Here is a 53,476-nt window from a genome sequence, read left to right as displayed (position 1 = left end):
CCGACGAGGCACGCGCCGCAATCGCGTGTATCGACGCCGTCGACGGCCACGAGGTCGGTCTGCGCGTAGCCGGAACGAGCGGGACCGTGCGCGCCTGTGAAGAAAAATATATACGCGGCCCGGCGGAACCATCCGACCAGAGACACGTCGTGTTCGACAACGCAGACCGCCACGCCGTCGCCCGAGGAACCCGGGTCGACGTGCGTACCGACGGGGCGTTCGTGGGCGCGACAGACCTCGATTTCCGATAACTATGCAGGGACAAAACCAACAACAGGCGTACGACCGCGGGATTACTATCTTCTCTCCGGACGGCCGCCTCTATCAGGTGGAGTACGCCCGCGAAGCGGTCAAGCGCGGCACAGCGAGCATCGGTATCCGAACGAAGGACGGCGTGGTGCTGGCCGTCGATAAGCGTATCCGCTCCCCGCTGATGGAGCGGTCTTCTGTCGAGAAGATTCACAAGGCCGACGACCACATCGGCATCGCCTCGGCGGGCCACGTCGCCGACGCCCGCCAACTCATCGACTTCGCCCGCCGACAGGCCCAGGTCAACCAACTCCGCTACGGCGAACCCGTCGGCGTCGAGACGCTGACGAAGGAGATTACCGACTACATCCAGCAGTACACGCAGGTCGGCGGCGCGCGCCCGTTCGGCGTCGCCCTCATCATCGCCGGTATCGCCGACGGCGAACCCCGCCTCTACGAGACTGACCCCTCGGGGACGCCCTACGAGTGGAAGGCCCTCGCAGTCGGCGCGGACCGCGGCGATATCCGCGACTACCTCGAAGCGCACTACGACGAGGAGATGGACCTGGACGCGGGCGTCGACCTGGCTTTGGCCGCGCTGGCGTCGGTCAACGACAACGAACTCTCGCCGGAGGGCATCGGCATCGCCGTCATCGACACCGAGACGGAGATGTTCCGCGAACTCTCCGACGAGGAGAAGGCGGACCACCTCGCCGAGGCCGACCTGCTGGCCGACGAGAGCGAGGACGAGGACGAGGACGAAGACCAACCCGAAGACGAAGAGTAACCGGCCGCCGCGACCCGCATTTCTCAGTCCCGTATCCCGACGCAGTAAGGTCTTTAACTGCGCCACCGCTATCCGGAGGTATGATATCGCTTGACGAGGCGGTGACTGCACGCCTCGAATCGCACGGGCAACGGTTCGAGGTACTGGTGGACCCCGACGCGGCACTGGCTATCAAGCGCGGGGACTTCGACGGCGAGTTGGAGGACGTCATCGCCGCCGAGGACATCTTCGAGGACGCGTCTCGCGGCGACCGACCGCCCGAGGACATGCTGGAGAAGGTGTTCGAGACGACGGACCCGATGGAGATTATCCCGGAGGTCATCAAGCGCGGCGAGATACAGATTACCGCCGACCAGCGCCGGGAGATGCAGGAGCAAAAGCACAAGCAACTCGTCCAGCGCATCACCCGCAACGCGGTCAATCCGCAGATGGACGACGCGCCGCATCCGCCGGAACGCATCGAGTCCGCGCTGGCGGAAACGGACTTCCGCGTCGACCCGATGGAACCCGTCGAGACGCAGGTCGACGACGCCTTGGACGCGCTCCGGCCGGTCATCCCCATCAGGTTCGACGAAGTGACCGTCGCCGTGCAGGTCCCCGCCGACTACGCCGGGAGCGCGCAGGCGCGAATCCGGCAGTTCGGCGACCTAGAGCGCGAAGAGTGGCAGGCCGACGGGTCGTGGGTCGGCGTCATCACGTTCCCCGCGGGGATGCAGAACGACTTCTACGACCTCGTAAACGAGCACACGAGCGGCGAGGCGGAGACGCGAATCATCAAAGACGAAGACGACATCAGCACGCGCTGAGCGCGACGCGGCGAGAAGTCGGTTGCGTCATCCCTTCTTGAAGCCGACGAGGAAGCCGCCGGTGAAGCCGGCGCTGACCGGGAGGGCCGAGAGGAGCGAGAGCAGCCACGACGGTGGTTGTCCCGCAGCGGTCGTTCCGGCGGCGGTCGCGTTCTCTGCGGCCCCGCCGATGGCCTGCCAGTTCACTTCGAGGATACCCCGGGTTTCGAGGAACTTGAACAGCGCCAGTTCGAGGCCGACGATGACGGCGATGAGCTTTGCCACCTTCTTCGCGGCGAAGCCGATGAGGCCGCCGATGAGGCCGCCCGCACCGAACTCCAGTCCCACCTGCTGGAGGCCAAATCCATCCAGTTGCAATGCAAACTCAACCATAGTGGATACCTGACCGTCGTATTTTAAAGCCTTTGTGCCCACCCCGTCGCCGTCCGCGACTCCCGGCGACCACCCCGCAGATTAAATAATCGGCGAACCTACTCCACGGTGAGTGACGGCGACACAGACAACGGACCGTGCGGTCGTCGCGAAACGCGTCGACAGCGGCACGGCCGATACCGAAGAAATCCGTGACCTCGCGCGGGCCGCCGGCTACGACGTGGTCGGCGAGATAACCCAGACCCGGACCGAAGACCCCGCCTACCACCTCGGCGAGGGGAAGGTGACGCGACTGGGCAACACCGTCGCCCGCGAACGAGCGACGGCAGTCATATTCGACAACCAACTGGGACCGTACCAGACGTACAACATCGGCAACGAACTGCCCAAGGGCGTGAAGGTCATCGACCGATTCCGCCTCATCCTCGAAATCTTCGGCCAGCGCGCCCACACGCGGAAGGCCCAGTTACAGGTCGAACTGGCCGAACTGCGCTACGAACTCCCGCGGGCCGAGGCCAAAGCCAGCCTCGCCAAGCGAGACGAACGGCCCGGGTTCATGGGCCTCGGCGAGTACGACGAGAGCCGCGAAGAGGACATCAAAAAGCAGATTTCGAACATCAGGGACGAGTTGGCGTCCATCGAGGAGACCGAGCAACACCGCCGCGAACAGCGCCGGGAGTCCGGGTTCGACCTGGTGGCGCTCGCGGGCTACACGAACGCCGGGAAGTCGACCCTGCTGCGCCGTCTCGCCGACGACTTGGAGGTCGACGAGAACGAGGACCTACATCCGGACCTCGATACGACCGCCGAGAGCGAGGACCGCCTGTTCACGACGCTCGGGACGACGACGCGACGCGCGCAGGTCGGAAAGCGCGAAGTCCTCGTCACCGACACCGTCGGGTTCATTCAGGACCTCCCCCACTGGCTTGTCGAGTCGTTCAAGTCGACGCTGGACTCGGTGTACCGGGCCGACCTCGTCTTGCTCGTCGTCGACGTCTCCGAGTCCGTCGAGGAGATACGCGAGAAACTGGTGACGAGTCACGACACGCTGTACGAGCGCAACGAGGCCCCCATCGTGACGGTGCTGAACAAGACGGACACCGTCGACGACGAGGAGGTCGAACGCAAGCGCGCGGCGCTGTCGAAACTCGCGCCGAACCCCGTGGCCGTGAGCGCGGCCGAAGGGCTGAACATCGAGGAACTGGCGGCGCGCATCGACCACGAACTCCCCGACTACGAGCAAGAGCGACTGGTACTGCCGATGACCGACGAGACGATGAGCGTCGTCTCGTGGATTCACGACAACGCCCACGTCATCGACGTCGACTACGGCGACCAAGTCGTCATCGAGTTCGAGGCCCGTCCGGCCATCGTCGAGCGGTCCCGGTCGAAAGCCGGGGACCTCGTGGGCGCGTCGGCCTGAGCGACGCTACGAGGCCGACGCCGATTCTCGGAGCGACTCGTTGAGGAAGCGCAGCGTCTTCTCCCACGCGTCTCTGGTCGCGTTCGGTCTGAAACTCTCGCCGCTGGGGTTGGCGAAGCCGTGACCGGCCCCCTCGTAGACGTACACCTCGTGTTCGACACCCAGTTCCGTGAGCGTCCGGTTGAACGCGCGCACGTCCGAAATCGGGACGACTCGGTCCTCGGCCCCGAACACGCCCAGCACCGGTGCGTCGATTCGTTCGAGCGTCGACGCGTTCGTCGTCAGTGTCCCGTAGTAGATGACCGTCGCGTTCAGGTCGGCCTCGCTCAGGCTGAGTTGGAGGCTCTGTCCGCCGCCGAAACACCATCCGAGGCTCGCGACCTGCTGGGTCGTATCCGAGCGCTCGCGGAGTCCCGCCGTCGCGTCGCTCATCTTCGCCACCGCCTCGTCGGGGTCGTTCCGAACCTCGCCGGAGAGTTGCGCGGCGTACGAGGAGTTGGTCGCCACGCGGCCGTCGTACAGGTCGACGGCGAAGACGACGTAGCCGTGGCCCGCGAGGATGTCGGCCATGTGCCTGATGTTCCGGTTGACGCCCCACCACTCGTGAATCATCACGACCGCGGGGTACTCGCCCTCGGCGGCGGGCCGAGCGAGATAGCCCGGCGTGCCGTTGATAGTCGTGTTCGACGCCGTGATGGCCGAGAGGTTCTCGGCGCTGAATATCTCGGCGTTCGAGCCGTTGGTGACGACCCGGCAGGTCCCGTTCTTCTCGATGGCACCCGGCTGACAGCCCATGTGGGGCGTCTGGGTGTAGGACGCCTCAGTATCGGTGGTCGATACGGCCGTCGGCGATGCTGTCCCGGTCTGTGCCTGCGTGTCAGTCGCCGTCGCCGCCTCGGTTCCGGTGCCCGTCCCGGCCTCCGTCGGCGACACCTGTTCGCTCTGCGAGACGCCCGCACAGCCACTGAGCAGGACGACGAGAGCGAGACAACACGCCGTGAGTGTGGTTCGCATGCGCTGTCACAAAGGACGAGAGTTGTAAATCCGTTGTTACGATTTGGGCAGCAGATGCGTACCTCGGCGGCGACCGGCGCGCTATTGCTCGCCGTCGCTCCACAACGAGGGCGGAACCGCGTCGAGGAGGTCCGTCGCCACGAGGCCGTAGCCGCGGTCCGCGACCACGGTATCTCCGGCGTCGCCGACGGCGTAGGCGGCGATAGCGGCCGCGTGACGGGGTTCCTGCACGCACGCCAGCGCGCCGGTGACGCCCGCGAGAACGTCGCCCGTCCCGCCGACGGTCATCCCGGCGTTGCCCGTCCGGTTGACGCGCGTTTCCTCGCCGTCGGAAATCACGTCGTACGCGCCCTTCACGAGCATCGTGTGACCGAGTTCGGCGGCGAAGGATTCGACGAGGTCGGCCCGTTCGCGCCAGTCGTCGCTGGTCTCGCCGCCCATACCCACGAGTTCGCCCTGATGAGGGGTACAGACCAGCGAGGCGTCGGTGTCGATTTCGGGGACGACCGAGAGCGCGTCGGCGTCGACGACGGCGGTCCCCTCGAACGTTTCGAGGAGGTCGCCGACCGCGTCGAGGGTTCCCTCGGCGTCGCCCAGTCCCGGGCCGAGGACGAGGGCGTGGTGGTCGGCCGCGAGGTCGGCGAGTCGGTCGGCGTGCGGCGGCGCGAGGTGGTCGCCGTCGTACGGAATCACGATGAGGTTCTCGCTGTACCCCTGAATCTCGCGGGCGACAGCGGCGGGGGCGGCGACGCGGACGAGGTCCGCGCCCGCACGGAGCGCGGCCTGTGCGGAGAGGGCCGGGGCGCCGGTGTACGGGCCGCCACCGACGACCAGCACCTCGCCGTTGTCGCCCTTGTGGCTGAACGGGTCGCGGTCGAGTCGCGTGAGGTCGCCCCGTTCGACGAACAGTTGGGCGGCGTCCGGGATGCCGATGTCAGCGACGGTGACCGTCGCGTCGAGTGCGTCGAGTCCGGGTTTCGTGTCGTGGAACGTGACGACGTGGTCCGGGTCGACGGCGTTGTCGGCGCGGGTCCCGTCCTCGGCGTCCAGTCCCGAGGGCACGTCCACCGAGAGGACCGTGGCGTCGCTCGCGTTCATCGCGGCGGCGGCCGTGGCCTCCGGTTCCCGGAGCGCACCGCTGATGCCGGTTCCGAGCATGGCGTCGACGACCAACTCGGGATTCCCGAGGTCGAACGCGGACGCGTCGCCGACCTGTTCGGTGGGATACTCGGCCGACTGGAGCGCATCCCAGTTCGCCCGGGAGATGTCTGTCGTAATGGTCTCCGGACGACCCAACAGGAGGACTCGGAGGTCGTACTCGTCCAAGAAGCGAGCGGCAACGAGCGCGTCGCCGCCGTTGTTGCCTCGCCCGGCCACGACGGTCACGGCCGCGCCCGGGTCGACGTGTTCCCTGACCGCCCGCGCGGTGGCGTTGCCCGAGGACTCCATCAACTGCTTGCGCGGGACGCCGAGCGCCGCCGCGTTCTCGTCGACGACGCCCATCTCTGAGCCAGTGAGCATACGCGGGGGTTCGCCCGCCTCCGTGGTAACGATAGGGGGCGGGCGGGGCCGCCCAGCCGGTTCCTACCAGCGGACCTCGAACCCGTCCAGTCCCTCGGGGTCCTCGTCGTGAATCTCTACGTCGGTGACGTTCGCTCGCGTGCTCCCGTCGTAGCAGAACTCGACCATTTCGTCGACGGCGTCGGGGTCGCCTTCGAACACCGCTTCGACGCGGCCGTCGTCGAGGTTCTTCACCCAGCCGTCGACCCCGTGTTCGCGGGCGGTGTCGCGCGTGGTCGCTCGGTAGTAAACTCCCTGTACGCGGCCCGTGACGTACACGTGTACCCGTTTGCGAGACATAGGCGAGTGTACCGCGGGCCCGAAGTTAGTTTCAGTGGTCCCGGCCGCCCGACCGGAGGTAGTGAAACAGGTAGGTCTGCGTGTACCCGGCGTACTCGCCGCCGAGGGTCTCGCGGATAGCCGCAGACGTGTCCCGGTAGTTCCCGCGGTCGCATTCGGGGTAGTACTCCTCGATAGTCGTCCGAATCCACGTGTCCAGCGGGACCGCTTCGAGGTAGCCCAGCGAGAACAGGAGGATGCAGTCGGACACCTTGTCGCCGACGCCGACGAACTGGGTCAGCGTCTCGCGGGCGTCCTCGTAGTCGAGGCCGCGCGCGTCGTCGGGGTGGGCGTCGCCGTCGGCGACCATCTCCGCCGACCGCTTGACGTAGGGCGCGCGGTAGCCGAGATTCAGGTCCCGCAGGTCAGCCTCGCTCGCCCCGGCGAGGGCGTCGGGCGTCGGAAACGCGCGGTAGGTCCCGCCGTCGAACTCGACGGCCTCGCCGAACTCGCGACGGAGCGCCTGTTGCATCCCGTGAATGCGGCCGACTCGCATCTGCGCCGAGCAGATGAACGAGATGAGCGTCGGAAAGGCAGGGTCGCGGACGATACGCATCCCCCAGTAGGCGTCGAAGGCCTCGTCGACCACGGCGTCCGGCGGCGCAGTCTCCCGAATCGCCGGGAGGTCGTCGTCCAGACCCAGGAGGGTTCGGACCTGCGGTTCGGCGTCGAAACTCGACTCCCATTCGAGGTTGCCGTCCGCCTGCCGGACCCGGATAACTTCGGGGTCGCCGTCGACGCGGATAGTCGTCCAGTACCACGCGTCCCCACCGCTGGCGGCCGTCCGCTCGTACATCCGGCCGTCTTCGCGGTCCCAGAGGTAGGACTGGCCGCTCTCGACGGTCGCCTGCAGGTCGATGCCGCCCGAGAGCCCCGTCACGTCGATGCGTCCGCGTTCCATCGTCTCGGGGGAGGCACCGAGCGCTTTTCCGGGTTTCCATCCGAGAAGGGGCGCGGGAGTCAGGCCGTCGAATCGGTGTCTGACCGAAGCAAGACGATGGCCCCGCCGACGCCGACGACGGCCAGCGCGAGTGCCGCCGGTGCGGACACAGGGACGCCGGCGACGGCCCCGAGTCCCGTGAGGAAGGTGAACGCGAGGAACAGGGGAATGACGACGGCGACGGCGTAGTACCACGGACGACCCGTCAGGCGGGCGAGTCGACCCGCGCCCGTCTCGTACTCGTCGAGGGCGGCACGCCGGAGCACCCACCCGTCGAACAGCAGGAATCCGAGGAGTCCGGCGGTGAGGACGAGGTTCGCCAACGTGTCCGCGAGGAGGCCGAACAGCGACGGGGAGAGGGCGGCGGCAGTCCCCGTAACCAGAAAGAGGCCGCCGACGCCAGCGGTCGCTCGCGGCCGGGAGAGCGCGTGTTCGTCGACGAGGTAGGCGACGAGCACCTCCATGATGCTTATCGCCGAGGACAGCGCCGCCAAGAGGACGACGCCGAAGAAGACGACGCCGACGACGCGACTGTACGGAAGCGTCCCGAACGCGCCCGCCAGGCCGACGAACAGCGCGCCGGGCCCACCTTCGCCCGGCGAGACGCCCAGAGAGAACAGCAGCGGGAAGATGACCAGCCCCGCGAGGACGCCGATGCCGGTGTTCAGCGCGGCGATGATGGTTCCGTCCGCGGCCAGCGAGCGGTCCTCGCCGAGGTAGGAGGCGTACGTCAGCATCGCGCCCGCACCCACGGAGAGAGTGAACAGCGCCTGTCCGGCCGCCGCGACGAGGACGCTGAAGAAATTATCGCGGAGGTACGCCACATCCAGCGAGAGGAAGAACTCGTAGCCGCCGCCGCTGCCCGGGAGGGTGGCGACCCAGACGGCGAGGCCACCGAACAGCAGGACGATACCGGGCACCATCACCGTCGTGGCCAGTTCGATGCCGCGGTCGACGCCCGCGTAGACCACGGCCACCGTCGCCAGCAGGAACAGGGCGTGAAAGCCCGCCGCGCCAACTCCGTAGTCGATGGCCGCGAAGTACTGCTCGGGCGCGGCGAAGTACGCGCCAGTCGCGCTGGCGAGGGTGTACCGGAGAATCCAGCCGCCGACCACCGAGTAGAACGAGAGGACGACGACGGAGGCGACCAGCGCCACGCCACCGAGGACTCGCCACCGGGGGCCGCCCAGTTCGGCGAACGCGCCGACGGGATTCCGGCGACTCCGGCGACCGATGACCATCTCGCCGACGAGGCCGGGGACGCCGACGAGGACGATTACGAGGAGGTACAACAGGAGGAAGGCCGCGCCCCCGTTGGTCGCGGTCAGCCACGGGAACCGCCAGATGTTCCCGAGGCCCACGGCGCTTCCGACGGCGGCGAGGACGAACCCGAGTCGGGTCCGCCACGTGGCTCTCGTCATCGACTGGGGGTCAGTCCACGCAGGAAAAAGCGTGTCGAGAGCGGACGAAACGCGTCAGAGCGGTTGGAAGAAGTCGGCGTTCTCGACGAGGAACATCTCGTTGATGCCGAGCAAGAGCGTTCCGACGATGGCCGCGACGACGACTACGCGGAGCGTCCACAGCCAAACCGGGCCGAAGGAGTCGAGCGACTCGGCCCCGCGGCGGAGTTCGTCGACGGCGTCGCGTCCGAGTACCCACCCGACGAATCCGACCATCGCGAGCACCGAGACGGGGAGGAACACCTGATACGCGAATCGGTCGAACCACGTCAGCCACGCGGTGTCCCACGCCGACGGCAAGCCGAGGAGGAAGAGGCCGACGCCGATGGCCGCCGCGAGACGGCCCCGGGAGACCCCGTAGTTGTCGTTGGCGTACGCGACGGTCACCTCGAGAAGGCTGATGGCCGAAGAGAGCGCCGCGATGAGGACGACGCCGAAGAAGACGACGCCGAACACGCGACCGAACGGGACCGAACTGAACCCGGCGGCCGTCGCGACGAACAGCGCCCCCGCGCCGCCGCTCTCGGTGGTGATTTCCGTGCCGATAGTGAGGAGGATGGGGAAGACGACGAGGCCCGCGAGGATGCCGACCAGGGTGTTCGTGACCACGATGACGCCGCCGTCGACGACCATGTTGTCGTCGCTGCCGACGTACGAGGAGTAGGTGACCATGATAGCCATCCCCAGCGAGAGCGTGAAGAACGCCTGCCCGACGGCGAAGGGGATGATGGTCGGCGCGTTCTCGACCATCGTGCCGAGGTCAGGCGAGAGGAAGAACGCGTAGCCAGCCCCCGCACCGGGGAGCGTCGCGACCCACGCTGCGAGTGCCACCAGCAGAACGGCGATGCTGGGGACCATCAGTTTCGTCGCCTTCTCGATGCCGTCCTCGATGCCGAGGGCGACGATGCCGACGACGACGGCGAGGAAGAGGGCCTGTGCGAGCACCGCGCCCGGTCCAGCGGAGACGGCACCGAAGTAGCTCCCGGGGTCGGCGAAGTACGCCCCCGTCGCGCTCCCGACGATGTAGCGGATGACCCACCCGCCGACGACGTTGTAGTACGAGAGAATCCAAAAGCCCGTGAAGACGGCCAACCCGCCGACGGCCCGCCACTGACGGTGGCCCAGTTCCGAGAACGCGTCGACGGCGTTGACGTTCGTCCGCCGCCCGACGACGAACTCCGCGAGCATCGCCGGAAACCCGACGAGGAGGACGGCGGCGAGGTAGAACACCACGAACGCCGCGCCGCCGTTGGTCGCGGTCTTGAACGGGAACTGCCAGAGGTTCCCCAGACCGACTGCGCTACCGATGGCCGCGAGGACGAACCCGATTCGCGTCGCCCACGTCTCTCGCTCGGACATGTTGCTGTCCCGCGGTAACCCGGTCCCGTGGTTAACCGCTGTGATTACCGACCGATACCGCGACGTAATCCGGTGATACAGTGGCCGATTGAGGGCTATATAGGGATATTATCAACGGACTAATGCAATCACGGCGAACTGACGACCGTCCACACTCGCTTCCCGGAACTCACCGAGCAACCATCGCATTGTCATGGTGTCCCACATCTCGTCTGTTGCCAGTGTGGACGGCCAATCGTGCTAACGGCTGACGGGGCTTTCCCCCACCACACCCCGTCAGTTCTGTCCATCAGAACGTGCTTCTGTCTGCGGGCCGTCGTCCGTCCACCGGGACGACGACCCGTTTCGTTCTCCGTCCCGTCCGTGAACACCGGTACTGTGCATCAGACGCGCCGCCGCTGCTCGGTCTACGCTTCCCCGTAGACCGGGACTGTCACTGGTCAGATGCGCCGCCTCTGCTCGGTCTACGCTTCCCCGTAGACCGGGACTGTCACTGGTCAGATGCGCCGCCTCTGCTCGGTCTACGCTTCCCCGTAGACCGGGACGGCGGCGCCACTGGTCACCGACGCCGCGTCGGAACACAGATACAACATCGTGGCGGCGATGTCCCGCGGGTCGACCCACTTCTCGAAGTCCGAGTCGGGCATCATCTCGCGGTTCATCGGCGTGTCGATGACGCTCGGCATCACGCTGTTGGCCCGGACCGTCCCCAGATTCTCCTCGGCGATAGTTTCGGTGAGGATGCGGACGCCCGCTTTCGTTGCTCGGTAGAGGCCGTCGCCCTCGCCGCCCTCCAGCGACGACCTGGCAGACACGGAGACGATAGCGCCCTCGGTCTCTCTGAGGTGGGGGAGCGCGTGCTTCGATGCGAGGAACATCGTCTTGAGGTTGACGCCGAAGAGGAAGTCGAACGCGCTGGCGTCAGTCTCGTGGATGGGGTCGCCGCCGCGCCACGTCCCGGCGATGTTGAGGAGGTAGTCGAGTCGGCCGTGTTCCTCGACGATAGCGTCGACGACGGCCGCCACGTCGTCCTCGTCGGTGAAGTCGCCCTGATGGAAGTGGATACGGTCGGGGTCCGCTAACTGGAACTCCTCGCTGTCGGGTTCGACCACGTCGGCCCCGCAGACCGTCGCGCCCGCGTCGAGGAACGCGTTCGCGGCGGCGCTCCCCAACGCCCCGCCGACGCCGGTGACCAGTGCGACCTCCCCGTCGAAATCGAAGGTGACGGACATGCGAACAGTATCGACCGCGGACAGGATAAAGGGTCAGGGCGTGACGACGAGTTTGCCGAGGAAGCTCTCTTCGAGAACGTCGACGTGGGCGTCGGCCACCTCGTCGAGGGCGTAGGTGTCGGCGACGACCCCAGTGAGCGCGTCGTCGGCCATCAGCGTCGCGAGGCGGTCGAGGACGGCCCCGAACTCCGGCGTGTTGAACATCGAGACGTGGTGGACGGTGAGGTCTTTCGCTCGGCACTGCGGGACGTTCTCGAACGTGGCCGCGAGGTCCGAGTTGCCGATGGCGGCGATGCGCGCGCTCTGTGCGGCCACGTCGGTGTCGAACGAGAGGTAGTCGTCGAGTCGGTGGTCGAGAATAACGTCGGGCGCGCCCGCCTCGGTAACGGCGTCTGCGATGTCCTCGCGGCGGTAGTCGAACACGTCGTCGGCCCCGAGTTTGCTCAGTCGGTCGTGGTACTGCGGGGACGCCGTCGTCGTGACGCGCGCACCGGCGGCGTCCGCGAGTTGGACCGCGACGTGGCCGACGCCGCCGCTCCCGCCGTGAATCAGGGCGCGTTCGGCCAGTTCGAGCGAACAGGCGTCGACGAGCGTCTGCCACGCCGTGACGCCGACGAGGGCGACGGCCGCGCCCGTCTCGAAATCGACGGCGTCGGGCAAATGTGCGAGGTGGGATTCGGGGACGATGGCGTACTCCGCACAGGTCCCCTGCAACCAGTTCCCGAGACCCGTCGCGAACACGCGGTCACCCTCGGCGTAGCCCTCGACGGCATCGCCGATTTCGGCGACGGTCCCGGCGCAGTCCGACCCCGGAATCCACGGCAGTTCACCCGGGTCGTACGCCCCGTCGCGGAAGTAGGTGTCCACCGGGTTGACTCCGGCGGCCGCCACCTCGACCAGTACTTCGTCCCCCTCGGGCGTCGGCATCGGAACGTCTTCGACTGTGAGAACCTCGGGACCGCCGTGCTCGTGAAATCTGACAGCGCGCATACGGACCCCGAGGCCCCCGACGAGCAAAAAGGATAGGGGGCGGGTCAGAGACTGGCGAGATTCTGCCGGAGTTTTATCGTCGCGGTCATCAGCGTCGTCGCGGTCATGATGACGAAGACGACCTGCGTGTGGAGGACGACGACGCGGTCCAGTCCGACCAGCACCGCGAGGTCGACGGCCGGAACCATCGCCGCGAACAGCAACACCGGGAGGAGATGTCGGAGAAGCGTGTCGATTACCGTCCCCTGGACGCGCGTCTCGGCGGCCCCGCGGCGGCCGAACGAGAACCCGGCGACGGCGAAGGTGAGCGCGCTTCCGCCCATCACCGCCACGAGTAGGGGGTGACGGCCGACCGACGCCATCCCGAGGAAGACGACGACAACGGCGACGACGGCCGCCCGGGAGAGGACTCGTTCGGTCCGGCCGCTTCCGTCGCTCGTCGCGGGGACGACGCTCCGGTACAGCACCCGCATCGTCACCGCGAGTAAGAACACCGTCGCGAGCAACAGCGCGCTCTTGAACGGCAGGACGAACGTGGTCAGGATTTCGACCAGTCCGAGGACGGCGAACCCGACGGCGAGGAGGCCGACGACGGCGAGGTAGTCCCACAGACGGTGTTCGGCCACGAGGTCACTCGCCCGCCGATTCAGGTACGCGTAGAACGTGAATCGGAGGCCCAAGACGATGAGCAGCGTCAATGCGATGAAGAAGATGAACGTCAGATTCGGGTTGTTCGGCGCGAACGGCAACCCGACGGAGACGCTACTTTGCATCGTTCTCCTGTGGTTCCCGGAGCGCACGTAGCTCTTGCGCTACGTGTGCGGCCGTCTCGTAGCGTCTGAGTTTCTGCGTCGCCATCGCTTTCCCGACGATGTCGTCGACGGCCGTCGGCACGTCGGCCACGTCGCTGGGCGTCGGCGGCGGACCGTCGATGACGGCGTCGCGGACCGCCGCGAACGACCCCGTGTAGGGTGGTCGGCCCGTGAACAGTCGGTAGCAGACGGCACCCAACTGGTAGATGTCCGTCGCGTGGTCAATGCGGCCGAAGCGCCGTTCGTAATACTCTGGGGCCGCGTACCGCGGGTCGAGGAAGTTCGACGGGTCGGCGTACTGCCGGTAGACGTGCAGGAGACCGACGCTGTCGAGCATCGGGGGCTGACGGTCGTCCTCGGTGAGGACGTTCCCGTAGTAGGCGACGGCCTGCGCGTCGATGCCCGCGTGGACGACCCCGCGTTCGTGCAGTGTCGCGAGTGCGCTCGCCAGTTGCTCGGCCTGCCACGCGGCCTCGGGCGGCGGGAACCGGGACCGCTCGGCGAGCGTCTCGTCGGCGTACTCTGCGGCGAGCCACGGCAGGGGGGCCGTGTTCCAGTCGTACACCGACACGACGTTCTCGGCGTCGCTGACAGAGGTCCACGTCCGTAGCTGTGACCGGAGCGCCTCGACGAACGACGAGGCCGCGTCGCTGCGAAGCAGACGTAACGACACCGCGTACTCCTCGTCGTCGGCCATCCCGAGCGTGCGGTAGGAGTCGCCGTACCGCCCGCGGTCCCGCGGCGACAGGATAGTGAAGTCGTCGAAGCGACTCTCGTAGGTCACCAGCGAGAACCACTCGGCGTCGTTGGCCGGCGGCCGCTGGCCGATGGTCCGGCCCGCGTCCGAATCGCTGTCCTCCCCACCCCCACCTCCCGCGTCACTGTCCCCGTTCTCCTCACCGTCGTCGGTGTACACCTGCCGGGGGCCGTAGTCCGACCCCGTCCCCGCGAGGCGCGTCCGGCCGATATCGCGGTTCGACTGCCCCTCACGGGTCGGCGCGGACCGCTCGACGCCGTACGTCGGTCGCGCGTCGTCACCTTCGAGTTCGTCCGCGACGGTGTCCGGGTCGAGGGCGGCGAGGTAGTCGAGTGCGAGGGCCGCCGCGAGGCCGGTTTCCCCGTCGGCCCGGTCGGCGAGTCGCCCGGCGAGATATCCGACGATGTCGGGATGCTCGTCGGCGACCACGCAGAGGGCCGCCGCCGACCCGAGACGGACCTGCCGGTCCCCCACGTCGAGGAAACCCAACAACGTGGGAACCCGGTCCGTGTCCACTTCAGACCCCGTCAGCACGTCCGCGACGAGCGAACTGGGGTCTGTCGAGTCGTCTGTCTCCGGCGGCATTCGCGATACGCGTATCCTCGGCCGCGGGAACAGTTCACTGTTTTGGTGGGTCGAACCGGCCGCCAATACGGGTCTCGCGGGACGAGGTGGCGACCGGCGACGAACTTACCGGTCGCTGAGCGGCGTCGGACGGCAGTCGCAAAAATGGGGCGCTGGCGGGATTCGCGGGCAGTCAGTGGATGCCCATCGCTTCGATCTGTTCCTGATACCGGTTCCGGATGGTGACTTCCGTCACCTGCGCCACGTCGGCGACTTCGCGCTGGGTCTTCTTCTCGTTGCAGAGGAGCGACGCCGCGTAGATGGCGGCGGCGGCGTACCCAGTCGGGGACTTGCCGGAGAGCAGGCCCTGTTCGGCAGTGGTGTCGATAATCTCGTTGGCCTTCGACTGGACCTCCTCAGAGAGTTCCAGTTCCGAGGCGAACCGGGGGACGTACTGCTTGGGGTCGACCGGTTCCATCTTCAGTTCGAGTTCCTGTGCGACGTAGCGGTAGGTCCGCCCGATTTCCTTCTGTTCGACCCGGGACACGTCGGACACCTCTTCCAGACTGCGGGGAATTCCTTCCTGCCGACAGGCGGCGTACAGACACGCCGTCGCGACGCCCTCGATGGAGCGGCCGCGGATGAGGTCCTCGTTGAGCGCGCGCCGGTAGATGACCGAAGCGACTTCCCTGACCGAGCGCGGGACACCCAGCGCGGAAGCCATGCGGTCAATCTCCGAGAGCGCGAACTGGAGGTTTCGCTCACCGGCGTCTTTCGTCCGGATTCGCTCCTGCCACTTCCGAAGTCGGTGCATCTGCGAGCGTTTCTCGGAGGACAGTGAACGGCCGTAGGCGTCTTTGTCTTTCCAGTCGATTTGGGTCGTCAGCCCCTTATCGTGCATCGTCTGGGTCGTCGGCGCTCCGACGCGCGACTTCGACTGACGCTCCGAGTGGTTGAAGGCACGCCACTCCGGCCCGCGGTCGATGTTCTCGTCTTCGATCACGAGGCCACAGTCCTCGCAGACGAGTTCCCCGCCGCCGTCACTGGATATGTTCTCCGACTCACACTCGGGACAGGTCTGCTGGCCTGTATCCTCGGACTCCTGCTCACGCTCCTGTTGGTCCGTATCCCGCTGGCGCGTCGGCCTTTCCATGTGTTCTTTTACGGAGAAAGGCCCATCACGTATAAATGTTTGGGCAGTACCGGCGAAAGTGACGGCGTTAAAACCCGGTTACCGGACCCGAATCGGGCACGAGTAAAGGCTTAACCGGTGGCACAACACTCATAGTGACATGAACGTGGCCGTACTGGGAGTCGGGGGACGCGGGCGTGACCTAACTCGACGGTGCGTGCGCGCCGGACATGAGGTGCGCCTGTACGCGAACGACGCCAACGCCGTCATGGACGCCGTCGACACAGTGGACCAGACGCTCGACGTACCCGTCACCGACTACGTGACCGGGACGACGGACTTACACAGCGCGGTCGACGGGGCAGCGCTCGTCGCGGATGCGACCGACGGCGACACCGGACGGCGGCGCGAACTACTCGCGGAGGTGGAGACGGCGATAGGCGACGAGACGCTGGTCGCGACGGGTGATGCGACGGTGTCGGTCACCGCCGTTGCGGCGGGGTTACAGACGCCCGGTCGAGCGGTAGGCATCAATTTCCTCGATTCGACTGACCCGCCGCTCGTCGAAGTGGTACTGGCCGAGCAGACGACGACGAACGCCCGCGACCGAGCGACGGCGTTCGTCCGCGGACTCGACTGCGTGCCGGTTATCGTCGGCGACGGTCCCGGATTCGCTGGCGCGCGCCTCGAACTCGCGGCCGTCGCGGAGGCGATACGGATGGTCGAGGCCGAGGTGGCGAGCATCCCCGACATCGACCGCGTCGCGACGCGCGGCGCGGACCGGGGCGGCCCGCTGGCGCGGGCGGACGAACTCGGCCTCGACGCGGTATTGGACTCACTGGCAGTCCTTTCGTCCCGCCTCGGTCCGCAGTTCGACCCGCCGGACCTGCTCCGTCGGGCCGTCGACGCCGGTCGCCTCGGCGCGTCGACCGGTGAGGGCTTCTACGTCTGGACGAACGGTCGGCCCGACGAACCGAGCGACCTGAACCCGACGCTCACTGGCCGCAGTCCGGACCGCGATAACTGATGAACGGCGACGACCACACCGAAGCCGACGGCAGCGGCATCAGCGAGTTGTTCGACGAACTGGAGGAGTTAGCGGACCTCGTCGACTCGCCCGAAGAGCGAAAACAGGTCCGCGAGGCGATGCGTGCGGCCACCGAGGCCCAGGACGACGACCCCGTCGTCTTCGGCCGCGTCGTGTGGGGCTTCGACCGCGAGGACCTCGCCGAAGCGGCGCTGGGGTCGCTCCTGTTCGGCATCCCGATGGCCGTCGAGAGCGGCACCATCGACGCCGGGCGCTACATCGCACAGCACCCCCTGTATCTCCTCGGGACGCTGGCGACGGCCGTCGTGATGGTCGTCGGCATCCTCTACGTCGCGGATTTCCAGGACGTGCGCGTCGCGAGTCGACTGTTCGGTCTCGTGCCCCGCCGCCTCGCGGGCGTGACGCTGACGGCGTACGTGGTCAGCGTCGCTCTGTTGACCGGATGGGGCGTCGTCGCGTGGCCGGTTACCGACCCGGCGGTCCTCTGGCAGTCCTTCTGCGTCTGTAGCGTCGCCTTCGTTCCGATGGCTATCGGCGCGGCGCTGGGCGACATCCTGCCCGGGAGCTGAGTGTGGCACTCTCTCGCAGGGAGTCGGCGGCGTTTGGCAACCGTTAAAAGCCGCCGTCGGATACGATGGAGTATGAGCGAGAGCCAGCAAAAGCGAACGCAAAAGTGCGTCTCGTGTGGCATCAACATCGCCAGCACGAACGCCGCCGCGTTCAAGTGCCCGGACTGCGGGCAGCAGATTTACCGGTGCGCGACCTGCCGGAAGCAGAGCAACCTCTACAAGTGCCCCGACTGCGGATTCACCGGACCATAACCATGGGAAAAGTCGCAGCCAAAATCAAGATCATGCCGCAGAGCCCGGAAGTCGACCTCGACGACCTGCAAGACCGTCTCGAAGGCGCGCTTCCCGAAGGTGCCAAAATCAAAGGCTTCGAGCGTGACGACGTCGCGTTCGGCCTCGTCGCCCTGCTGCCCACCGTCATCGTCCCCGACGATGCGGGCGGCACGGACGCCGTCGAGGACGCCTTCGAAGACGTCGACGGCGTCGAGTCCGTCGAAGTCGACACCGTCGGCCGCCTGTAACTGGCTCCCGTTTTCGCGTTCCCCGCCACCCGTCAGCGGCGCGTCTCGGCGTGCCACGGCGGTCGCGGAACGCACGTTTTATTAGGGCGACCAGACAAGCGATGGGCAAGAATGCCTAGTTCGAACGGCCCTCTCGAAGGAACTCGTAACAAACTGAAGAACAAGCCCCGAGACCGCGGTACCTCGCCGCCCCAGCGCGCCGTCGAGCAGTACGAGGAGGACGAGAAAGTCCACCTCAAAATCGACCCGTCGGTCCCGGAAGGTCGCTTCCACCCCCGCTTCGACGGGCAGACCGGCACGGTCCTCGGCCAGCAGGGCACGGCCTACAAGGTCGAAATCGTCGACGGCGGCAAGACCAAGACCATCATCGTCAAGCCCGCTCACCTCCGTCGTCAAGAGAACTGAGCGATGACGATATTCAAGGCGAAGCTCGACGAGGAGTACCTGACCCTCGCCGAGACCAAGGAGATACTCGAAGGCCTCGAAATCGAGCGCGCGGCCGACGAGGACCGCGAGATGCGCTACGAACTCAAGCGAGCCATCGAGCACGTCAACCGCTTCGCGCTCCTCGACCCCGAGGAGTCCCGCGAGTTCGTCGAGCAACTGCAGGAACTCGACAAAGTTGACGAGGCGACGGCGTACAAAATCGCGAATCTCCGTCCGCTGGACCGCGACGAACTCCGAGCGGTGTACGCACAGGAACGCTACACCCTCTCCGGCGACGAACTCGACGAGATTCTCGGCGTCGTCAGACAGTACGCCTGACGCCGCAAACCACCACTCGGCGTGGGTTGTCTATCCATCGCCATTAAGTGTGTACTCGTCGTACTTCCTGACATGACTAGCACGGAGAGCGGTAGCGACGAGATGGTCGCAGCAGTGCTCGACGTCCTTCCCAACGGTCGGAGCGACGACGACCGTCCCCAGCACCAGAAGGAACCGCTAGCGTACGTTCTCGATATCGACGAGTTCTACATCTACGAACTGACGCTCGCGGACGACGACGACATCTCCTTCGGCGACCGCATCGACCTCACGGAGTTCACCCGGGTCAACGAGGCCGGGTTCGACGACTTGCCGAGCAGCGCGCGCTCGGAACTGGAGTACGCCGTCGAGGAAATCGTCGACGCAGACGAACAGCGGTTCGTCGACTTCTACAACGACGCCCAACCCATCACACTGCGCCTCCACCAGTTGAACCTCCTGCCGGGTATCGGGAAGAAACTCCGCAACAGCATCCTCGACGAGCGAAAGCGAAAGCCCTTCGAGAGCTTCGACGACCTCGAAGAGCGAGTCAGCGGCCTGCACAAGCCGAGGGAGGTCCTCGTCGAGCGCATCCTCGAAGAACTCCGTGAGGACGACCTGAAGTACCGGTTGTTCGTGCGACGGAGCGAGCAGGGCGGCGAGTGAGCGTACGGACCGGCGGGGACCGTGACGCGATACAGCGAGTAGAGTAGGCGGCTTTTTCAACCGCCGACCGTCTACGGTGAGCCAATGACCGAGACACCGACCGGGAGTCGTGACCCCGACGCGCTGGTCCGGCGGGCCGGGAAACGGGCGGACACCCGACAGGACCAACACTTCCTCGTCGACGACCGGGTGCTCGACCGGATTCCCGAGTACGCCACCGAGGCGGGGGTGGACCTGTCGCACGTCCTCGAAATCGGCGGCGGCCCGGGCGCGCTCACCGACCGACTGCTCGCCGTCGCGGACCGCGTCACCGTCGTCGAACGCGACCCGGACTTCGCGGCCCACCTCCGCACGGAGTTCGCCGACGAGATTGCCGCGGACCGTCTGACCGTCGTCGAAGGGGACGCCTTGGACGTCGACCTCCCCGAGTTCACCGCGAGCATCTCGAACCTGCCCTACGGTGCGTCTTCCGAAATCGCGTTCCGCCTCTTACCCGAGAAGCGACCGCTCGTACTGATGTTTCAGCAGGAGTTCGCCGACCGGATGGCCGCCGACCCCGGAACCGACGACTACGGCCGCCTGTCCGTGACTGCGGGCCACTACGCCGACGCGGAAGTGGTCGAGACGGTTCCGCGAACGGCGTTCGACCCACAACCGCGCGTGACCAGCGCACTCGTTCGGACGACGCCGCGAGACCCCGACTACTCCGTGCCGAGCGACGACTTCTTCATGGACTTCCTGAAGGCCGTGTTCACCCAGCGCCGGAAGACGATGCGCAACGCCGTCCGCAACACCGCCCACATCTCCGGACTCGGAGACCCCGACGCCGTCGTCGCGGCCGCCGACGAGGACCTGATGAGCGCTCGCGCCGGGAACGTCACGCCGGCGGAGTTCGCCGACCTCGCGACGCTGGCCCACGAGGTGGGCGACCCGGAGGCCTGAACCGTGGGCGACGAGGAGTCCGCGGACAGCGGGCGGCCGAAACTCGCCGAGGCGCGTGGCGTCGAGTCCGTGTATCAACCCGCCGAGGACTCGGCGTTGCTGGCGGACGCGGCCCGCGAGCGAGTGAACGAGGGCGACAGAGCGCTCGACGTGGGGACCGGGTCGGGGTACGTCGCGGCGGCGATGGCCGACGCGGGGGCCGACGCCCTCGGCGTCGACCTGAACCCCGAGGCGTGTCGTCAGGCCCGCGAAAACGGCGTCCCCGTGGTCCGCGGCGACCTCCTGTCTCCGTTTCGCGACGGCGTCTTCGACCTCGTCGCGTTCAACCCCCCCTATCTCCCGACGCCCGAAGAGAAAGAGTGGGACGACTGGATGGAACACGCCCTCTCAGGCGGCGAAGACGGCCGTCGGCTCGTCGACCCGTTCCTCGACGGCGTCGGGCGGGTCCTCGCATCGGGCGGCGAGGCGCTACTGCTGGTCAGTAGTCTCACCGACCCGGAAGCGGTTCGCGCGTACGCTCGCGAACGCGACCTGGTCGGCGAGCGAATTGCGAGCGAGAAACATCCATACGAGGAACTCGTCGTCCTGCGCTTTACACAGATGGAATAACTGCCAGACATTTTCTCGAATAGGAAATATTAAAGCCCGTCATTTCGTAGCCCGGGCTAATGACACAGGTAGTTGCCACGACTCCGGGGCTGTTCCCGCTTCCGGACTGGGCCAAAGACGAACTGTCTGACCTGAAAGGCCACCAGAAGACGGACCTCATCAGCGGCGACGAGGACGGCGCAATCGTCGACGCCTACGACCGCGGCCGCGAGGAAGTCGTCTCGCTCCAGCAGGACCTCGGCCTCGACCGCGTCGTCGAGGGCCAACTCCGCTGGGACGACATGCTCGCCCACCCGCTGGCGGTCCACGACAGCGTCGAGACCCGCGGTATCGTCCGCTACTACGACAACAACAACTTCTACCGGGAGCCGGTGGTGCAGGACGACCTGACCCCGGACGGCGACGTGGCCGCCGAACTCGACGCTGCCGCCGAACTGGTCGATTCGGGCCTCCAAGCGGTCCTCCCCGGTCCCTACTCGCTGGCCGACCTCGCGACGGACGAGCACTACGGCGACGATGCCGCGTTCCTCGACGCCATCGCGGAGTTCCTCGCTGGTGAAGTCGACCAGTTCCCCGACGTGGAGACGCTGTTCCTGCTGGAACCGTCGCTCGTCGAGAACGCCCCCGAAGACGGCGAAGACGAACGCGCCAGCGAGGCCATCGACGCCGTCGCCAGCGCCACCGACGCCGACGTGGTCACCCACACCTACTGGGGCGCTATCGAGGAGAAGACCTACGCGCACCTGATGGACGCCGACGTCGACGCCATCGGCTTCGACCTCGTCGCGGACCACGACAGCAACGTCTACAACGTCCAAGAGTACGGCACGAAAGACGACGTGGCCCTCGGCGTGGTCGACGGGCAGAACACGCTCGTCGAGTCCCCCGAGACCATCCGAGACCGTATCGACTGGTTCGAACAGCAGACCAACACGGTGTACGACACCGTCTACGCCACCGCGAACACCGAGCTATTCTATCTCCCGGTCAACAAGTTCGCGGACAAACTCGAATCGCTTGCGAACGCCGCCGACCTCGAAGAGGTGGAAGCATAACATGACTGGCCCCCGAGAGCAGTTCCGACCCGAGAATCACGAGAACGACCACTTCCTGCTGACGACCGTCGTCGGCTCCTACCCCAAGCCGAAGTGGCACGACCGCGCCCGCGAGATGTTCGAGGACGAGGACGCCGACTTCGGCGAGGAGGAGTGGGAAGAGTCGAAAGACGACGCCTCGCGGCTCATCACCCACGAACACGAGCGCAGCGGTCTCGACGTCATCTGCGACGGCGAGATGCGACGCAACGAGATGGTCGAGTACTTCGCCCACCGCATCGACGGCTACGAGTTCAACGGCCGCGTGAAGGTGTGGGGCCACAACTACTTCGACAAGCCGAGCGTCGCCGACGAAGTCGAATACGGCGAGCAGTGGCTGGTCGAGGAGTTCGAGTTCACCGACGAGGTGGCCGAACGTCCCGTCAAAGTCCCCATCACCGGCCCGTACACGCTGGCGAACTGGTCGTTCAACGAAGTGTACGAGAGCGAGGAGGAACTCGCCTACGAACTGGCGGACCTCGTCAACGAGGAAATCGAGGCGTTGGTCGAGGCTGGCGCGCGCTACATCCAGATAGACGAACCCGCGCTGGCGACGACGCCGGACGACCACGCCATCGTCGGCGAGTGTCTCGAACGCATCGTCGACGACGTTCCGGACGACGTGCGCCTCGGCCTGCACGTCTGTTACGGCGACTACTCGCGCATCTACCCCGAGATTCTGGACTACCCCGTTCACGAGTACGACCTCGAACTCGCCAACGGCGACTTCGACCAACTCGACGTGTTCAAAGAACACGAGTTCACGAAGGACTTCGCGATGGGCGTCCTCGACGCGCACACCGCCGAAGTCGAGTCCGTCGAGGAAATCAAGGAGAACATCAAGAAAGGGCTGGAGGTCGTCCCGCCGGAACGACTCACCGTCTCGCCGGACTGCGGTGTGAAACTCCTGCCCCGCGAGATTGCGTACGGCAAGATGGAGAACATGGTGCAGGCGGCCCGCGAAATCGAGCAGGAACTCGACGCCGGTGAGATCGACGTGGTCGCGAGCGGTGCGGAAGCCAGCGCAGACGACTAGCGAGGGGCGCACGTAGCGCGGTCCTCGGAAATGCGAGCAGCGTAGCCGCGAGCAAATTGCAGTATTCCTTCGGCATTCCGACGAACGAACGGCGAGCGGAGTGAGCCGTGAGACGTGCCTCGGTGAACGGGCTTCACGGCGAGTGGTCGGCGACGTACCGACCGGCTACCCGGTGCGACATCTCGACATCTCAGTCGCGGTACGTAACCACGGTAGTGACGACTATCTCGGCGACCAAGGCCACACAGCTACTACCGAAGAATACCACCTGAAGATAGCATCGCAAAATATTCGACATGGGACGAAACACACATCGACCAAGGCAGAAGATAAATTATCCTTAATTGTCAAGTAGAGAAATTCTCAAATCAGGATTAAACGCCGATTTGAGGTATTTAGAGCGTTACTTGGCGACTTTCCCACGTGGGTTTATTTAATTCTAAATGAATGAAAATCTGGGAAAGAGTTTAGTTGTCATCTGCTGAAGATTCGAACGAGAACACCATGACGGGAGACACACACCTTCGGGCAGAACTGTATCTTCGGGGAGACACGTACGGCACATTCGACGCCCAACAGTCGGTGCTGAACCGCGTCAAGCGGTTGGAGGCCAACGGCGTGTTCACGGACTCTATGATCGCCGGGGAGTGGCAGCGGATTCGGACGATGGCCGAGGACAAGCGCTCGGGGGCGCTCGCCACCTACGAAGAGTTCCGAGACTGGACCGAGCGCAACGGGTTCTCGCTGGAACCCGCCTTCGAGCGGCGGAATCGGAGTTACGTGGGGCTGGACCGGGTCGACGACGTTGTCGTCTTCCCCGTCGTCTCGCTGGCCATCTACGACGACACGCAGTTACAGGCCGTCTTCCCGTGTACGGACGCGGAGGAGAGTCACACGTACACGGTGGGCGACGCCCTCGAAGCGTTCGAGCGCGGCGACGAAGAATGGCTGGCGCAGTTCGACACGGTCACCGTCGGCCGCACGGAACCGTGGCTCGAACCCGGCGTCGAGACGCCGATCTAACCGCGCAGGGCTTCGACGGGTTCTTCGCTCGCCGCTTTCCACGCCGGGTAGAGACCGCTGACGATACTTGTCACGACGGCGAATCCGAACGCGACCAGCAGGTACCACGCGTTGGCGACGCGGAACACGGCCGTCGCGTCGCCGACGGTGTAGTGGTTTATCGCCAGTCCGGCACCGAGACTGAGGAGGACGCCGACGACGCCGCCGACGACGCCGAGGAGGGTTGCTTCCATCAGCATGATTTTCAGCACGTCCCGCTTCTGGTAACCGACCGCTCGCAGGACGCCGATTTCCCCGCGACGCTCGACGGTCGACATCAGCATCACGTTGAGGATGGAGATGCCCGCGACCAGGAGCGAGATGGAGGCGATGCCGATGAGGACGGTGTTGACGACCTGAAACGTCTGGTTTATCTGGTCGACGAGAGAGCCGAGTTCGGTGACGCTGACGCGCTCCTCGCGGTCGTTGAGCGCGCTCCGAACCGCCATCGCCGTCTCGTTGGCCTGCGTGCCCGAGGGGGCGGTCAGGTACACCTGCGAGTAGCCGCGCTGGTCGAACGACGAGGCCGGGAGGACGAGACGATTGGCGGGGTTGAGTTGCGAGAAACCGTCGCCCGACGCGAGGACGGCGCGGACTCTGACGGTACTCCCGTTGACTGCGATGGTGCTTCCGGGATGGAGGTCGTGTTCCTCGGCGAGCGATTCGCCGACGAGTGCGCCGGTCCGGAACGGTTCCGGGACGCGGCCGTCCGACGCCTCGTACACCTCGGCGGGTCGGTCCAACCCGTACACCAGCGTCGTCGAGTTCGTCTGCCGGTCGAACGCGACCGGTTGCACGTCCTGTTTGACCGGCGAGACGGTCACCTCCGGCCCGGCGACGCGCCTGATGTCGCGAACGTCTCGCTCTGAGAGTTCGGTGACGCCGTTCTCGCCGCTCGGCGAGACGGTCACCTGATTGCCGATGTCGCCGAGGTTCTGGGAGATGGAGTACTGGAGCGCGACGCCGAACATCCCCAGCGATGCGATTGCGACGACGCCGATAACGATGCCGAGCGACGCCAACAGCGAGCGCATCTTGGTTCTGGTGAGGTTGCGACGGGCCATCAGCGCCGTCGGGAATCGCCGGTAGAGGCGTTCAAACATCGTTCTCCTCCCGTCCGAGGGTGCCGTCGACGAGGTGGACCGTCCGGTCGACGTACTCGTCGACCAGTTCGTCGTGCGTGACGGCGACGATGGACACGTCCTCGTCGTCGGCGATGCGGCGGAACTCGTCGAGAATCTGTCGCCCGGTGTCGCGGTCTAAGTTGCCCGTCGGTTCGTCGGCGAGGACGATGCTCGGGTCGTTGACGAGCGACCTCGCGATGGCGACGCGCTGTTGCTGGCCGCCGGAGAGTTGGTCAGGGCGGTGGTCGAGGCGGTCACCGAGACCCATCCGGGTGAGGAGGTCCCGGGCGCGAGCGGTCGTGTTCGGGTCCCGTTCGAGGAGTCGCGGGACCGCCACGTTCTCGACGGCGGTCAGCGTCGGCAGGAGGTAGAAGTCCTGAAACACGAAGCCGATGGTGCGCTTTCTGAGCGTCGTTCGCTTCCGGTCGGCGAGGTGGGTCACGTCGTCGCCGTTCAACAGCAGGCGGCCCTCGCTTGGCGTCGCGAGGAGGCCGAGGATGTTCAGGAGCGTCGACTTCCCGCTTCCGCTCGGTCCCATGATGGAGACGAACTCGCCCGCGTCGAGGGCGAAGTCCACGTCGTCGAGGGCGACGAGGGTCTCGTCGCCGCTGCGATAGCGCTTGACCAAGTGTTGGGCGTCGAGGACCCTCATACGTCGAGTTCGTCGTCACCGCGTCGAGACCGACGGACGAGGAGCGCGACGACGACGACGACGGCGACGGCGGCGACGGCGAGTATCGGGAGGAATGCGCCCGGGCCGCCGCCGGTACCGCTCGGTGTCGCCACGTCGTTGTCAACCGTCGCGACCCCCACGTCGAAGGTCTGACGCTTGCGGTCGCCGTCGACGAGATAGGACACCTCGACCGGGACCGACGAGACGTTGCCCTCGGTCCGAGCGGTCAGGTCGAAGGAGACGAAGTCGCTCGCCGGGACCGTCCCGACGAAGTAGTCGCGATTCGGCGCGGCGGGGTCGACGTTCTCGGTGGGGACGACGCGGACGACGACGCTGTCGGCGGTGGTCATCCCGATATTGCTCGCACTGCCCGTAATCTGGAGGACGCCACCGTCACGAGTGACCGAGAGACCGGTCAGGTCGATGCTACCGGGCACCGAGCGAAGTTCCGTCGTCGTCGTGGCCTGCCGCTGTCGGGTGCCGACATCGTACGTCGCATCGACGGTCACGTCGGCGCGTGGTTCGGTCATCGTCGCGTTGAGCGTCACCTGTCGGGCGGACCCCGCGGGAACCGCCTCGACGATTGCGCGGCGGAAGGTGGCGTTGTCCGCGGCGGCGGTGACGACGACGTTCTCCACCGGTGCGTTGCCCTGGTTGATTACGTCGACGGCGAGCGAGCGGGAGTCGCCGCTCCCGACACCGGCCGCGTCGAGGACGACGCCCTCGCGGAGCGCCTCGGTCTGAATCGTCGTCCGCCGGGTCACGGTGCGGTCGGTGTCACCGGCGATAGTGTACGAGAGCGTCGCTTCCAGTTCGTGCGGGCCGTCGCTCTCCGGACGGAAGCGGAAGGGAGCGGTCACCGTCTCGCCTTCCGGGAGCGTCGCGACGACGGTGCGGCCGTCGAGCATCGTCACGTCGGTTCCCGAGACGGTCACTTCGACGTTCGAGACGGGCGCGTCGAGGCCGTTGGCGACGGTCACCGTCCCCGTCGACGCGACGCCGGCCACGGAGTCGTTGGTCTGGATGTCGAGTTGGGGGTGGCGCTCGGCCACGCGGACCGAGACGGGGTATCTGAGCTGAACCGACTCGTCGGTGTTCGGGTTGTACCCGTAGACGAAGACGCGCAGGTCGCGCGACCCCGGCGAGTCGAACGTGTGGGTCAGCGGGACGCGCACGTCCGACCCGGGCGACAGCGTCCCGATGTTCCGGACGCGAGTGTACTCGGTGACGCCACCGCCGCCAGCGCGGCGGAGCGCGATGCTTCGGATTTCCAGCGGGTCGTCGCTGCTCTGGAGGTTGCGAATCGTCGGCGTGAACGTGATGGTCTCGCCGGGGGCGGGACCGCTCGGCGAGACGGACACGTCGGTCACCGTCGCGTTGACGCCCGCCGCGGTGACGGTCACCGGGACGGCGGTGACGGTGACGAACACGGCGACGGCGAGGAGCGTTACGCGGCGCATGCTCCAGATATCGACCGAACGTTCGGTTGGAGGGCAATCGACGGCGATGGAGGTACGGGTGTGTGGACCACAGTTACGAATTCATATCGGCGCACCGAGTGTTTAAACTACTGATTACTGCGGTTTGGAAGACTCAGACCGGAATCGCATCCAGCAGTCGCTCGAACTGCTGACGGTACTGGGCCTCCGCCCGCGCCTGCGCCAGGCCGGAGGCGTCGGCGAAGGCGGCCTCGAACCCGGCCATCCGCCAGAGGAGCGTCGACAGTTGGTACAGCGGTCGGCGCTCGGCGTAGCCGTCGTCGAAGTCCATCGGTCTGCCCGCGCGGTATCCCTCGTGAAAGGCCGTCCGCAGTCGCTCGCGGATATCGGGGTCGCGGAACGAGGAGTCGATGAAGAGGAATTCCGTCTGCGCGAGGTTGTACTCCGGCAGCGCCGCCAACACGTCCTGCCAGTCCAGCACGGCGGTTATCGGGTCGTCCGCTTCGGGGTCGAACAGGAGATTCGCCGGGCGGAAATCGTCGTGGACGAGACGTGGGACGCCCTCTTCCGGAACGAGGTCCAGCGCCGGGTCGATGCGGTTCTCGGCGCGGTCGGCCACGTCGGCGAAGGGCGTCGCGTCGAGTCGGTCCAGATGTCCGCGCGTCAACTGTTCGAAGTACGCCCGCCAACTCCCCATCCAGTCGCGGACGATGAGGCGGCCGTCGTGGAGGTCCAACCGGCCGAACGCCTCGAACCCGATTTCCGAGTGCATGTCGCCGAGCATCGCCCCGGCCTGCCGGAGGATGCGCTGTCGCATCTCCGGCGAGAGTCCGGCGAAGGCCTCGGCGAGGTTCCGCCCGTGGACCCGTTCGGTGACGAAGTACGGCGGCACGTCCAGTCCGGGGTCTTCTTTGAACACGAGGATGCGAGGAACGGGCACTTCGGTCCGGTTGGCGACGTACTCGTGGAGTTTCGGTTCGACGTCGAACGGGACGTTGCCCGCGGGCTTGAACTTCACCACGACTTCGTACTCCTCGCCGCGGTGGTCCATCGTCACCATGTACACGTCGCTCTGGTGGCCCCCACCCGGCGTCTCGTAGGTGAACCCGCTGTAGTCGGGTCCCGACTCGTCGAGGACTGCCTCGATATCCCGTTCCGGCGTCGACACTACGACCGGCTAGGCGAGAGGGGTAAATAAAACTGCCAGTCACGCGTCCTCTGCTGCGCCGAGGACAGCGGCTTTATCAGGGCGGGCCGAACGCGCCACCATGGTCGAACTCGTGTGCATCGCCGGTGTCGCGAAGACGGGCGCAATCGGCGACGGCGAGACGATTCCGTGGCACTACGACGAGGACGAACGGCAGTACAAAGAGCGAGTCGCCGGGCATCCGGTCGTCGTCGGCCGGAAGACGTGGGCGGGGATGACCGACGTTCGCGGGACCCACCCCGTGGTCGTCACCGGCAGTCCCGACGAGTACGACGCAGAGAACGCGACGTTCGTCTCGACGGTGGCCGACGCCGTCGACGCCGTCACCGCCCGCGACTCGACGGGCTACATTATCGGCGGCCAGTCGGTGTACGCGATGTTCCTCCCCTACGCCCACCGCGCGCTCGTCTCGGAACTGCCCGAAACGAAAGTCGCCAGTCGCGTCTTCCCGTACCTCGGGACGGACTGGTCGGTGACCGACCGCGAGTCCTACGACGAGTTCGAAGTCGTCGAGTACGCCCACGAGAACCCGCTTTCACCCGATGACGGGACGACAGAGTAGGCCGCCGCAACCGCCAACGCTTACAGTACCCAGTCCTACGCGCTAGATATGCGAAGGGTAGACGCGGCGGGCCTCGAAATCGGTGACGACCGGCCACCGCGAATCATGGGAGTGTTGAACGTCAGCAGCGAGTCCCCCTACAAACCGTCCGTCTACAACGACGCGAGCGAGGCGGCGGCCTACGTCGACGAGGAACTCGTCGGCGAGGGCGCGGACATCGTCGACGTGGGCCTCGAATCGGCCAACAAGCGCCTCGACGTGCTCTCGGCCGAGGAGGAACTCGACCGCCTCGATACGGCCGTCGACGCCATCCACTCTGTCAGCGGCGACGCGATATTCTCCATCGAGACGCGCTACGCCGAAGTCGCCGAGGCGGCCATCGACGCCGGGTTCGACATGGTCAACGACATCTGCGGCTTCGCCGACCCCGAGATGCCGGACGTCTGCCGGGAGTACGACGTGGCCGTCGGGAAGATGGCGAGTCCCCCTGACCTCGCGCGCCCCGGGGCCGTCGACGACGTGGACTGGGGCGAAACTCGGTCGCCCGAATGGGCCGAGCAAGCCGACTACGTCGATAAGGTGTACGAGGCGCTGAAGCAGAACGGCTTCACCGAGAAGACCATCGTCGACCCGGCCTTCGGCGGGTGGAGCGAGCGCAAGACGCTCGAAGACGACCGGGCGACGTTCCGCCGCCTCCGGGAGTTCCGCGGCTTCGGTCTCCCGATACTCGTCTCCATCAACCGTAAGAACTTCCTCCGTGACCTCGCCGACCGCTCGACGGAGGACGCGCTACCGGTCAGTCTCGCCGCCACGTCGATGGCTATCGAACGCGGCGCACACGTCGTCCGCACCCACGACGTGACGGAGACTGTCGACGCCGCGGCCATCGGCGGCGCGTTCACCGAGCGCGGGACCAGCGTCGAAGACGACGTAGCGGTAAGCGAACTCGACGTACGGGCGACCGGCGACGTAGCGCGCCACCTCGAACGCATCGGCGCGAACAGCGCTGACGGCCGCCCGTTCGTCGGCCGGGTGTTCGAAGTGAGCGGCCTCGACCCCGCGAGCGTGGACGTACTCGTCGACGCCGCCGCGACGGCCGGTGCAGTCGTTCGGCCCGGCGACGGGAGTCTCCTGCTGGGAGGCCGCCGCGACGCTCTCGACTCGCTGGCCGACCACCTGCCCGAGACGGCCGAGTTCGACCCCGTCCGCGAGGCACTCGACACATAATGGATTACGCACAGGAGCGCATCACGACGCTGCACGACCTGACCGACCCGACGCCAGACGCGCCGGTCGACGACAGCGCCGTCGTCGTCCCCATCGCCGGTGAGACGGTCGACGCGGTCACGCCAGACTACGTCTTCGACCCCCTCGCTACCGTCGGTCCCGCCGAGGTTGTCGTGCCACTCCGCGCACCGGCCGACGTGGTCGCGGCGTTCCGCGAGTGGGTTGCCGAGTACGACCTCTCCGTGACGGCCCTGTGGTGTGACGCCCCGGAACTCGACACCCTGCTGGAGAACCACGGCCTTGCGGGGGAAACTGGCAAAGGGCGAGACGTGTGGCTTGGCCTGGGCGTCGCCGCGGCGCGGGCCGACTACGTCGCCGTCCACGACGCCGACGCGACCACCTACTCGGCGGCGACGGTCCCGCGACTGCTCGCACCGCTCGCGATGGACCACGACTTCGTGAAGGGGTACTACGCCCGCGTCGAGGACCGACAGTTGTACGGCCGCCTCGTTCGCCTGTTCGTCGCGCCGCTGGTCCGCGCGCTCGAAGACCGACACCACCACCCGTTCGTCCACTACCTCGCGTCGTTCCGCTACCCGCTCGCGGGCGAGTTCGCGTTCACCGCCGACGCCGCCCGTCGAATCCGCGCTCAGCGGGCGTGGGGCCTCGAAATCGGGATGCTCGGCGAGGCGTTCGACGTGGTCGGCGCCGACGGCACGGCACAGGTCGATCTGGGCCTGCACCAGCACGACCACAAGCCCGTCGGCGGCCGCGGCGGCCTCTCGACGATGTCCGAACAGGTCGGCGAAGCCCTCTTCCGGGCCGTCGAAGGCGCAGGCGTCGACCCGGACTACAAGACGCTTCCGACGGCGTACATCAAGGCAGGCGAGCGACTCGTCGAGCAGTACGCCGCGGACGCGGCGTTCAACGGACTGGAGTACGACCCGGCGGCAGAACGGGAACAGGTGGACGCCTATCGCTCCGGTATCCGACGCCCCGGACCCGACACACGATTGCCCGCGTGGGCCGACACCGACCTTCCGCCTTCGGCGGTCGTGGAGGTCACGCGACCCTCACAGCCAGCGGTCGACCGGGCGGACGACTGACGACGGGGCTGACGGGCGGTTTTATTTCACTCCGCTTCGCCCACGAGCTATGGACACAGCCACGTGGCGTTCGGTGCATCTCCGAATGCTCGCCGTCCTCGCGGTGTTCGTGGCCGTGCTGTTGGTGGTTCCCGCCGTGGTGCTCGTCGTCGCCCTCTTTCTGAGTACCGCGACGCTGGTGGTACTCGCGATTGCGGTCGACGCGCTCGTCTCGTCGGTGGCCTCGATGCCGACGATTTCACCGATGTGGTGGGCCGTCGCGTTCACCCTTCTGACGGTCGTCTGGACCGGTGTCGTCGTCTCGAACGTTTTCGGGGCGTCGCTGTCGGCCGACGGAACCGTGCTCTCGGGGATGCCCACGGAGCGGCCCGACTCAGCCGACGGTCGGGAACTGGTCCGCACCGTCGAGCGATTGGCACAGCAGGCCGACTGCCAGCCACCCGACGTGGTGCTGACCGACGCGGCCGTCGGCGGTGCGATGACCGTCGGTCTCCGGCCCTCGGACTCGACGCTCGTCGTCTCACGACGCGCCCTCGAGACGCTGACCGAGGCGGAGCGCCGTGCCGTGGTCGCCCACGAGATTGCACACCTGAAGAACCGGGACGCCGCCGTGCTGACGCTGGCATCGAAGCCGCTGTTCTTGCTGGACGAGGCGACCCGGAGCCAGGCCGACTACGAGCGGACCGTCCCCGAACTCGTGGCGGCCGCGCTGAGTGCGATGCTCGTCGCGTGGCTCTCACGGACCCGCGAGCGCTACGCCGACAGCGGGGCCGTTGCTATCACCGGGGACCCGGCCGCCCTCGCGACGGCGCTCGAACGGTTGCGCGACGCCGAATCCGGCCCCGAGACCGACGTTCGGGCGCTCGGAGAGGCGGCCTTCGGCGTGGTCCCGCCGACCGACGAACGCCGCGTCGACTACGACCGCTCGCGGAATCGCCCGCCGGTATTCTGGTCGGCCCGGAAGCGCTACCGCGAACTCGTCGCCGCCCTGGAAGCGACACATCCGTCGACCGAGGAGCGGATAACACGCCTCAGAGCGTTGGAACGGGCGTCCGAGGGGACGGCCGGCGATTAGACCAGTTTCTCGCGGAGGTCGTGGAACGACGAAATCGTCAGGTCCGGTTCCCCGGCGAAGGAGTCCCACGGCCCGCCGTCGCGGTCGACCCACACGCCCTGCATCCCGGCGTGCATCGCGCCGTACACGTCGAAGTACGCCGCCGAGACGTGGGCTATCTCGTCTATCGGCGTCCCCGTTCGGGCGGCGGCGTGGCGGTACAACTCGGCGTCGGGCTTGAACGTCCGAATCTCGTCGGCGCTGACGGTGTCTTCGACGAGGCCTCCGATGCCCGCGTGGTCGAGCATCGACGCCAGCATCTCGGGGTTCCCGTTCGAGACGACGTAGAGGTCGTACCCGGCGTCGTAGAGTCGGTTCATCCCCTCGCGCACGTCGTCGAACACGTCGAGTTCGTGGTAGACGGCCAGAATCTCGTCGCGTTCGTCGGTCGAGAGGGCGACCCCGTGGGCGTCCAGCGCGTACTGCAACGCGTCGCGGTTCATCTCGTAGAAGGGCTTGTACGCGTCGACGGCGTTGGCGATAAAGGTGTAGGCGAGCGAGCGAGAGCGCCACAACCGCGATACCGGCTCGGGGTCCGGAACGCGGTCCGCGAGTGCCTCCTCGGCCGCCTCGACGTCGACGATGGTGCTGTAGGAGTCGAAGGTGACTGTCGTCACCCGCGCTGGGTCGAACGGCATGGGTCGACCTACGGCCCGCGAACGGAAAAGAACGAGCGGGCTGTTGAAATGCGTTTCAACGCCCTCGCGCCGACGCGCCTGTGGGTTTATGCCACGCGCGGACCCAGACCGGGCCATGTCGGAACCGACACGAGTGATTCGCGGATGACGGTCAGAGACGTCTACCTCCCGGTCGCCGCCCAACCCTCGGTGGAGACGCTCGTCGGGATGAGTCAACTGGCCGAAGACCACGGCTACGAGCGCGTCTGGTTGCCCGAGACGTGGGGCCGAGACGCCGTCACGACGCTCACGAGCATCGCCGAACACACCGACGACGTGGGTATCGGGACCTCCGTGATGAACGTCTACTCGCGGTCGCCCGCGCTCGTCGGGCAGACCGCCGCGACGCTCCAAGAGGTCTCGGACGGGCGACTCCGCCTCGGCGTCGGTCCCTCCGGCCCCATCGTCATCGAGGGGTGGCACGGCGTGGACTTCGAGCGACCGCTCCGTCGGACCCGTGAGACTATCGACGTCGTCAAGCAGGTGCTCTCGGGCGAGACGGTGAACTACGACGGCGACATCTTCCAACTGTCGGGGTTCCGCCTGCGCTGTGACCCGCCGGACCCGGTCCCGCCCGTCGACGCGGGGGGTCTCGGCCCGAAGTCGGTCGAACTCGCCGGGCGATTCGCCGACGGGTGGCACGCACTGTTGCTGACCGCCGACGGCCTCGAAGACCGCCTCGAAGACTTCACCCGCGGAACGGAACTGGGTGACCGCGACCGTTCGGAACAGCGAGTCACGCTCTCCTTACCCTGCTGTGCCCTCGAAGACCGAGAGCGGGCACGCGAGTTGACCCGTCAGCACGTCGCCTTCTACATCGGCGGGATGGGTACCTACTACCGGGACGCGCTGGCCCGGCAGGGGTACGAGGACACGGCCTACGAAGTCGCCGAGAAGTGGGCCTCCGGCGAGCAAGACGCCGCCACCGAAGCTATCGGCGACGACCTGCTGGACGCCATCGCCGTCGCGGGCACGCCCGAGGAGTGTCTGGACCACATCGACCGGTTCGAGGGTATCGACGGCGTCGACGCCATCAACGTTTCGTTCCCCCGCGCGGCCGACCGCGAGGCCATCGACGCGACTATCGACGTACTCGCGCCCTGACGCTCACTGTCGCGACGGTCGGTGCGCTCAGTCCGGCCCGTCTATCGGGTCGATGCCGTCCCGACGGCCGTCCAGAATCGCGAACCGCTCGCCGCGTCGCCGTTCAAGCCAGTACAGCAACCGCTCGGCCCACCGGAGTTTCTGTCGCTTCTCGGGGTCGACGCTCGGGTCGTCGAAGTCCCACCCGACGAAGACGAGGCCGTCGGCGCCGAAGTGGTCGGCGAAAAAGGCCGCGCGGTCGCCGTCGGTGAATCCCCCGAAATCGTGGACCGCGTCGGTCGGCGCGGCCTGCGTCGTCGGCACGACGAACGCCGGGTCGTACGTCGGGACGAACGCCTCGACGGCCGGGACGTTGTCGCCGTGTGCGTGGACAAGTACGGGCGTCCCCGACCGAGTGAGTTCGGCCCCCGTTTCGGCGTTCTTGTCGAGGTCGGTGACCATGCAGTCGACCCGGACACCGACTGCTCGAAGCCTATCGGCGGCCGTCGAGGCCGCCACGACGATGTCTGCGTCGGCCGCCCGGTCCGCCTCGTCCTCGACGGACGGTCCGGCCCCGACGACGGCGACGGTTTGCCCCTCGATACCGAGGGCCCGCGGCTCGTAGGTCGCGGTTGATTCGAGTATCACGCCGAGCACGTCCCGCGCCCGTTCGTCACCGGCGCGGTCGTAGCCGAAGTCGGCGAGGATGCGCTCGTACACCGGCTCCCACGTGTCGAAGTTCATAGCTGTGACTACCGAATAACGTCCAGATAAACCGGGTTGAGCCGAAGTGGCACGTCCGTGTACCCCTACCCGGGTGCCCTTTCGGCTGTCAAGATAACTTATTGACGCCTACGGTATAAGCTTTCTCTTACTGCCACCTGCATGATTGCGGTTGCCCAGTTACGTACCAGCCACGCGACAGGCTCAAGATGGAAAAGCGACAACAACTCGAAGATGGAACTCCCGAGCACCGAGGCTCTCCCCGATTCGCTGGTCGTGGTCACGAATCGACAACCCTACACCCACGAGTGGACTACAGGGCCGGTCGAGGGCGAAATCGGAGAGCGAGACGTGACCGTCTCCTCGGCCGCCGGGGGCGTGACGAGCGCGCTCGACCCCTTACTGCAGGTCACGGGCGGGACGTGGGTCGCGTGGGCCAGCGGTGACGCCGACATGGCCGTCGCCGAGGACGGCGTCGTCACCGTCCCGCCGGGCGAGGACGGCTACAACCTCAAACGGGTTCCGCTCTCGGACGCGGCCGTCGAAGGCTACTACCACGGCTACTCGAACCAAGTGCTGTGGCCGCTGTGTCACGAGGACACCGGGCGAATCTGGGCCGCGCCGTCGTTCTGGGAGCAGTACCGGGCGGTCAACGACCGGTTCGCGGAGGCCGTCAGGAGCGTCACCGACGCCGACGAACTCGTGTGGTTTCAGGACTACCACTTCGGCCTGGCTCCCCGAGCGGTGCGGTCGGCCCGTCCCGACGCGACCCTGCATCACTTCTGGCACATTCCGTGGCCCGCGCCGTCGGTGTTCGAACACTGCCCCCACGGCGCGGAACTGCTCGACGGGATGCTGGCGTGTAACGTCGTCGGCTTCCACACCGAGATGTACGCCGCGCAGTTCCTCCGCTGTGTCGCGGCCACGCTCCCCGAAGCGTCGGTCGACCGAGACAGCGGCGTCGTCTCGTACAAGGGGACCGAGACGCGCGCCCTCGCGAATCCGCTGGGTATCGACGTCGACGGCGTCGAGGGCCTGGCCAAGACCGTCGATACGGACGCCGTCCGCCGACGCGTCCTCGACGACGGCATGGCTCACCCGTCGATTCGACTCGTCCTCGGCGTCGAGCGCCTCGACTACTCGAAGGGAATTCTCGAGCGAATCGCGGCGCTCGACCACCTCTGGGACCGCCGTCCGGACCTCCGAGGAGCGTTCACCTACGTCCAGAAGGGGAGTCGCACGCGCGAAGGCATCCCGACCTACCGCCGCTACCGGCAGGACGTCCTCGACGAAGTCAATCGCGTCAACGAGACGTACGGGACCGACGACTGGCAACCCATCGCTTACACCGAACAGAACTTCGACATGGAGACGCTTGTGGGACTGTATCGCGCCGCCGCCGTGGCCCTCGTGACGCCGCACCGCGACGGGATGAATCTCGTCGCCCACGAGTACCCGGCGGCCTGCGTCGAGGATACTGGAACGCTCGTGCTGAGCGAACTCGCGGGGGCGGCCACCCAACTCGACGGCGCACTCATGGTCAATCCGCACGACGTGGCCGAAATCGCGTCGACGCTCGAACGGGCGCTGGAACTCGACGACGCCGAGCGCCGCGACAGACTCGCCCGACTGCAGGCCAGTGTCGCCGCCCTCGACAGCAGAACGTGGGTACAGCGGCAGTTCGCCGCGGCCGAGTGAGATAGCCAGCGCCACCGACCTGTGTAACGACTGCTTACCGGGTCCGAGCATCGGTAATACGTTTCTCACGGGGCGGGAACTACCCCCTATATATTTCGTCTATCATGTCGAAGCAATAACTATGAGTACCAGACAAACACTCCACTCAGAGATACTCGGGCGCGACGTGAACTTCGACTACTCCGAGAACTGGGTCGGCTATTCCCTGTTCTTCATGCGGGTCGTGATGGGATGGACCCTGTTCCAAGGCGGTATCACGAAAGTGGTCACCTACCTCGACGCCGACCCGTCGAACAACTGGACCGCCGCCGGGTTCCTCGCGAACGCCATCCCGCAGGGCAACCCCTTCACCGGGATGTTCGCCGCGATGGCCGGCAACCCCCTCATCGACTGGCTGAACATGCTGGGGCTGACGCTGGCCGGTCTCGCCCTGCTCCTCGGTGCGCTGGTCCGCTTCGCCGCGTTCTGGGGTGCGGTGATGATGCTGTTCTACTGGCTGGCGGCGCTGGAAGGCGGCCTGATGGCTGGCCTCCCGGTCGCCCACGGCTGGGTCGTCGACGACCACATGGTGTACGCCGTCCTGTTGTTCGGACTGGGCGCGTTCGGCGCGGGCCGCATCCTGGGTCTGGACAGCTACATCGAGGACCTCTCGTTCGTCGAGAACAACCGGTGGCTCCGGTACTTCCTCGGCTAGACGCCACACCGCGCTCTTTTAGTCGCGTTGCCGACTAGCCCCGCGCATGGGCAAGGTCAACATCGGACTGCGAGGCTGGCGGTTCGACGAGGACGTGTTGGACGAGGACGGCGACGTGCGGCCGTTGGTGTCGCAGGAACCGGACGTTCGACAGCGTCTCCTCGTGCTCGCCGACCGGGTCGTCGACCCGTGTGACGCCTGTTGGCTGATTCACGGCGACGAGGAGATTCAGGAGTGTAACGTCGCGGAGGTCATCTACGGCGAACCGGGCGGCGAGGTGGTGCTGTGTTCGGTCCACGAATCGGACTTCCTCTACTGGTTCCGGGAGGACGGCGGCGACGGCTACGCTGGCGAACTCGAACTGCAACCGGCCTTCCACGAGTGGTTCGCCGACGGGAACCGCGCGCCGGACGGCTACGCCGGACTGGAACACGTCGAGGAGGACCCGACTGCCTTCGAGGACGCGCCCGACAGAGCGGAGTCCATCCCGTCGTTCGAGGAAGAGGTACAGGAACTCGACGACGAGGAACTGGACGCGATGAACATCGACTTGGACAACCTCGACGTATGATTTCGGTCGCCGTCGTCGACGCGGAGACGCCGGGTAACGTCGGGACTATCGCCCGGTCGATGAAGAACTTCGGCCTCTCGGAACTGCTTTTAGTCGACCCGCCCGAACTCGACCCGGACGGCGAGGCCTACGGGTTCGCCGGACAGGCCCGCGAGGACATCCTCCCGAACGCCCGCGAAGTCTCCTTCGACCACCTCACCGAGAACTATCACACCGTTGCCTGCACCGCGACCACGAACGAGGGCGACGCCAACCACGTCCGGTTCCCGGCGAAGACGCCCCGCGAACTCGCCGACTCCTTGGGCGAGGTGGACAGCGACACGTGCATCGTGTTCGGGCGAGAGCGGGTGGGCCTCACGAACGACGAACTCTCACGACTCGACGAAATCTGCTCGATTCCCGCCGCCGGTGAGTACCCCGTCCTGAACCTCGGACAGGCGGCGACAATCGTTCTGTACGAACTCCGCACCGTCACCGTCGAGCGCACCCAGCATCCCGAGGAGCTACACCCCCACGCCGACCAGCGAGCCGTCGACGGCCTTCACGAGGAGTTCACGCGGTTCCTCGACGCCGTCGACCACCCCGACGAGAAGCGACAGAAGACCCGGCGGATGTTCCGCCGGGTGTTGGGCCGCGCCCGCCCCACCGGACGCGAAGTGAGCACGCTCAGAGGGCTCTTCCGGAGCGCACGGACGAAGATAACGCGACTGGACTCCGACGACGAGTAGCGCTCAGTTACGGACCTGCGCGGACTCGCCGTAGGTCGCCGCGAGGTACGCTTCGGCCCGGCGTTCGATGTCGCCGTCGTACGACCAGAATCCCTCGAACGTGTCGTCGCCGCGTTGTACCGCTAGCAGCGTCCCCCGATTGTCCGGGTCGCCGCCCCCGTCGTAGACGACGAACCACGACTCGGCGATTTCGCTGTCCGGGTCCGCGGGATGGACGGTCACTCCCGGGACGGTGACCTCGGTGTCCGGGACGCCGTAGAGGTGGACCTCGACGCCGCTCTCGGCCAGTTTCTCGTAGATTCGGGCGCTCTCCGGACTCTCGGTGAGGTTCGACAGTCGCTGGAACCCCGCGTGCAGTCGACCGCCGCCGGTTCGGTAGGCCAACTGCTCGACGGAGTGACTCACGTCGACGAGGAGTGCCCTGTCGGCCGCGGCCGCCCCGAACACCGACCGGTCGAGGTGGGTCAACAGGTCGCTGGTCTGCCGGTCGGCGAACGCGTCCGGGCCGTCCTGCAGTTCGATGGCGGCGCTGAGCGAGGAAATCGATTCGCTCGCGAGTACGTCGTCACCGTGGTGCAACAGCGCCACGCCGCGTGGTTGTGGGACATCCATCGTCGCCTCGCGGACGGCGATGCCGTGACGGTCGAAGTACCGCTCGAGCACCGAGAGCGTCTCGGGCGGCCCGTCGTAGTTGCAGACGGTCAGCGTGGGCGACTCCGCACGCACCGATTCGAGTAGCGACCGCAACGAGTCGTCGACCGGGGCGTCCAGCGCCGCCGCCGACGGCGATTCCCCCGGTTCTCGCTTGGGTCGCCCGTCCCGGTCGTAGGGGACCCACGCCGTCGGTTCGCTGTCGACGCCGACGACCCGAAGTTGCACGTCCGTCTCGCGTTCGCGGATTTCGACGACCCCGTCGACGAACGACCGGAGGCGCTGAAGGTGCTCTTCGTCCATCGTATCCGAGTGCGCGACGACGAATCCAACCCCGTTCGCCTCCGCGATTCTGTTCGAGACGACGTGGAGGAACCGAACGACCTGTTCGGGTGGCGCGTACATCGACATCGTCGTCAGCGAGAGCAGGCCGACTCGGAGCGTCCTACTGTGTCCCTCGTACAGCGCCTCCAGAAGGCTCGTCAGTTCCATCCCGATTCCCGTGAGGTCCGCCGGTGACCCGACTCGACTGTCCAGCGAGTGTCGTTCAGTCCTGTCGTGCGCGTCTCCGAGACAGTCGACGATGCCGAGCGGTAGCCCCTCGGGGGGCATCTCGGCGTACTGTGCAATCGACTCCCGCACGTCCGCGGCGCTACTGTCCGTCGTGACGACGGCGACGCCGTCGCCGTCCGAGAAGCCCTTCGCCAACAGTCGGGTGACGAGTTCCCGCTTCCCGGTCATCGGCGGGCCGACGACAAGCAGTGTCGACCCGGGGGCGACGCCGTCGACAGGGAGGGAGTCCCCAACGTTGTACATACCGCGCCTACGGCGACTGGGGTAAGAAATGTACCGCCGTATCGTGAACCTCTGCCGACGTTTCAGGCTCGCTTCTGAATCTCCTCGCGGAGCACGTCGCTTACGGTGTCGCCGTCGGCCTTCCCGCGGAGCGCACCCATGCACTCGCCCATCAGGGCCGAGAACGCGCCCATGCCCTGTTCCTCGACTTGGTCGGCGTTGCGTTCGACCACGTCGGCGACGGCCTGGCGGACCTCGTCTTCCTCGACGCCGCCGAGGTCCTCCTGCTCGACCGCTTCCTCGGCGGTCAGCGACGGGTCCGCTGCGAGTGCCGTGAGCAGGTCTTCGAGGCCTTCTCGGGGGACCTCACCGCCGTCGACGAGCGCCAGCGTCTCGCGGAGGTGGTCGTCGGTGAGCGCGTCGACGGCCACGCCGTCACGACGGAGTTCGGTCAGCGTCGATTCGAGCGTCCCCGCCGCCAGCGTCGGGTCGACGCCCTCGGCGACGACGGCCTCGAACAGCGGCCAGCGCTGGCCGTAGGCGACCTGTTCGGCGAGGCCGGAATCGAGGCCGTACTCGGACTCGTAGCGAGCGACCTTCTCCGTGAGCAGTTCCGGCGTCTCGACTTCCGTCACGTCGGGTTCGACCGGCGGCACGTCCGTTTCGGGGTACATCCGCGCCGCGCCTGGGAGCGGTCGGAGGTACCGCGACGTTCCGTCCTCCAGCGCGTCACGAGTCTCCTCGGGCACGCCGTCGAGGGCCGTCTTCGCGCGTTCGGCGACGGCGTCGATTGCCAGTTCCGCCGTCTCGGGGTCGTCCGCGACGAGGGCGACTGCGTCCTCGGGTCCGGCGTCGACGGCCTCGCGGAGCGCGGCGACTTCGGCCTCGGTGACGCCGTAGGCCGGGAGTTCGTCGGTGTGGAAGATGCCGCCCGCGCCGTGGCGCTTGGCGTGGTCGGAAAACTCGGTGCCGAGGCGGCGGTCGGGCTGGACCTCGCGGCCGACGAGGCCGTCGAAGCCGTCGAGTCGCACCGCGTGGACGCTACCGCCATCGTCGAGCGCACCCCGGATGACGCCCGAATCCGTCTCCGCGAACACGTCCGTCACGTCTTGCGGGTCGCCGACGGCGGCGTCTCGCTCGACGAGTTCGTCTGCGATGTCGACGAGTTCCACCTGTCTGCGGACCTCGTTGCGCACGAGGTCGTCGATGTCGTCGAGGCTCTGGACGCCTTTCAGTTCGATTCGCGCCCCCTCGCCGATGGAGATGTTCACGTCCTGTCGGATGGTCCCGAGGCCGCGCTTGACGTGGCCCGTCGAGCGCAGGAGCATCCCGATTCGCTCGGCCGCCTCGCGGGCCTGTTCTGGCGAGCGGATGTCCGGCTTCGTGCCGATTTCGACCAGGGGGATGCCGAGGCGGTCGAGCGAGAAGCGGACGCCCGACTCGGTCTCCTCGACGCGCTGGCAGGACTCCTCTTCGAGCAGCATGTCCTCGATGCCGACCGGTCCCTCGCTCGTCTCGATAGCGCCGTCGTTGGCGACCAGCATCGAGCGCTGGAACCCGGTGGTGTTCGACCCGTCGACGACGATTTTCCGCATCACGTTCACCTGGTCGACCACGCTCATGTCCATCAGTTGGCCGATTTCCAGCGCCGTCTCCATCGCCTCGCGGTCGACGCGGTGGGGCGGTTCGTCGTCCTCCTCGACGAGACACGTCGAGTCGTAGGCGAGGTACTCGAACTCGCGGTCGACCATGCTCTCCTCCAGGGCGGCGTCGTCTATCTCCCCGAGTTCGCTCTTGGTCGGATGGAGATACCGAGTGAACGAGCGGTCGGACGCGTCCGGTTCACGAATCCGCGTCGGACAGTCACAGAACAGTTTCGTGGCCGTGTCGAGTTGCTGGTGTATCTCCAGCCCGGCCACGAGGCCGAGGTCCTCGTAGTCGAAGTCGGCGGCAGTCATTGTCAGCGTGTCCGGGACCGGGGGCCAAAAAACGCACCCTTCCCGCCCCCGCACTTTTGCGCGTTCGGCCCCTCTCCCGTGGTGTGCGTTGGCAACTCGTGGCCGTCGTCGGTCTGCTCCTCACGACGGCGGGATGTACCGGCTTCGCCGACTTCGGGAACGAAGCGACGCCCGTGACACCGGCCCCCGTCCCGACGGAACGCGCGGAGGCCCGAACCCCAGCGTTGCCCGCGGGCGTGACCGACGCAGGCCTCCAGCAGACCGACAGACTCGTGGCTGCCCACCGTCAGGCCCTCGCGAACCGCTCTTACACGTTCAACGAACTCTACTCACAGCGGCAGGCCGCCGGAACCGACGGTGAACGCCTCCACCGGAGCGAGACGACCCGGGTCACCGGCGTCTCGACGTACCGCCACGAACTCGTCCGGCAGACGATGCTGGTAAACGGAAGCGTGCGGCGGTACGCGCAGTCGACGTACGGCGACGGAACTCACTGGTACGAGCGACAGAGCGAGGACGGCGACGTTCGGTACACGGCCGGTACGATTCGCTTTACCAGCGACCAGTTCGCCTACGAATCCGCGTTCTACGTCGAGCAGTACGCCGACGCCAACTGGACCGCTAACGGGTGGGTCCGCCGCGACGGCGAGCGGTACTACCGCATTCGGGGCGTCGGCGGTCGACCCCCGAGTGGCGTCCCCGCCAAGGAGTACCGATTCGACATGCTGGTCGGCACCGACGGCGTCGTCCACCGCTTCGAGGTGGCCTACACCGTTGGCTCGCGCGTAGTGCGCTACGAGTTCTGGTACACCGGCCTCGACGAGACGCGCGTCGACCCGCCGGACTGGCTACCGGCCGCCGAAGACGCGACCGGGGTGTGAGAAATCGGAATGCCGCGTTTGAAGGGGCTTCGCTAGTCCTCTCCGAGAATGCCGCGCTCGGTCATCTTCGCCGGGTCCAGCACCTCGTCGACTTCGTCCTCGTCCAGATACCCCTCTTCGAGGACGACTTCGCGGACCGTCTTGCCCTCGGCGAGGGCCTTCTTCGCGACCTTGCTGGCCTTGTCGTAGCCGATGGCGGGGTTGAGCGCCGTCGCGAGCGCCATGCTCTGTTCGACGCGTTCGGCGCAGTGTTCTTCGTCGGCTTCGAGTTTGGCGACGAACTTCTCGGCGAACACCTCGCTCCCGTTGGCGATGAGGCGGGCCGACTGGAGGAAGTTCGAGGCGAGTATCGGCTTGTAGAGGTTGAGGTCGATCTGGCCCTCGGCCGCACCAGCGGCGACGGCGGCGTCGTTGCCGACGACCTGCTTGTGGATCTGATTGACGGCTTCGGCGACGACGGGGTTGATTTTGCCGGGCATAATGGAGGACCCGGGCTGGTTCTCCGGTTGGTCGATTTCGCCGAGGCCGTTGCGCGGACCGGAGGCGAGCAGTCGGAGGTCGTTGGCGATTTTGTTCAGCGACCCGGCGACGGTGCGAAGCGCACCGTGGGCCTCGGACATGGCGTCGTGGGCGGCCTGGGCCTCGAAATGGTTGTCCGCCTCACGGAACTCGACGCCGGACGCCTCGCTGATGTACTCGGCCGCCTTCGCGGGGAACTCGGGATGGGTGTTGAGGCCCGTACCGACCGCCGTTCCGCCGAGAGCGAGTTCAGAGAGGCGGCCCTGCGTGTCCTGCACGCGGGAGATACCCTTCTCCACCTGCGTGCGGTAGCCCGAGAACTCCTGTCCGAGCATGATGGGCGTCGCGTCCTGCAGGTGGGTCCGACCCGTCTTGACGACGTTCTCGAACTCGTCTTCTTTGGCTTCGAGGGCGTCTCGGAGGGACTTCAGCGCCGGAAGAACGTCCTTCTCGACGGCCTCCAGCGACGCGACGTGCATCGCCGTCGGGATGACGTCGTTCGAAGACTGGCCGAAGTTGACGTGGTCGTTCGGGTGAATCTCGCGGGTCCCGATTTCGCCGCCGTACAGTTCGGTGGCGCGGTTCGAGATGACCTCGTTGGCGTTCATGTTCGAGGAGGTGCCCGACCCCGTCTGGAACACGTCGACCGGGAACTGGTCGTCGTGCTCGCCCGCGATAACCTCGTCTGCGGCCTCGACGATGCAGTCAGCCTTGTCCTCGGGAACCGTTCCGAGGTCGCGGTTGGCCTGCGCCGCCGCCTTCTTCACGATGCCGAGGGCCCGGACGAACCGCCGGCCGAAAGTGACCTCGCTGATGGGGAAGTTCTGAATCGCGCGTTGTGTCTGCGCGCCCCAGTAGGCGTCGGCCGGAACCTCCATCTCTCCGAGGCTGTCCCGCTCGGTTCTGAACTCGTCGCTCATACGTACGGGGGGTCGAACGCCCGCGCGTAAAACCCACCGGTACCGGCCGAGCGAACGAGTGACTCATCTTGGGACGATGAAAGTACGAAGTATTCATTCAACTAATTTGGTCAGAGTTCCAGTCGAAACTGAGGTTGTGGTCAGAGGGCCTTCGTGGCCGATTAGCTCGGCGAAGTGGTTCGCGATAAAATCGGCCATTCCTTCGAGGGATATTCGAGGAGATACGTTCTAAATTCGGAGTTCCGAGTATATGCCACGCCATGGTAACAAAACACACATGACAATATTTCTAAATAACGAATATTAACGATAGAACGCTGAAGACGTTGAAATTCGGCGTCTGAACGACTCGCTGACATGCATGAATATTCGGAAGCATTAAGTGTAACGTCTAACCACTTAGGATGAGTTCGACTCCACGGTGACGACCATGACTGACGACCCCGTCCCAAACCTGTCACGAATCCGTGCATTTGGCACGCGTGGACAGGATGTCGCTCCCGACGGAGTGACCTGCCGCGGGCACGCCGGAGCGGCGACGGGTGACAGTGGTACATCAGCGGACTCGACGGGCGACTGGCACGTTCACTGGTGGGTGAACGATACAGGGGACACGACGACGGGTCGACGATACGCGGACCCGTCAGCCGTCCCTGAGCCAGTCGGTTTCGTCCCGGACGCGACGGCCGACCGCGCGTCGACCGTTCGACCCGGGCACCAGACGATTCCGGGGACCGATGCCGACCGTCGACCTGATGTACGAACTCACCTGCGCGTACGACTGACACAACCATGCGCGAGATACTCAAGAGACTGAAAACTGCCGGGGACACACTCCGGTCGGCGGTACGGAGAGACGCATCGGACGAACAACCAGTCGCGACTGACGGTGGGACCGAGACGGCGGTGGGGAACCGACGACGAGACACCCTCCGAAACTCGTTGCCGGTCGAATGGGAACTCCTCGAATCGTCCCCGTTCTGGCTCCCGCCAGTGCTGCTCGCGGGCTTTTTTGTTTACGGGGCGATTCTCTGGAACGCCGTCCTCTCGCTGACGGACTTCCAGGGCCTCGGCGAACCGGACTACAGTTCGCTCGACTTCAGCATGTACGCACAGATGGCGAGCGACGGCGCGTTCTGGCAGGCGACACAGAACACCCTCGTGTTGCTGGTGGTGTTCACCATCTTCTGCCTCGCGCTCGGGCTATTGGTCGCCATCCTCATCGACCAGAACATCCGGTTCGAGAACACGTTTCGAACGATATATCTGCTCCCGATGGCCCTCTCGTTCGTCGTCACGGCGACGATGTGGTCGTGGGTGTACAACGCCAGAAGCGGCGTGTTCAATCAACTGCTCCGCGTATTCAACCTCGAAGGACTCGTTATCACGCTACTGAAACCGGCGGCGGTCAACGCCGACGTGGTCCAATGGCTATCCTGGAACACGACGGCGCTGGCGGCGGTCATCTTCGCGCTCATCTGGCAGTTCAGCGGCTACGCGATGGTCGTGTTCCTCGCCGGACTCCGCGCGATTCCGACCGAACACTACGAGGCCGCACGCGTCGACGGCGCGTCGACGGTGCGGATGTACATGCGCGTCATCATCCCACAACTGCGGGCGTCGGCCGTCTCCGCGTCCGTCGTGCTGATGGTGTTCGCGCTGAAGGCGTTCGACTTCATCTACTCGCTCCGCGGCTCCCAGCCGGGTGCGAACATGGACATTCTGGCGACGATGATGTACCGCGTGGCGTTCGACAGCCTCCAGTGGGCCTACGGGTCGGCCATCGCTATCGTGCTGTTCCTGCTCGCCCTGCTGGTCATCGGACCGTATCTCTACAGCGAATACCGACGAGGTGAACTATGAGTACCGAAAGCCGCGACCCCATAGCGAAACTGCGGGAGATGGAAACGAGCCGCATCGGCCTGTACGCCGTCCTCCTGTTCGGTCTCGTCTTCTACCTCTTCCCGGTGGAGACGGCCGTGATGACGATGTTCAAGACACAGGACGCGTTCATCCGGACGGTGCCGTTCGCACCGCCGAACGCCGACGGCTTCACGCTCGAGGCGCTGATGACGGCGTGGAACACGCTGCGGCCCGGCCTCATCAACTCGATGTTCATGGCGATTCCGGCGACCCTCCTCTCGGCACTGCTGGGGAGCCTCACCGCCTACGGCCTGACCACGCTCAGTTGGCGCGGACAGGTCGGCGTCGTCGTGTTCATCATCGCTGGCATCTTCATCCCGTATCAGGCCGTGCTGGTCCCGCTGGCACAGTTCTGGTACCAGATTCTGCCGGACCTGCTCAACGGGTTCGTCAACACCGTCTTCGGCTTCATCACCGGCGGCAACTGGACGTACCCCAGCCGTAACGGCTACCTCCAGTTGCTCCAGCTATCGGTGACTCACGCCGCCTACGGCATCCCCATCTGTACGCTCCTGTTCCGGTCGTACTACCAGAGCATCTCCGACGAGATGATCGAAGCCGCACGTCTCGACGGCGCGACGGCGTTCAGCATCTACAAGAACATCATCCTGCCGCTGTCGCTACCGATGTTCGCGGTGACGCTCATCTACCAGTTCACGCAGGTGTACAACGACCTGCTGTTCGCGCTGGTGCTGGTCAACGACCCCGCCTCGCAGGTGGCGACCCAGCGCCTCGCCGCGCTGACCGGCGGCGTCGTCCAGTCGTTCAACACCACGATGGCCGGTGCCATCGTCGCAGCACTCCCGACCCTGCTCGTGTACATCTTCTTCGGCGAACAGTTCGCGAAGGGTGTCGCAGGGGAAACCTAAGGAGGCTCAAACATGGCACAACTCACACTCGACGACGTAACGAAAATCTTCCACGACGACGACGAGGGCGAAATCGTCGCCGTCGACGAGGTGTCTGTCGACATCGAGGATGGCGAGTTCCTCTGTGTCGTCGGCCCGTCTGGCTGTGGCAAGTCGACCACGCTCCGGATGATCGCCGGACTCGAAGACATCACGCGGGGCGAGATTCGCCTCGGAAACGAGATCATCAACGACCAACCGCCCGCCCGACGGAACGTGGCGATGGTGTTCCAGTCGTACGCGCTGTACCCGCACATGAGCATCCGCGGGAACATGGCGTTCGGGCTGGAGCAGTCGACGAACATGTCCGACGACGAGATTCAGACACGGGTCGACGAGGCGGCCGACCTGCTCGGTATCGACGACCTCATCGACCGCAAACCCGGCGAACTCTCCGGTGGGCAACAACAGCGAGTGGCGCTGGGTCGGGCTATCGTCCGCGACCCCGAGGTGTTCCTGATGGACGAGCCACTGGCGAACCTCGACGCCAAACTCCGCGCAGACATGCGGACGGAACTCCAGCATCTGCAGGAGGACCTCGACGTGACGACGGTGTACGTCACGCACGACCAGACCGAGGCGATGACGATGTCCGACCGCATCGCCATCCTCAACGACGGGAAACTCCAGCAGGCCGCGACGCCGCTGGAGTGCTACCACGAACCGAACAACGTCTTCGTCGCGGGCTTCATCGGCGAACCATCGATGAACTTCTTCGACGTGGACCGGCAGGGGTCGACGCTCGTCGCCGACGACTTCGAGTACGACCTCTCGGACCGCGTGGCTCGCGAACTCGGCGACCGGACCGACCTCACCCTGGGCATCCGCCCGGAGGACATCGAAGTCGTCGCGGACGGGTCGGGCACACACACCTACCAAGGGGTCGTCGACGTGGTCGAACCCCGTGGCAACGAGAACACCGTCCACATGCAGTTCGAGGGGACCGACGGCACGCAGTTCATCGCCACCGTCGACGGGATGCGCAACATCGACGGGGGCCAACACGTCACCGTGGCATTCCCCGAGGAAGCAATCCACCTCTTCGACGCCGCCACCGGTGAAGCGGTCCGCAACCGCGAACTCGGCTCCGTCGAGAAAGTCGAATCGGTCGTCTGAACGGCGTCACATCTCGCGACGATTTTCTCACACGTGTTTTTTCACCGCCACTCGACAGTCGGTAGCGGTCGGTAGCGGTCGGTTCGGCGTCTGCCCGCTCAGGTCCAGCGGTCGAGGCCGGTCTGGACGAGCGACTCGCTGATGCGCTCGAACCCGCGCGCCACTTCGTCGGCGTCGACTTCCCACTCCTCGGTGACGAACCGCCGGGCGGCCTCCACGTCGGGGTCAATGTCGGCCGGAACGGCGTACTCGTCGGTCACCGCGGGGTCTAAGAACAGATTGCGGATGCGGTCCGCGTGTTCGATATGCTCGTCCCGGGCTTCCAGAACGGTGTAGAGGTCGCCGTGTTCGGCAATCTCCTTGACCGCCGTCTTCGGTCCGATACCGGAGATACCCTCGTTGAAGTCCGTCCCCATAAGGATGGCCGCGTCGACGAGTTGCTCCCACGTCAGGTCGTGTTTGTCCAGCGTCGCCTGGAAGTCCATCAGTTCGGGGTCGCCGCTGGAGGTGAGTTGACGGAGCGTGTAGGGCGCACCGAACAGGAGCGCGTCGTAGTCTTCCGTCCCGACGTAGTCCACGTCGCCCTGTCGGGCCATGTAGGACGCTTGGCCTTCGCCCTCCGCCGGAGCGTCGACCACGGGCACGTCGAGAAGCGAGAGCAGTTCTCGGGTCGTCTCGACGATGGTGCTGGTGAGTCGCTGGGTGCGGGAGTCGAGTTTCGCCACGCGGGTGGCGTCACCGGCCTCGCGGGCTTCTTCGAGTTGCTCCTCGTAGCGTTCGCGCTGTTCGCGGCGCTTCGCCACCTCGTCGTCTTTCAACTCAGTGACCGCGCCGTCGAAGACGAACACCGGTGTCAGGTCGTGTTCGAAGAACTTCGGGAGGCCCTGTACGACGCCGATGAGGTTCGCCACCTCGTCACCGTCGGCCGTCGTGTACTTCGCGTCGCTCGTGAACTTGACTGTCGTGGTCAGATAGCGATAGAGCCAGTTGTGGGCGTCGACGGCGACGACGCTCCCCTCTAACTCCTCGAAGGTCACGTCCTCGATGGCGGCCAGCGACCGGAGGTCTGCGTTTCCCATTACCCCGGCGTTGGGCGGACAGCGGTTTGAATCTCCCGGGACGAGCAAGATTCAACTGCGTGCCACCCGAACGTGTCAGCGATGCACATAGTGGACCGACTCCGCCGCCCGGAGTACACCGGTGCGAATCGCTGTCTCCCGTGTACGGTCGTGAACCTGCTCATCGCCGCCGTCCTCTCGGCGGCAGTCGCCACGCTCATCGTCTCCCTCGGACGGCCCGCGTTCGCCGCTCCTGCCGGTGGTCTCGTCTTTCTCACCGCCGCCGGTCTCGTCTACGTCCGCGGCTATCTGGTCCCCGGCACGCCGACGCTGACCAAGCGGTATCTCCCGGCACCAGTCCTAGCGCTATTCGGGAAGGGGCCGCAGTCGGCCCGGCCCGGCCGAGAGACGGAATCGATTGCCGACTTCGACGTGGAATCCGTACTGCTCGACGTGGGCGCGTTGGAACCCTGTGGCGACGACCTGTGCCTGACCACGTGGTACAGAGACGCGTGGCAGGACGCGGTGGCGACCGTCGACGCCGACCGTGAGGCCCTGCTGTCGCAGTTGGACCTCGACGCCGCCACCGTCGAGTTCGAGGAGTACGGCGACGCCTTTCAGGCCCGCGTCGACGAGACGACGGTGGGGACGTGGGAGTCGCGGGCGGCCTTCGAGGCGGACATCGCCGCCGCGTCGGTGCTCGAAGACGCCTACGACGACTGGGACCGACTCTCCGTCCAACAGCGCGGACAGGTGTTGAACGGCCTCCGCCTGTTTCTCGATACGTGTCCGGAGTGTGGCGGAACGCCGACCTTCGGCGCGGAGACCGTCCAGTCGTGCTGTCACGAGTACGAGGTGGCCGCGGTCACCTGCGGGGACTGTTCGGCCCGTCTGTTCGAGTCGGAACCGGTCTAATCGCCGCCTGGGCCGTCGGCGGGGTCCGCAACGACGCTCGGCGGGTCGCGCCCGCGTTTCGCGGCGAGGAAGTCCTGCTCCTCGGCCGAGAGGTCGCGCTCTCTGAACCGGTCCAACCCCGCCTGATAGCGTTCCGTCGAGCGCTCGCCGGGCCACGCCAGCGTCAACTCGGCGAGGCCGCGTTCCTCGCCCGTGAAGCTAAATCCCGCACGGTAGGCCGCCTGAAACGAGAACGGATTGTTGACGCCGATAGTCACGCGGTCGTAGCCGCGTTCGGTCGCTCGTGCGCGGACGAACCGGAGGAGAGTGGCTCCGAGTCGCTCGCCCTGCCGGTCGGTGCGGACGGTGACGTAGCGGACGCACAGCGTCGCGTCGTCCGTCCGGTCGGCGTCGAAGGCCGCCGCCGCCACGACGCCGTCGTCCCCGACCACCGCCTTCCCCGTCGACGTCATCACGAACTTCCCGGCGTAGGCGAACCGCGTGTGGTCGAGTCTGAGGCGGTGGCCGTCCTCGGGCCACCCCAGCAACGCGAACTCCATACCGACTCTCAGTGGCCCGGCGAGTTGTACCCTGCGACCGAGCGGTTTTGGTCGCCGCGACGGAAGAAGGGGCATGCACGGTGACGTGGGGCCGTTCGACCGATTCGCGCCGGTGTACGACCGAGTGATGCCCCCCGCTCGCAGGGGGCTGCTCCGCGACGGGCTTGCCGTCGCGGAGCGGGACGTGGAGCGCATGGTCGACGTTGGCGGTGGCTCGGGACGGGCGATTCGGCGTCTCGACGCCCCGCAACGAACGGTCGTCGACGCCGCCCCGGGGATGCTCCGACAGGCCCGGCGCCACGGTCTCGATACCGTCGCTGGCGACGCCCGTCGTCTTCCGCTCAAGTCCGGGAGCGTCGACGCAGTCCTCGTCGTCGACGCGATACACCACATGGACCGAGTCGACGACGTACTCGCGGAGGCCGCGCGCGTGCTCAGGCCCGGCGGCGTTCTCGTCATCCGGGACTTCGACCCCGTGACGCTGCGCGGACGGGGGCTTGTCGCCGCCGAACACCTCGTCGGCTTCGAGTCGGTCTTCTACACGCCAGCGGAGTTAGTCGAGAAGCTAACGGCCGCGGGTCTCAGGCCGACTATCGTCGAGGAGGGATTCGGTTACACGGTCGCGGGTGTCGCCGAAAGCGAGACAGGGAAGTGAGCGGAGTTCGAACCGCCAAGCATGAGCGTTTCGACGGTCGGCGGCGAACGAGTCGAACTGTCTTCGCGGACGGCGGCGCTGGCAGTCGCCGACTTCGCCGCCATCGCGGTGTTCGTCGGCGTCGGCGAGGTCACGCACGGCTACAACCCCTTCGTCGACGTGGGCCGATTCGCCGGAACCCTCGCGCCGTTCTTGCTCGGGTGGGTCCTCGTCGGCGGATTGACCGGGGTCTACGGGAGCGACGTGTTGCGGAGTCGGACCGGGATGGCGGTGAGGACGCTCGGAAGTTGGGTCCTCGCCGTCGTCGTCGCCCAACTGCTGCGCGCGACGGCCGTGTTCCACGGCGACGCCGCACTGACGTTCGCGCTCGTCTCCGTCGCCATCGGCGGGACGCTGCTCGTCGTCGCGCGGACGGCCGCGTCGCTCCTCCTCGCGAGATAGTCCGAAGAAAGGACACCGCGTCCCGATAACCGGTTTTTGAGTGCCGTAACCCTCCCACCACTACCGAAGCAGTCGCGCCACTTAGCGGAGTTCGTCTACGTCGAGAGCGACTGTCGACTGAATCCACGCTTGGTGGTTCTCTCGGTCGTAGATGACGAACTCGTCGTCGCCGATGTGTAGTTCCGCATACCGCCGTTCCGGTGCGTCCGTCGTGGCGTCACTCGTGTTGTCCGTGGCGTTCGTGCTCATTGTCCTGAGAGCAGGCAGTGTGTGGCGCTGCCCCCTCCGTATTGGGAGACTTTGGCATGGTTCATAAGTACTATCCCCCAGTTATCAGCCGAAAAAACCAGCTCTGCCGATGCGTAAACGATGTCCTACGTCGTTCTCACGAGCTGAAAAACACCGGTAGCGGGGGAGAACGGATACGTTCCTGACAATACCTCGCGCGCGGCCAGAATGCGACGGATTTCGCCGTCGTCGACCGCCAGAACGCGCGTAGTCTGCCCCGAACGTCGCAAACGCCGCCACCGACCGTCTCGAAGCCGATGTCCAGGTCTCGCTAATACGCGGTAGAGTCGCTCTATCCGATAATTTGGCCCTGTACCTTCCCATAACTTATGAGAATCTATCGGAGAGATTTCAGACGGGGTATAAGATGCCTATAAGAAATACTATGCAGAGAATACGGGAAACACTTATGTACCCATATCCCGAACTATAATTCACACTTATGACGGGTTACTACGACATTGTCCTCGGTCTCATCCCGCTCGCAATGGCTGGAATCACTGGTGCGCTCACGATTGCTGGCTTCGCGATTACCACCGCGATTCCGATGGCTTCGGTCGTCGCCGTCGGCCTCATCGGCCACGCGATGTTCGTCCGCGCACCGGTCGACCCGGTCCCCACCGAGTCGACCGCACAGACCGAACCGCTCCAGACCGCCGACTGACCGTCGGTACCCGTCATCCAATTTTTCCGCCGCTCTGTCGCCACCGAGGTTAAGGACCGGTCGACCGAAGATGGAGGTATGTCGACCGACGCGACTGCCCTGTTCCTCACGAGCGACGAGATAGCCTCCCTCGCGGGTCCCGCCGACTACGTCGACCCCGTTCGGGAGGGGTATCGAGAGCGCGGCGACGGCGCGCCCGCCGAACCGCGGACGACGCTGTTCAACGACGACCCCGCCGGGATGCTCACCGGTTACCTCGCGATTCTCCCCGAGACGGGCGCGATGGGTGGGTACACCTACGCCGCCGGATTCGGCGGTCGGGACGCACACTTCGCGCTCCCCATCTTCGACGCCGAGTCCGGCGACCCGTTGGCCCTGCTCGACGGCGCGAGTATGAATCCGCTGAAGACCGGCGCGGCCGGTGCCGTGGGTATCGACGCCCTCGCGCGCCGGGACGCGACGGACCTCGCCGTCATCGGGAGCGGCGCGCAGGCCCGCGGGCAGGTCCGCGCGGCCGCGACCGTTCGCGATT

At 66.3% G+C, this 53,476-nt stretch carries 58 protein-coding genes (2 of these 58 cut by a window edge); 34 read left to right on the top strand and 24 right to left on the bottom strand.

The annotated features are described in order from the left end of the window. From NJQ44_RS07740 to NJQ44_RS07730, 3 genes are all read left to right on the top strand, one after another. A protein-coding gene (locus NJQ44_RS07740; RefSeq protein WP_254274110.1) for an Rpp14/Pop5 family protein crosses the window boundary here: on the top strand, window positions 1-251 show its 3' portion. Its footprint begins 229 nt before the window's first position; only the last 251 of its 480 coding nucleotides appear in the window; the start codon falls outside the window, past its left edge; its stop codon occupies window positions 249-251. Between the two features lie 2 nt (window positions 252-253). Then, entirely contained in the window at window positions 254-1,036 is a 783-nt protein-coding gene (psmA, locus tag NJQ44_RS07735; protein WP_254274109.1) for an archaeal proteasome endopeptidase complex subunit alpha, read from the top strand. 80 nt (window positions 1,037-1,116) lie between these two features. After that, window positions 1,117-1,842, top strand: coding sequence for a ribosome assembly factor SBDS (locus NJQ44_RS07730; RefSeq protein ID WP_254274108.1), 726 nt, complete (start codon window positions 1,117-1,119; stop codon window positions 1,840-1,842). A gap of 27 nt (window positions 1,843-1,869) precedes the next feature. On the opposite strand, the gene NJQ44_RS07725 is transcribed toward NJQ44_RS07730, so the two are convergent. Further along, window positions 1,870-2,214, bottom strand: coding sequence for an FUN14 domain-containing protein (locus NJQ44_RS07725; protein WP_254274107.1), 345 nt, complete (start codon window positions 2,212-2,214; stop codon window positions 1,870-1,872). Window positions 2,215-2,326: 112 nt separating this feature from the next. On the opposite strand from NJQ44_RS07725, the gene hflX reads away from it, so the two are divergent. Then, window positions 2,327-3,637: a GTPase HflX gene (gene hflX, locus NJQ44_RS07720; protein WP_254274106.1), complete on the top strand. Its 1,311-nt coding sequence runs from the start codon at window positions 2,327-2,329 to the stop codon at window positions 3,635-3,637. A gap of 6 nt (window positions 3,638-3,643) precedes the next feature. Here the strand turns inward: hflX and NJQ44_RS07715 are convergent, their stop codons facing one another. From NJQ44_RS07715 to NJQ44_RS07665, 11 genes are all read right to left on the bottom strand, one after another. Beyond that, complete coding sequence (locus NJQ44_RS07715; protein WP_254274105.1) at window positions 3,644-4,651, bottom strand: dienelactone hydrolase family protein; 1,008 nt, start codon at window positions 4,649-4,651, stop codon at window positions 3,644-3,646. A gap of 81 nt (window positions 4,652-4,732) precedes the next feature. After that, window positions 4,733-6,172, bottom strand: a complete 1,440-nt coding sequence (locus NJQ44_RS07710) for an NAD(P)H-hydrate dehydratase (RefSeq protein ID WP_254274104.1) — start codon at window positions 6,170-6,172, stop codon at window positions 4,733-4,735. Between the two features lie 63 nt (window positions 6,173-6,235). Continuing rightward, window positions 6,236-6,511: an acylphosphatase gene (locus tag NJQ44_RS07705; RefSeq protein ID WP_254274103.1), complete on the bottom strand. Its 276-nt coding sequence runs from the start codon at window positions 6,509-6,511 to the stop codon at window positions 6,236-6,238. A 31-nt stretch (window positions 6,512-6,542) separates the two neighbouring features. Further along, the gene (locus NJQ44_RS07700) at window positions 6,543-7,451 is read right to left on the bottom strand and encodes a DNA-3-methyladenine glycosylase family protein (RefSeq protein ID WP_254274102.1); all 909 of its coding nucleotides are present in this window, start codon (window positions 7,449-7,451) and stop codon (window positions 6,543-6,545) included. Window positions 7,452-7,510: 59 nt separating this feature from the next. After that, the gene (locus NJQ44_RS07695) at window positions 7,511-8,911 is read right to left on the bottom strand and encodes a sodium-dependent transporter (protein ID WP_254274101.1); all 1,401 of its coding nucleotides are present in this window, start codon (window positions 8,909-8,911) and stop codon (window positions 7,511-7,513) included. Between the two features lie 54 nt (window positions 8,912-8,965). Next, on the bottom strand, window positions 8,966-10,309 hold the full coding sequence (locus NJQ44_RS07690) for a sodium-dependent transporter (RefSeq protein WP_254274100.1): 1,344 nt from the start codon (window positions 10,307-10,309) through the stop codon (window positions 8,966-8,968). 521 nt (window positions 10,310-10,830) lie between these two features. Beyond that, window positions 10,831-11,541, bottom strand: a complete 711-nt coding sequence (locus tag NJQ44_RS07685; RefSeq protein ID WP_254274099.1) for an SDR family oxidoreductase — start codon at window positions 11,539-11,541, stop codon at window positions 10,831-10,833. Between the two features lie 33 nt (window positions 11,542-11,574). Then, window positions 11,575-12,531, bottom strand: coding sequence for an NADPH:quinone reductase (locus tag NJQ44_RS07680; RefSeq protein WP_254274098.1), 957 nt, complete (start codon window positions 12,529-12,531; stop codon window positions 11,575-11,577). A gap of 44 nt (window positions 12,532-12,575) precedes the next feature. After that, window positions 12,576-13,304, bottom strand: coding sequence for a hypothetical protein (locus NJQ44_RS07675; RefSeq protein ID WP_254274097.1), 729 nt, complete (start codon window positions 13,302-13,304; stop codon window positions 12,576-12,578). After that, on the bottom strand, window positions 13,294-14,685 hold the full coding sequence (locus tag NJQ44_RS07670) for a serine/threonine protein kinase (protein ID WP_254274096.1): 1,392 nt from the start codon (window positions 14,683-14,685) through the stop codon (window positions 13,294-13,296). The genes NJQ44_RS07675 and NJQ44_RS07670 overlap by 11 nt, the downstream gene beginning before the upstream one ends. A 172-nt stretch (window positions 14,686-14,857) precedes the next feature. After that, the gene (locus NJQ44_RS07665) at window positions 14,858-15,817 is read right to left on the bottom strand and encodes a transcription initiation factor IIB (protein WP_254274095.1); all 960 of its coding nucleotides are present in this window, start codon (window positions 15,815-15,817) and stop codon (window positions 14,858-14,860) included. A 139-nt stretch (window positions 15,818-15,956) separates the two neighbouring features. Here NJQ44_RS07665 and NJQ44_RS07660 point away from each other — a divergent pair, with 139 nt between their 5' ends. The 12 genes from NJQ44_RS07660 (at window position 15,957) to NJQ44_RS07605 (ending at window position 24,048) form a co-directional block, all read left to right on the top strand. Then, window positions 15,957-16,823, top strand: a complete 867-nt coding sequence (locus NJQ44_RS07660) for a 3-hydroxyacyl-CoA dehydrogenase family protein (protein ID WP_254274094.1) — start codon at window positions 15,957-15,959, stop codon at window positions 16,821-16,823. After that, complete coding sequence (locus NJQ44_RS07655; RefSeq protein ID WP_254274093.1) at window positions 16,823-17,413, top strand: TIGR02587 family membrane protein; 591 nt, start codon at window positions 16,823-16,825, stop codon at window positions 17,411-17,413. Before NJQ44_RS07660 ends, NJQ44_RS07655 begins: the two co-directional genes overlap by 1 nt. Before the next feature lie 72 nt (window positions 17,414-17,485). Next, window positions 17,486-17,665, top strand: coding sequence for an HVO_2753 family zinc finger protein (locus tag NJQ44_RS07650; RefSeq protein WP_254274092.1), 180 nt, complete (start codon window positions 17,486-17,488; stop codon window positions 17,663-17,665). A gap of 2 nt (window positions 17,666-17,667) precedes the next feature. Then, window positions 17,668-17,934, top strand: coding sequence for an elongation factor 1-beta (locus NJQ44_RS07645; RefSeq protein ID WP_254274091.1), 267 nt, complete (start codon window positions 17,668-17,670; stop codon window positions 17,932-17,934). Between the two features lie 111 nt (window positions 17,935-18,045). After that, window positions 18,046-18,339: a 50S ribosomal protein L21e gene (locus NJQ44_RS07640; RefSeq protein ID WP_254274090.1), complete on the top strand. Its 294-nt coding sequence runs from the start codon at window positions 18,046-18,048 to the stop codon at window positions 18,337-18,339. A gap of 3 nt (window positions 18,340-18,342) precedes the next feature. After that, window positions 18,343-18,699 (top strand): RNA polymerase Rpb4 family protein, encoded by a 357-nt coding sequence (locus NJQ44_RS07635; RefSeq protein ID WP_254274089.1) that lies wholly within the window; start codon window positions 18,343-18,345, stop codon window positions 18,697-18,699. 72 nt (window positions 18,700-18,771) lie between these two features. Further along, the gene (locus tag NJQ44_RS07630; protein WP_254274088.1) at window positions 18,772-19,344 is read left to right on the top strand and encodes a DUF655 domain-containing protein; all 573 of its coding nucleotides are present in this window, start codon (window positions 18,772-18,774) and stop codon (window positions 19,342-19,344) included. 84 nt (window positions 19,345-19,428) lie between these two features. Then, complete coding sequence (locus NJQ44_RS07625) at window positions 19,429-20,286, top strand: 16S ribosomal RNA methyltransferase A (RefSeq protein WP_254274087.1); 858 nt, start codon at window positions 19,429-19,431, stop codon at window positions 20,284-20,286. Between the two features lie 3 nt (window positions 20,287-20,289). Further along, entirely contained in the window at window positions 20,290-20,895 is a 606-nt protein-coding gene (locus NJQ44_RS07620) for a HemK2/MTQ2 family protein methyltransferase (RefSeq protein WP_254274086.1), read from the top strand. A gap of 59 nt (window positions 20,896-20,954) precedes the next feature. Next, window positions 20,955-21,950 (top strand): 5-methyltetrahydropteroyltriglutamate--homocysteine methyltransferase, encoded by a 996-nt coding sequence (locus tag NJQ44_RS07615; RefSeq protein WP_254274085.1) that lies wholly within the window; start codon window positions 20,955-20,957, stop codon window positions 21,948-21,950. Window position 21,951: 1 nt separating this feature from the next. Next, on the top strand, window positions 21,952-23,025 hold the full coding sequence (locus NJQ44_RS07610; RefSeq protein ID WP_254274084.1) for a methionine synthase: 1,074 nt from the start codon (window positions 21,952-21,954) through the stop codon (window positions 23,023-23,025). 504 nt (window positions 23,026-23,529) lie between these two features. Next, entirely contained in the window at window positions 23,530-24,048 is a 519-nt protein-coding gene (locus tag NJQ44_RS07605; RefSeq protein ID WP_254274083.1) for an HTH domain-containing protein, read from the top strand. On the opposite strand, the gene NJQ44_RS07600 is transcribed toward NJQ44_RS07605, so the two are convergent. From NJQ44_RS07600 to NJQ44_RS07585, 4 genes are all read right to left on the bottom strand, one after another. Beyond that, the gene (locus NJQ44_RS07600; protein ID WP_254274082.1) at window positions 24,045-25,190 is read right to left on the bottom strand and encodes an ABC transporter permease; all 1,146 of its coding nucleotides are present in this window, start codon (window positions 25,188-25,190) and stop codon (window positions 24,045-24,047) included. The genes NJQ44_RS07605 and NJQ44_RS07600 overlap by 4 nt on opposite strands. Continuing rightward, a complete protein-coding gene (locus NJQ44_RS07595; RefSeq protein WP_254274081.1) occupies window positions 25,183-25,863 on the bottom strand; it encodes an ABC transporter ATP-binding protein in 681 nt (226 codons plus the stop codon). The genes NJQ44_RS07600 and NJQ44_RS07595 overlap by 8 nt, the downstream gene beginning before the upstream one ends. Further along, complete coding sequence (locus NJQ44_RS07590; protein WP_254274080.1) at window positions 25,860-27,344, bottom strand: COG1361 family protein; 1,485 nt, start codon at window positions 27,342-27,344, stop codon at window positions 25,860-25,862. Before NJQ44_RS07590 ends, NJQ44_RS07595 begins: the two co-directional genes overlap by 4 nt. A 133-nt stretch (window positions 27,345-27,477) precedes the next feature. Further along, the gene (locus NJQ44_RS07585) at window positions 27,478-28,491 is read right to left on the bottom strand and encodes a phosphotransferase family protein (protein WP_254274079.1); all 1,014 of its coding nucleotides are present in this window, start codon (window positions 28,489-28,491) and stop codon (window positions 27,478-27,480) included. A 100-nt stretch (window positions 28,492-28,591) separates the two neighbouring features. Between NJQ44_RS07585 and NJQ44_RS07580 the strand changes: the two genes are divergently transcribed. Genes NJQ44_RS07580 through NJQ44_RS07565 form a run of 4 tightly spaced genes read left to right on the top strand, consistent with a single transcriptional unit; the run spans window position 28,592 to window position 32,500 of the window. After that, complete coding sequence (locus NJQ44_RS07580) at window positions 28,592-29,092, top strand: dihydrofolate reductase (RefSeq protein ID WP_254274078.1); 501 nt, start codon at window positions 28,592-28,594, stop codon at window positions 29,090-29,092. A gap of 48 nt (window positions 29,093-29,140) precedes the next feature. Then, window positions 29,141-30,319, top strand: a complete 1,179-nt coding sequence (gene folP / locus NJQ44_RS07575; protein WP_254274077.1) for a dihydropteroate synthase — start codon at window positions 29,141-29,143, stop codon at window positions 30,317-30,319. After that, window positions 30,319-31,425, top strand: coding sequence for a glycosyltransferase family protein (locus tag NJQ44_RS07570; RefSeq protein WP_254274076.1), 1,107 nt, complete (start codon window positions 30,319-30,321; stop codon window positions 31,423-31,425). The genes folP and NJQ44_RS07570 overlap by 1 nt, the downstream gene beginning before the upstream one ends. Before the next feature lie 49 nt (window positions 31,426-31,474). Next, window positions 31,475-32,500, top strand: coding sequence for a M48 family metallopeptidase (locus NJQ44_RS07565; protein ID WP_254274075.1), 1,026 nt, complete (start codon window positions 31,475-31,477; stop codon window positions 32,498-32,500). Here NJQ44_RS07565 and NJQ44_RS07560 read toward each other — a convergent pair. Further along, the gene (locus NJQ44_RS07560; RefSeq protein WP_254274074.1) at window positions 32,497-33,177 is read right to left on the bottom strand and encodes a haloacid dehalogenase type II; all 681 of its coding nucleotides are present in this window, start codon (window positions 33,175-33,177) and stop codon (window positions 32,497-32,499) included. The genes NJQ44_RS07565 and NJQ44_RS07560 overlap by 4 nt on opposite strands. 144 nt (window positions 33,178-33,321) lie before the next feature. Between NJQ44_RS07560 and NJQ44_RS07555 the strand changes: the two genes are divergently transcribed. After that, window positions 33,322-34,320, top strand: coding sequence for a TIGR04024 family LLM class F420-dependent oxidoreductase (locus NJQ44_RS07555; protein ID WP_254274073.1), 999 nt, complete (start codon window positions 33,322-33,324; stop codon window positions 34,318-34,320). 27 nt (window positions 34,321-34,347) lie between these two features. Here the strand turns inward: NJQ44_RS07555 and NJQ44_RS07550 are convergent, their stop codons facing one another. Beyond that, the gene (locus NJQ44_RS07550; RefSeq protein ID WP_254274072.1) at window positions 34,348-35,043 is read right to left on the bottom strand and encodes a 6-hydroxymethylpterin diphosphokinase MptE-like protein; all 696 of its coding nucleotides are present in this window, start codon (window positions 35,041-35,043) and stop codon (window positions 34,348-34,350) included. 213 nt (window positions 35,044-35,256) lie between these two features. On the opposite strand from NJQ44_RS07550, the gene NJQ44_RS07545 reads away from it, so the two are divergent. From NJQ44_RS07545 to NJQ44_RS07530, 4 genes are all read left to right on the top strand, one after another. Continuing rightward, window positions 35,257-36,720 (top strand): alpha,alpha-trehalose-phosphate synthase (UDP-forming), encoded by a 1,464-nt coding sequence (locus NJQ44_RS07545; RefSeq protein WP_254274071.1) that lies wholly within the window; start codon window positions 35,257-35,259, stop codon window positions 36,718-36,720. Between the two features lie 121 nt (window positions 36,721-36,841). Beyond that, on the top strand, window positions 36,842-37,414 hold the full coding sequence (locus NJQ44_RS07540) for a TQO small subunit DoxD (protein ID WP_254274070.1): 573 nt from the start codon (window positions 36,842-36,844) through the stop codon (window positions 37,412-37,414). A 46-nt stretch (window positions 37,415-37,460) separates the two neighbouring features. Continuing rightward, window positions 37,461-37,985, top strand: coding sequence for a DUF8114 family protein (locus NJQ44_RS07535; RefSeq protein ID WP_254274069.1), 525 nt, complete (start codon window positions 37,461-37,463; stop codon window positions 37,983-37,985). After that, on the top strand, window positions 37,982-38,713 hold the full coding sequence (locus NJQ44_RS07530; protein ID WP_254274068.1) for an RNA methyltransferase: 732 nt from the start codon (window positions 37,982-37,984) through the stop codon (window positions 38,711-38,713). The genes NJQ44_RS07535 and NJQ44_RS07530 overlap by 4 nt, the downstream gene beginning before the upstream one ends. Before the next feature lie 3 nt (window positions 38,714-38,716). On the opposite strand, the gene NJQ44_RS07525 is transcribed toward NJQ44_RS07530, so the two are convergent. Beyond that, window positions 38,717-40,180: a DUF7504 family protein gene (locus NJQ44_RS07525; protein WP_254274067.1), complete on the bottom strand. Its 1,464-nt coding sequence runs from the start codon at window positions 40,178-40,180 to the stop codon at window positions 38,717-38,719. A 62-nt stretch (window positions 40,181-40,242) separates the two neighbouring features. After that, a complete protein-coding gene (gene gatE / locus NJQ44_RS07520; RefSeq protein ID WP_254274066.1) occupies window positions 40,243-42,117 on the bottom strand; it encodes a Glu-tRNA(Gln) amidotransferase subunit GatE in 1,875 nt (624 codons plus the stop codon). Window positions 42,118-42,200: 83 nt separating this feature from the next. Here gatE and NJQ44_RS07515 point away from each other — a divergent pair, with 83 nt between their 5' ends. After that, window positions 42,201-42,998, top strand: a complete 798-nt coding sequence (locus NJQ44_RS07515; protein WP_254274065.1) for a hypothetical protein — start codon at window positions 42,201-42,203, stop codon at window positions 42,996-42,998. A 32-nt stretch (window positions 42,999-43,030) separates the two neighbouring features. On the opposite strand, the gene NJQ44_RS07510 is transcribed toward NJQ44_RS07515, so the two are convergent. Further along, complete coding sequence (locus NJQ44_RS07510) at window positions 43,031-44,437, bottom strand: class II fumarate hydratase (RefSeq protein ID WP_254274064.1); 1,407 nt, start codon at window positions 44,435-44,437, stop codon at window positions 43,031-43,033. 792 nt (window positions 44,438-45,229) lie between these two features. Here NJQ44_RS07510 and NJQ44_RS07505 point away from each other — a divergent pair. The 3 genes from NJQ44_RS07505 to NJQ44_RS07495 are packed head-to-tail and all read left to right on the top strand — an operon-like array spanning window position 45,230 to window position 48,384. After that, window positions 45,230-46,300, top strand: coding sequence for a carbohydrate ABC transporter permease (locus NJQ44_RS07505; RefSeq protein WP_254274063.1), 1,071 nt, complete (start codon window positions 45,230-45,232; stop codon window positions 46,298-46,300). Beyond that, a complete protein-coding gene (locus NJQ44_RS07500) occupies window positions 46,297-47,229 on the top strand; it encodes a carbohydrate ABC transporter permease (protein ID WP_254274062.1) in 933 nt (310 codons plus the stop codon). The genes NJQ44_RS07505 and NJQ44_RS07500 overlap by 4 nt, the downstream gene beginning before the upstream one ends. 12 nt (window positions 47,230-47,241) lie before the next feature. Continuing rightward, the gene (locus NJQ44_RS07495) at window positions 47,242-48,384 is read left to right on the top strand and encodes an ABC transporter ATP-binding protein (RefSeq protein WP_254274061.1); all 1,143 of its coding nucleotides are present in this window, start codon (window positions 47,242-47,244) and stop codon (window positions 48,382-48,384) included. A 98-nt stretch (window positions 48,385-48,482) separates the two neighbouring features. Here NJQ44_RS07495 and fen read toward each other — a convergent pair whose 3' ends face one another. Next, entirely contained in the window at window positions 48,483-49,463 is a 981-nt protein-coding gene (gene fen, locus NJQ44_RS07490) for a flap endonuclease-1 (RefSeq protein WP_254274060.1), read from the bottom strand. Window positions 49,464-49,544: 81 nt separating this feature from the next. Here fen and NJQ44_RS07485 point away from each other — a divergent pair, with 81 nt between their 5' ends. After that, the gene (locus NJQ44_RS07485; RefSeq protein WP_254274059.1) at window positions 49,545-50,357 is read left to right on the top strand and encodes a DUF8054 domain-containing protein; all 813 of its coding nucleotides are present in this window, start codon (window positions 49,545-49,547) and stop codon (window positions 50,355-50,357) included. Here NJQ44_RS07485 and NJQ44_RS07480 read toward each other — a convergent pair. Then, complete coding sequence (locus NJQ44_RS07480) at window positions 50,354-50,896, bottom strand: GNAT family N-acetyltransferase (protein ID WP_254274058.1); 543 nt, start codon at window positions 50,894-50,896, stop codon at window positions 50,354-50,356. The genes NJQ44_RS07485 and NJQ44_RS07480 overlap by 4 nt on opposite strands. Window positions 50,897-50,969: 73 nt before the next feature. On the opposite strand from NJQ44_RS07480, the gene NJQ44_RS07475 reads away from it, so the two are divergent. Continuing rightward, window positions 50,970-51,551, top strand: coding sequence for a class I SAM-dependent methyltransferase (locus NJQ44_RS07475; protein WP_254274057.1), 582 nt, complete (start codon window positions 50,970-50,972; stop codon window positions 51,549-51,551). A 21-nt stretch (window positions 51,552-51,572) separates the two neighbouring features. Beyond that, window positions 51,573-51,992, top strand: coding sequence for a DUF3054 domain-containing protein (locus NJQ44_RS07470; RefSeq protein ID WP_254274056.1), 420 nt, complete (start codon window positions 51,573-51,575; stop codon window positions 51,990-51,992). A gap of 81 nt (window positions 51,993-52,073) precedes the next feature. Here NJQ44_RS07470 and NJQ44_RS07465 read toward each other — a convergent pair whose 3' ends face one another. Next, window positions 52,074-52,241, bottom strand: coding sequence for a DUF7331 family protein (locus NJQ44_RS07465; RefSeq protein ID WP_254274055.1), 168 nt, complete (start codon window positions 52,239-52,241; stop codon window positions 52,074-52,076). A gap of 481 nt (window positions 52,242-52,722) precedes the next feature. Between NJQ44_RS07465 and NJQ44_RS07460 the strand changes: the two genes are divergently transcribed. Further along, window positions 52,723-52,944 (top strand): DUF8015 family protein, encoded by a 222-nt coding sequence (locus tag NJQ44_RS07460; protein ID WP_254274054.1) that lies wholly within the window; start codon window positions 52,723-52,725, stop codon window positions 52,942-52,944. Window positions 52,945-53,022: 78 nt separating this feature from the next. Next, a protein-coding gene (locus tag NJQ44_RS07455; protein ID WP_254274053.1) for an ornithine cyclodeaminase family protein crosses the window boundary here: on the top strand, window positions 53,023-53,476 show its 5' portion. Its footprint extends 548 nt past the window's final position; the window shows 454 of its 1,002 coding nt (coding positions 1-454); the start codon lies at window positions 53,023-53,025; its stop codon lies off the right edge, out of view.

Origin of the sequence: Haloarcula marina (genome assembly GCF_024218775.1) — an archaeon.
Taxonomy (GTDB): Archaea; Halobacteriota; Halobacteria; order Halobacteriales; family Haloarculaceae; genus Haloarcula; species Haloarcula marina.
Note: the sequence above shows the minus strand (reverse complement) of the source record. Positions and strands in the feature narration are given on the sequence as shown.

Bases quoted from the DNA above. Each gene is read 5' to 3' on its own strand.
- psmA (WP_254274109.1), top strand. From the start codon at position 254: ATGCAGGGACAAAACCAACAACAGGCGTACGACCGCGGGATTACTATC.
- NJQ44_RS07730 (WP_254274108.1), top strand. From the start codon at position 1,117: ATGATATCGCTTGACGAGGCGGTGACTGCACGCCTCGAATCGCACGGG.
- NJQ44_RS07725 (WP_254274107.1), bottom strand. From the start codon at position 2,214: ATGGTTGAGTTTGCATTGCAACTGGATGGATTTGGCCTCCAGCAGGTG.
- NJQ44_RS07715 (WP_254274105.1), bottom strand. From the start codon at position 4,651: ATGCGAACCACACTCACGGCGTGTTGTCTCGCTCTCGTCGTCCTGCTC.
- NJQ44_RS07710 (WP_254274104.1), bottom strand. From the start codon at position 6,172: ATGCTCACTGGCTCAGAGATGGGCGTCGTCGACGAGAACGCGGCGGCG.
- NJQ44_RS07705 (WP_254274103.1), bottom strand. From the start codon at position 6,511: ATGTCTCGCAAACGGGTACACGTGTACGTCACGGGCCGCGTACAGGGA.
- NJQ44_RS07700 (WP_254274102.1), bottom strand. From the start codon at position 7,451: ATGGAACGCGGACGCATCGACGTGACGGGGCTCTCGGGCGGCATCGAC.
- NJQ44_RS07695 (WP_254274101.1), bottom strand. From the start codon at position 8,911: ATGACGAGAGCCACGTGGCGGACCCGACTCGGGTTCGTCCTCGCCGCC.
- NJQ44_RS07690 (WP_254274100.1), bottom strand. From the start codon at position 10,309: ATGTCCGAGCGAGAGACGTGGGCGACGCGAATCGGGTTCGTCCTCGCG.
- NJQ44_RS07685 (WP_254274099.1), bottom strand. From the start codon at position 11,541: ATGTCCGTCACCTTCGATTTCGACGGGGAGGTCGCACTGGTCACCGGC.
- NJQ44_RS07680 (WP_254274098.1), bottom strand. From the start codon at position 12,531: ATGCGCGCTGTCAGATTTCACGAGCACGGCGGTCCCGAGGTTCTCACA.
- NJQ44_RS07675 (WP_254274097.1), bottom strand. From the start codon at position 13,304: ATGCAAAGTAGCGTCTCCGTCGGGTTGCCGTTCGCGCCGAACAACCCG.
- NJQ44_RS07670 (WP_254274096.1), bottom strand. From the start codon at position 14,685: ATGCCGCCGGAGACAGACGACTCGACAGACCCCAGTTCGCTCGTCGCG.
- NJQ44_RS07665 (WP_254274095.1), bottom strand. From the start codon at position 15,817: ATGGAAAGGCCGACGCGCCAGCGGGATACGGACCAACAGGAGCGTGAG.
- NJQ44_RS07660 (WP_254274094.1), top strand. From the start codon at position 15,957: ATGAACGTGGCCGTACTGGGAGTCGGGGGACGCGGGCGTGACCTAACT.
- NJQ44_RS07655 (WP_254274093.1), top strand. From the start codon at position 16,823: ATGAACGGCGACGACCACACCGAAGCCGACGGCAGCGGCATCAGCGAG.
- NJQ44_RS07650 (WP_254274092.1), top strand. From the start codon at position 17,486: ATGAGCGAGAGCCAGCAAAAGCGAACGCAAAAGTGCGTCTCGTGTGGC.
- NJQ44_RS07645 (WP_254274091.1), top strand. From the start codon at position 17,668: ATGGGAAAAGTCGCAGCCAAAATCAAGATCATGCCGCAGAGCCCGGAA.
- NJQ44_RS07640 (WP_254274090.1), top strand. From the start codon at position 18,046: ATGCCTAGTTCGAACGGCCCTCTCGAAGGAACTCGTAACAAACTGAAG.
- NJQ44_RS07635 (WP_254274089.1), top strand. From the start codon at position 18,343: ATGACGATATTCAAGGCGAAGCTCGACGAGGAGTACCTGACCCTCGCC.
- NJQ44_RS07630 (WP_254274088.1), top strand. From the start codon at position 18,772: ATGACTAGCACGGAGAGCGGTAGCGACGAGATGGTCGCAGCAGTGCTC.
- NJQ44_RS07625 (WP_254274087.1), top strand. From the start codon at position 19,429: ATGACCGAGACACCGACCGGGAGTCGTGACCCCGACGCGCTGGTCCGG.
- NJQ44_RS07615 (WP_254274085.1), top strand. From the start codon at position 20,955: ATGACACAGGTAGTTGCCACGACTCCGGGGCTGTTCCCGCTTCCGGAC.
- NJQ44_RS07610 (WP_254274084.1), top strand. From the start codon at position 21,952: ATGACTGGCCCCCGAGAGCAGTTCCGACCCGAGAATCACGAGAACGAC.
- NJQ44_RS07605 (WP_254274083.1), top strand. From the start codon at position 23,530: ATGACGGGAGACACACACCTTCGGGCAGAACTGTATCTTCGGGGAGAC.
- NJQ44_RS07600 (WP_254274082.1), bottom strand. From the start codon at position 25,190: ATGTTTGAACGCCTCTACCGGCGATTCCCGACGGCGCTGATGGCCCGT.
- NJQ44_RS07595 (WP_254274081.1), bottom strand. From the start codon at position 25,863: ATGAGGGTCCTCGACGCCCAACACTTGGTCAAGCGCTATCGCAGCGGC.
- NJQ44_RS07590 (WP_254274080.1), bottom strand. From the start codon at position 27,344: ATGCGCCGCGTAACGCTCCTCGCCGTCGCCGTGTTCGTCACCGTCACC.
- NJQ44_RS07580 (WP_254274078.1), top strand. From the start codon at position 28,592: ATGGTCGAACTCGTGTGCATCGCCGGTGTCGCGAAGACGGGCGCAATC.
- folP (WP_254274077.1), top strand. From the start codon at position 29,141: ATGCGAAGGGTAGACGCGGCGGGCCTCGAAATCGGTGACGACCGGCCA.
- NJQ44_RS07570 (WP_254274076.1), top strand. From the start codon at position 30,319: ATGGATTACGCACAGGAGCGCATCACGACGCTGCACGACCTGACCGAC.
- NJQ44_RS07565 (WP_254274075.1), top strand. From the start codon at position 31,475: ATGGACACAGCCACGTGGCGTTCGGTGCATCTCCGAATGCTCGCCGTC.
- NJQ44_RS07560 (WP_254274074.1), bottom strand. From the start codon at position 33,177: ATGCCGTTCGACCCAGCGCGGGTGACGACAGTCACCTTCGACTCCTAC.
- NJQ44_RS07555 (WP_254274073.1), top strand. From the start codon at position 33,322: ATGACGGTCAGAGACGTCTACCTCCCGGTCGCCGCCCAACCCTCGGTG.
- NJQ44_RS07550 (WP_254274072.1), bottom strand. From the start codon at position 35,043: ATGAACTTCGACACGTGGGAGCCGGTGTACGAGCGCATCCTCGCCGAC.
- NJQ44_RS07545 (WP_254274071.1), top strand. From the start codon at position 35,257: ATGGAACTCCCGAGCACCGAGGCTCTCCCCGATTCGCTGGTCGTGGTC.
- NJQ44_RS07540 (WP_254274070.1), top strand. From the start codon at position 36,842: ATGAGTACCAGACAAACACTCCACTCAGAGATACTCGGGCGCGACGTG.
- NJQ44_RS07535 (WP_254274069.1), top strand. From the start codon at position 37,461: ATGGGCAAGGTCAACATCGGACTGCGAGGCTGGCGGTTCGACGAGGAC.
- NJQ44_RS07530 (WP_254274068.1), top strand. From the start codon at position 37,982: ATGATTTCGGTCGCCGTCGTCGACGCGGAGACGCCGGGTAACGTCGGG.
- NJQ44_RS07525 (WP_254274067.1), bottom strand. From the start codon at position 40,180: ATGTACAACGTTGGGGACTCCCTCCCTGTCGACGGCGTCGCCCCCGGG.
- gatE (WP_254274066.1), bottom strand. From the start codon at position 42,117: ATGACTGCCGCCGACTTCGACTACGAGGACCTCGGCCTCGTGGCCGGG.
- NJQ44_RS07510 (WP_254274064.1), bottom strand. From the start codon at position 44,437: ATGAGCGACGAGTTCAGAACCGAGCGGGACAGCCTCGGAGAGATGGAG.
- NJQ44_RS07505 (WP_254274063.1), top strand. From the start codon at position 45,230: ATGCGCGAGATACTCAAGAGACTGAAAACTGCCGGGGACACACTCCGG.
- NJQ44_RS07500 (WP_254274062.1), top strand. From the start codon at position 46,297: ATGAGTACCGAAAGCCGCGACCCCATAGCGAAACTGCGGGAGATGGAA.
- NJQ44_RS07495 (WP_254274061.1), top strand. From the start codon at position 47,242: ATGGCACAACTCACACTCGACGACGTAACGAAAATCTTCCACGACGAC.
- fen (WP_254274060.1), bottom strand. From the start codon at position 49,463: ATGGGAAACGCAGACCTCCGGTCGCTGGCCGCCATCGAGGACGTGACC.
- NJQ44_RS07485 (WP_254274059.1), top strand. From the start codon at position 49,545: ATGCACATAGTGGACCGACTCCGCCGCCCGGAGTACACCGGTGCGAAT.
- NJQ44_RS07480 (WP_254274058.1), bottom strand. From the start codon at position 50,896: ATGGAGTTCGCGTTGCTGGGGTGGCCCGAGGACGGCCACCGCCTCAGA.
- NJQ44_RS07475 (WP_254274057.1), top strand. From the start codon at position 50,970: ATGCACGGTGACGTGGGGCCGTTCGACCGATTCGCGCCGGTGTACGAC.
- NJQ44_RS07470 (WP_254274056.1), top strand. From the start codon at position 51,573: ATGAGCGTTTCGACGGTCGGCGGCGAACGAGTCGAACTGTCTTCGCGG.
- NJQ44_RS07465 (WP_254274055.1), bottom strand. From the start codon at position 52,241: ATGAGCACGAACGCCACGGACAACACGAGTGACGCCACGACGGACGCA.
- NJQ44_RS07460 (WP_254274054.1), top strand. From the start codon at position 52,723: ATGACGGGTTACTACGACATTGTCCTCGGTCTCATCCCGCTCGCAATG.